This window comes from Labrys sp. Lb11, from assembly GCF_057554225.1.
In genome coordinates, this window is the sequence record NZ_BAAJOT010000011.1 from 1 (window position 1) to 56,918 (window position 56,918).

The following is a 56,918-nucleotide window of genomic DNA, read 5'->3' on the forward strand; positions in this document are numbered from 1 at the left end:
CCGCGACCTGCGCACTCTGTTCAAGGGACACCCGGACGAGCTGCTGCTGGCCTACAAGTCCGCCTTCGCCGACAAGAGCTTCGCCCTCAAGCGCAGCGAGTTCGTACGCGGGGTGAAGTTCAGCCTGGGCTCGCTCAACGAGATGATCGAACTGGAGGAGCGGCTGCAGATCGGCTTCGACCAGTTGCGCCGCATGATCGAGATCGTCGAGGGCGGCGACGCCGAAGTCGTGATCGAGGCGTGAGGCGGCTGCCGCGCCGCGCCGCCCATGTCGCGATCAGGACGTATCAGCTGACGCTCTCGGCCCTGGTCGGGCGGCGCTGCCGGTATTTGCCGACCTGCTCGGAATACACCGACGACGCCATCCGCATGCACGGTCTTTGGGCCGGCGGCTGGATCGGCCTTGCCCGCATCTGCCGCTGCCATCCCTGGGGCGGGTCGGGCTTCGACCCGGCGCCCCAGTCCCTGCCGCCCGCCGCCGCCTGGCACCGGCCCTGGCGCTACGGTCGCTGGCGCCCGACGCGGTGCGAGCCCGTTACTCCGAACGACCCGTCCGCCTAAAGCGTTTTGCGATTTGACGGAATCGCGTCAAGTCGCAAAGACGCGTCGAAACAAGAAGTTAGAGCAACGGGCGTTTCCACCAAAACGCGCTTTGCTCTAGCACCGCGTCACGGAGGACTTGACGGGTTGGCGGGGGCTGGAACTTGCCGTGCGGACCAAGCAACCGTCCCGCTCCAGCGCTCCCTGGGCTCATCCGCAGGGATGCGTGCGGGATCGCTGACGATCGCCCAGGCAATCGCGGCCCGCAGTTGTTCTCGGCCGGAAGGCCGATTGGGCGCGTGCTGGCTGCGACGCATCGGCCTCACGCGCTCGAGCGCATGTCCGGCTCTGCGGCGGCGTTCCAAAGCGCGAATGCGAATTCGTGGACCGGAACGGTGTCTCGATCCACGAATTCCGCGACTACCCGCCCCTCCGGGCGAGTGCTTTCAAATAAGCGCTACGCGGCAGAACCGTAGAGACGCGCCGTCACGGCATTTGGTGCAAGGCTGCCTGGGCGCAAGCATTGTCGTATTGGGAAACGGCCTTGGGATTCGTCGCCGGGTTCCCTGGGTTTCCGGCATATGTTTTCGTTACGCTCGGATTGAATGGGGAGCCGTTCCCGCCATTAGCCTTGGCTCCCGCGCCGATGGAGAAAAAGTCCGTGGCGCCGCAGCTTGCAAGGACATTCGAGCCGGTCTGTCCCGGCGCAGCCGTTGCTGCTCCGGGATTGAGGTTGGGGCTGGGCACCAGTCTATGGAGGTCATCGGCGAAGGCTATTCCAGCCGAGAGCGGCAACAGGCAGGAGGCGATGGCGATGGAAACCCTGAGAGACCTCATGTTCCGTCTCCTCGATGTGGGGGGATCCCCAGCCTCGGCGCTCAACACTCCAGGGTCACCGGCTATTCGGCGCAGCCGGTCACAACAGTGTGATGCCCCGCCGAGGACATAGATTCCCTGTGACCAGGCGCTAGGCGCGGGCCGCGGGCAGAACCACGGCGCGGCATTCGCCGAAGCCGATCGAGGCAAAGCCCTGCCGCCGCGCCCGGCCGCGCAGGATGACTTCGTCGCCGTCCTCCAGAAAACAGCGTTCCTCGCCGCTGGGCAGCACGAGCGGCGCCTGCCCGTTGCGCGTCAGCTCGAGCAGCGAGCCACAGCCTTCCAGGGTCGGCCCTGACAGGGTGCCGCTGCCGATGAGATCACCGGGGCGCAAGTCGCAGCCGTTGGAGGCGTGATGAGCGACGAGTTGCTGCGGCGTCCAGGCCATGTGGAGGGTGCTGCTCAGCGCCAGTTTCCGGGCCGGCTGCCCGCGCTCGCGCATCAGCGCGGACGCCAGCAGCACCTCCAGCTCGATGTCGAGCGCACCGGACCGCTGATCCACCGCATCGGTGAGGTATGGCAGGGGCGGATCGCCACCGGCATGCGCCGGCTGGGCGGCGCGGAACGGCGCTAGCGCCTCGGGCGTCACGATCCACGCCGAAACGCTGGTGTGGAAGCTCTTGGCGAGGAACGGGCCGAGCGGCTGGTATTCCCAGGCCTGGATGTCGCGCGCCGACCAGTCGTTGAGCAGGCCGTAGCCGGCGACGTGCTTCCGCGCCGCGCCGATCGGCACCGGCTCGCCGAGCGCGTTGCCGGGCCCGATCCAGATGGCGAGCTCCAGCTCGTAGTCCAGCCGGTCCGTGGGGCCGAAGCGCGGCGCCGCCTCGCCGGGCTGCCTGCTCTGTCCGCAGGGACGGCGCACCGGCTCGCCGGACGAGCGCACGGACGAGGCGCGGCCGTGATAGCCGATCGGCACCCAGCGATAATTGGGCAGGAGCGGGTTGTCGGGTCGGAACAGCCGGCCGACCGCGAGGGCGTGATGATGGCCGGCATAGAAGTCGGTGTAGTCGCCGATCTCGGCTGGCAGGTGCAGCCGGCAGGCCGCCGCCTCCCGCAGAAGGTCGGGGCGTTCGGCCGATCCCCGGGTCAGGAGAGCGCTGACCGCTCGGCGCAGCGCCCGCCGTGGTCTGCCGCCGAGCGAAAGGAAGGCGTTCAGGCTGGCCCCGGCGCAGGCGGCGCAGGCGGCCTGCGCCTCGCCCTCGAGCAGTCGGGATCGGCCGAGGGCCCCGAGGTCGAGGATCCTGTCGGCAATGGCGATGCCGCCGCGCGGCGGCTCGCCCGGCGGGCTGAACACGCCGAGCGGCAGGTTCTGGATCGGAAAATCGGCATGTCCGTCGGCCCCCGGCACCCAGCAGCGCAGCCCCGGCTCATGCGTGGCGTCGAGGCCGGCGCTCATCGCGGCGCCTGCCCGCTCGGGTCGAAGTGCTTGTTGAGGCACATGCCGTAGTCGGCATAGTCGCGCTGCAGGGCCGGCATTCCGGCGGCATAGCCGGTCACGCGCTGGGGAAAGCGCGTCTCGAACATGAAGGCCATGGTGTTGGTCAGTCGATGCGGCTGAAGCACCGCGCTGCTCGCCGCCTCGAAGGCGTCGACGTCCGGCCCGTGCGGCACCATGGCGTTGTGCAGCGAGCAGCCGCCGGGCACGAAGCCGTGCGGCTTGGCGTCGTACTGGCCGTAGATCAGCCCCATGAACTCGCTCATCACGTTCATGTGGTACCAGGGCGGACGAAACGTGTTCTCGCCCACCACCCAACGGTCGGGGAAGCAGACGAAATCGACATTGGCGGTGCCGGGGGTCTCGGACGGCGAGGTCAGCACGGTGAAGATCGAGGGGTCGGCATGGTCGAACAGCACCGGCCCGACCGGGGAGAAGCGGCGCAGATCGTATTTGTAGGGCGCATAATTGCCATGCCAGGCCACCACGTCGAGGGGCGAATGCCCGATCTCGGCGGCCCAGAGCGTGCCGCCCCACTTCACGAACAGCCGGGACGGCCCCTCCCGATCTTCATAGGCGGCGACAGGGGTCATGAAATCGCGTGGGTTCGCCAAGCAGTTGGCCCCGATCGGCCCCCGCTCCGGCAGGGTGAAGGCGCCGCCATAGTTCTCGCAGACATAGCCGCGGGCGGGGCCGGCCGGCAGTTCGGCCCGCAGCTTCACCCCGCGCGGAATCACCGCGATCTCGCCGGGCTCGACATCGATCCGGCCGAACTCCGTGCACAGCCGCAGCGTGCCGAGCTGCGGCACGATCAGCATCTCGCCGTCGGCATTGTAGAAATACTCGTCCTGCATCGAGCGCGTCGCGAGATAGAGATGGGCCGCCATGCCGGCCAGGGCCCCGGCGTCGCCCGCCGTGGTCACGGTCCGGATGCCCTCGATGAAGGATACCGGCACATCGGGGATGGCCGGCGGGTCCCAGCGCATCGGCGCGGGCGGCACCTCGACCTCGACGCAGGGCGCCGTGCGCCAGAGGTGCGGATCGGCCTTCCGGAACCGCCCGCGGTGCTGCACGGACGGACGGATGCGGTAGAGCCAGCTGCGCTCGTTGCTGAGGCGCGGAGCGGTGAAGGGAGAGCCGGAGAGCTGCTCGGCATACAGGCCATAGGCGCAACGCTGCGGCGAGTTGCGGCCGATCGGCAAGGCTCCCGGCAGGGCCTCCGTCTCGAAGCCGTTGCCGAAGCCGGTCATATAGGCCGGCTCGCCGCCCTCGCCCGCGGCTGCCGACGCGGCTGGATCGGTTCGGGTTGCTGGGGTCATGGCGAGCTCCCTGGTTTGACGCCGGCGGCCGCACCGGGTCGCAGCTTCGTCATTCGGCATCGGCCTGGCGCTCCGGCTCGGCAGCCGCGAACGCCGGCAGGGCCCGGCAGGTTGCTTCGGCCTCCAGCAGGCGCGGCCAGGCGGCGAGGTCGCAACCGAAGCGCCGGGCATTGCCGAGCTGGGGCACGAGGCAGACGTCGGCAAGCGTCGGATCGGCGCCGAAGCAGAACGGCCCGGGCACGCCGGCAAGCAGCGCCTCGCAGGCGGCGAGGCCGTCCCGGACGACGGTTCGAGCCCATCCCGCCACCTCCGCCTCAGGCACGGCGAGGCCGCGCAGCCGCGCCAGCACCCTCAGGTTCTGCAGGGGATGGATGTCGCAGGCGATCGCCAGCGCGAAGGCCCGGATCCGGGCTCGGTTCAGCGCCGAACCCGGCAGCAATGGCGGGAGCGGCCGGACTTCGTCGAGCCATTCGCAGATCGCCAGCGACTGGGTGAGCACGGCGCCCGGCGCGACCTCCAGGGACGGCACCAGCCCTTGCGGGTTCAGACCGAGATAGGCCGGATCGCGCTGCTCGCCACGACGCAGGTGGTGGAAGACGTGCTCGGCCGGCCAGCCCTTGAGATTGAGAGCGATCCGCACGCGCCATGCGGCGGAGGACCGGAAATAGCCGTGCAGGCGCAGGTCGCGCCGCCCGACGCTCGCGGAAGCATCGCCGTGCGCGGCAGGCCTGCGTGTCTCGCCCTGCATTTCGCCTCCATGCGACGCCCTGCAGCCCCGATCCCGCCCGTTGCAACAATTTATGTCATATCATATGATATAATTAAAGAGAAAGCCATGGCCGTTCCGGACGACACCTCGCCCGCCCCACCTGCTCCGCTGGTGCTCGCGGGGTTCATGCCCTATCGGTTCTCGATCCTGGCCGAGCGGCTCAGCCGAGGCTTCGCGCGCCACTACAGCACTGCGTTCGGCCTCAGCATCCCGGAATGGCGAGTGATGGCCGTGCTCGGCGAGCATTCGCCCTGCTCGACCGGTGACGTCATCACCCGCACCGAGATGGATCGCGTCAAGGTCAGCCGCGCCGTCATTCGGCTTGCTGGCCGGAACCTGCTGACACAGACGCCGCAGCCAGGCGACCAGCGCGCCCACCGGCTCACCCTCACCCCGGACGGCCTCGACATCTATCGGCGCATCCTGCCGATGGCGCATCGGCTCCAGGCGGAATTCCTGGCCGTGCTCGACCAGGACGAGCGGGAGGCGGCCGACCGCATCCTGGCCAAGCTGCTCGCCAGCGCCGGCCGGCTCCTGGAAAACAGCCCGGAAAGCCTGCAATCCGACTGAAACCGCGGCGGAACGGCAATCCGCGCTTGTTCGGAGCGCGGCATTGTGCTTCCAACGCGGCGTCGGCAAACGCGCCGACAGCCCCTCGCCCGTCGGGCGCGGCAGCCGGCCCGCATCGGCCGGCCTTTCCGTCTGGCGGCGCCGCGCGGTCCCTGGCCGTTGTGCGCGCACGAGGCCCTGCAATACCGCATGTCCCGGTTCCGGCGGTCTGGTACGAACCGCCGGGGGCGCGACAGCGGTCTGTCCCGTCGTCCGACCTCGTACCGCCATACCAGGACTGTCCCATGCCCGTTCTGACATTTCCCGACGGCAACCAGCGCGCCTTCGAGGCCGGGGTGACCGGCAAGGCCGTTGCCGAATCGATCTCCAAGTCGCTCGCCAAGAAGGCGATCGCCATGAAGATCGACGGCACCCTGACCGATCTGTCGGACGAAATCACTCGCGACGCCGGCATCGCCATCGTCACCCGCGACAGTCCCGAGGCGCTGGAACTGATCCGGCACGATGCCGCGCATGTCATGGCCGAGGCCGTGCAGACGCTGTGGCCGGGCACGCAGGTGACGATCGGCCCGGTGATCGACAACGGCTTCTATTACGACTTCTTCCGCAATGAGCCGTTCACGCCGGACGATTTCCCTGCGATCGAAGCCAAGATGCGCGAGATCATTGCCCGCAACGCGCCCTTCAGCAAAACCACCTGGAGCCGCGACAAGGCCCGCCAAGTCTTCCGCGACAAGGGAGAGGCCTTCAAGGTCGAGTTGGTCGACGCCATACCGGACGGCCAGGACCTGAAGATCTACGACCAGGGCGGTTGGTTCGACCTGTGCCGCGGCCCGCACATGGTCTCGACCGGCCAGATCGGCCCCGCCTTCAAGCTGATGAAGGTGGCCGGCGCCTATTGGCGCGGCGATTCCAACAAGCCGATGCTGACGCGCATCTATGCCACCGCCTGGCGCACCCAGGAGGAGCTCGACCAGTACCTCCATCAGTTGGAAGAGGCGGAGAAGCGCGATCATCGCCGTCTCGGCCGGGAGATGGATCTGTTCCACTTCCAGGAGGAAGGTCCGGGCGTCGTGTTCTGGCACGCCAAGGGCTGGACGCTGTTCCAGGAACTGATCGCCTATATGCGCCGGCGCCTCAAGCGCCTGGGCTACCAGGAGGTGAACGCGCCCCAGCTCCTCGACAAGTCGCTGTGGGAGACCTCCGGCCATTGGGGCTGGTATCGGGAAAACATGTTCATGGCCAAGTCGGCCGGCGAGGACACAGACGACGACCGCGTCTTCGCCATCAAGCCGATGAACTGTCCGGGCCATGTGCAGATCTTCAAGCACGGCCTCAGGTCTTACCGGGAACTGCCTCTACGGCTTGCGGAATTCGGTGCGGTTCATCGCTACGAGCCCTCCGGTGCGCTGCACGGGCTGATGCGCGTGCGCGGCTTCACCCAGGACGACGCCCACATCTTCTGCACCGACGAGCAGATGGCGGCCGAGTGCCTGGCGATCAACGAGCTGATCCTGTCGACCTATCGCGACTTCGGCTTCGACAAGATCGTGGTCAAGCTCTCGACGCGGCCCGAGAAGCGCGTCGGCAGCGACGAGCTCTGGGACCGGGCCGAGGCGGTGATGACGGATGTCCTCGCCCAGATCGCGGCGGAGTCCGGCGGCCTGATCGAGACCAGCATCAATCCCGGCGAAGGCGCCTTCTACGGCCCGAAGTTCGAATATGTGCTGCGCGACGCCATCGGCCGCGACTGGCAGTGCGGCACCACGCAGGTCGACTTCAACCTGCCGGAGCGGTTCGGCGCCTTCTACATCGCCGAGAACAGCGCCAAGACCGTGCCGGTGATGATCCATCGCGCCATCTGCGGATCGATGGAACGCTTCGCCGGCATCCTGATCGAGCATTTCGCCGGCCATTTCCCGCTCTGGCTCGCGCCGGTGCAGGTGATGATCTGCACCATCACCAGCGATGCCGACGACTATGCCCGGAGCGTGCACCAAGCCCTGCTCGACGCTGGCCTCAGGGCCGAGACCGACCTGCGCAACGAGAAGATCGGCTACAAGGTCCGCGAGCATTCGCTGACCAAGATCCCGGTGATCCTGGCCCTCGGCAAGCAGGAGGCTGCGGGCGGCAGCGTCTCCGTTCGCCGGCTCGGCTCGCAGGGCCAGACCCCGATGGCGCTCGGCGAGGCGATCGCCGCACTGGCCGAGGAAGCGACCCCGCCGGATCTGGCGCGCGCCCGCGGCTGAGGCCGGCTGGGTGACAAGGTCCCGCACGACGCCCAAAAGGGCGCGAAATGCCTTCTCCGCGCAGCGGGGAAGGTGCCCCGACGCAGTCGGGGCGGATGGGGTGTGGCCCGCAAGGCTCGACCTTGCCCTGCCTGCACCACCGTCGTGCCATGCCGACGCAGCCGGAGTCCTGCTTGCCGCACCCCATCCGTCGCCCCTTCGGGGCGCCACCTTCCCCACCTTCGGTGGAGAAGGCTTGGTCACGCCCTTTCTAGTTGCGGGCCAGCCATCGCTTCTCCGCGACAAACGAGGCGGCAGTCGGCGGAAAGCATAAACCGCTCCCGCCAAGACTACAGGATGAAGTCGCTCGCCTGGATCGATGTGTGGTTCTGAATTTGAACGGAGAAGTCGACCGCGCCGTCGCCGTTGACGTCGCCGTAGACGTACACGTTGCCGCTCTGCGTCGTGTAGCGCAACTCGCCGGCATGATGGGTGAAGGCGGATGTGCCGATAAAGTGGAAGGCTTGGTTCCCACTAACACCGACTTGCGCGTCAATGCCCGACACGTCAAGCTTGTCACCTTGGGATCGATAGAAGTCCAGGATCACGTCGCGGCCGGTGCTGGAGAGGGTGCTCTCCGTGGTGACGTTGAATATGAACGTATCCGCGCCCGCCCCGCCTGTGAGGCGGTCGCCGCCGGAGCCGCCGATCAATTGATCATTGCCCGCCCTTCCATCGAGACTATCGTTGCCCAGGCCGCCTTTGAGGACATTGTTCCCGCTGTTGCCGGTCAACGCGTTGGCGAGTGCGTTGCCGGTGCCCGCAATATCGCCAGCGCCGGTCAGCACGAGGTTTTCAACGGCGCCAAGAACACGGGCTGTGTTCGATAGATTGCAGCTGACCGAAGCGTAGATCTTGTCCGTACCGGTCCCTCTCGTCTCGTCGACGATATCGCCGAGGTTGTCGACGTAATAGGTGTCGTTTCCGGCCCGGCCGATCATGCGGTCGGCGCCGGCGCCGCCGTTGAGGATGTCGTTGCCGGCGCCGCCGTCGAGCGTGTTGGCCAGGCCATTCCCAATCAACGTGTCCGCCCCCGAGCCCCCGGTCACGTTCTCGATGCCGGTGAAATGGGTGATGAAGGTGCCGCCCCACGCGCCCCCGGAGCCGTCCGGGTTGGTGTAGCTGCCGCTGTCGACGAAGGTCGCCGACGTCGTCCGCAAGTCGCACTTGGCCCCACGGGTCGTCCAGGCGAAGGACAGGGTATCGGTACCGGCGCCGCCGTCGATGCGGTCGTCGCCGCGGGAAACGACGATGGTGTCGTTGCCGTCCTCGCCGTAGATCGTGTTCGCCTCGAAGTCGGGCTCCCCGGTGCGGGTCAGCACGTCGCCGCAGAGGCGGTCGTTGCCAGCGCCGCCCCTGAGCGTGTCGGCGCCGAGCCCACCCTCGAGGCGGTCGTTGCCGTCGCCGCCCTGCAGAAAGTCGGCGCCGGCACCGCCGTCGATCCTATCGTTGCCGCCCTCGCCGGCCAGGCTGTCGTTGTCCGCCCCGCCCTCGATCCAGTCGTCGCCGCCGCCGCCGCCGATGGCGTCCTCGCCGCGCCCGCCGGAGAGGTGGTTGGCGGAGGCATTGCCGATGAGGATGTCGCTGCCGTCGCCGCCGAAGGCGTTCTCGATGGTGCCGTCGATGGTGAGCGAGCGCCCGGCGATAGTGCTGGGGACGCTCGCCGAGAGGTCGATGTAGCTGTTGCTCGTGACCGCCGCTGCGTTGATCGTGTCGACGCCGAAGATCTCGTGGATCGTGGCGCGCGCGCCGTCGGCCGCGATCGCGGCGTTGCTGCCGAACTCGTCGGTGTAGAAGTAGGTGTCGTTGTTGCTGGCCACGCTGCCGTAGACGTCGAGCCTGGCGGTGGAGACCGAACCCGTGTCGCCGCTGACATTGTCGACGACGCGCACCGTCCAGGTCCCGTTCGCATCCTCGCCGCGGAAGGCGTTGGAGGTGAAGGTCCAGCCGTTGAGGTCGCGACTGCCGCCGCTGTTGTCGAGAAGACGGCTCTCCGTCCCGGACGGCGAGATCAGATAGATTTCCAGGTCGGAGGCATAGGTATGGGTGATGCCGAGATTGAGCGTCACCTGCTCTGCGTCGATATCGCCGCCGACGGTGAAGGAGAACGAGACGCCGGCGCTGTTGGCATCGGGAACGATGACGTTGGGGCTGGCCGTGCTGGACCAATGCTCTTCGTTGGCGAGCGTGCTCTGGTCGGTCCAGGTCTCGGCGAGGCGCACGGCGGCGCGGGCATCGATCAAGCCGAAGCCGTAGTCGTTGGAGAAATGCATGCCGCCGCCGTTCCAGTTGGTCGCGGCGTTGATGGTCCAGAAGTTGAGTTCGCCGTTCTGCAGATGCTCCGGCGTGGTGCCGAACGCGATGTCGGAGCCGGCGTGGCGGGCCGTCAGGGCAAGGATGTCGCGCACGTCGCGGTAGCCGAGGTTCGGGTTGGCCTCGAGCATCAGGGCAACGACACCCGTTACCTGCGGGGCCGAGAACGACGTGCCCACCGTCTCGACATAATCGCCGTTGCTGAAACCGGACGTGCCGGTGAAGTCCGTGGTCCAGACGCCGGGCTCGCCGGCGCTCCAGGAGCCTTGCGCGCCGGCGGAGACAAGGATATTGGCGCCGGGCGATGAATAGTCGGCCACGAAGCCGTCCTGACCGACTCCCGCCACCGTGATCGAGAACCGGCTCTCCGCCGTGGGGCCGGTGGTGTTGGCATCCCCGACGACGTTGTCCCAGGCCTGCCCGGCACGGGTGTTGTTCGCGGCGGCGACCACCACCGTGCCCAGGCCCCCGCGACCGTTGGTCACGGCGTCGAGGATGCCGTTGGCCACGGCGAGGTAGTTGGGATCGGTCTGCGACACCGAGAAGGCGGACGAGCCCCAGCTGTGGTTGACCACGTCGAAGTCGCGCATGTGCATCGACGCCGCCGAGCGTGAGGTCGTCGAGTTGACGGTGTCGCTGCCCCAGATCGGCACGCTGGAATAGGTGGCGCCGTAGGCGACGCCGACGATGCCGTCGCCAGAGCCGACATCGTTGCGCTCCGCCGCGACGACGCCGGTGACCGCGGTGCCGTGGTCCTGCGCCAGGCCGGTCTGGCTGCCGAAGTCGAGCGTCGAATCGTGATTGGCGTCGAGATCGGGATGGCCGGTCTGAATGCCGTTGTCGAAGATGCCGACGTGGACACCGGCGCCGGTGTAGTCGTCCCACACCGCGTTCTGGCCCCAGACCACGCCGATCGCTTGAAGGTACCATTGACTGGAGAAAAGCTGGTCGGTCGGCAAGGTCATGAAGAGCCCCTCCTCGACCCCGTCGCAGCCTGGCCCGACGGGCAGTCTCTCCAAACTCATAAGCGGGAAGGCCGGCCCGGGATGTGTCAAAACGCACAAATTTCAGGGTGATTTCCGACATCAAGGCCGCAGCGCCGTCCTGTGAATCGCTGTGAACAGGCGACCGCGCCAAACGGCGGCCACCCGGCTGTGCTAGACCTGCCGGCCGACAGCCGATGGTGATTCCATGCCCCCGACCCTCGAAGCCACCATTCACCGGATCGAACCGGCCGCCCAGCAGCCCGCCTTCCGGCAGGCGCCGCACAATGTCGAGGCGGAACAGGCGCTGTTGGGCGCGATCCTCGTCAACAACGAGGCCTATTACCGCGTCTCCGACTTCCTCCTGGCGCAGCACTTCTTCGACCCGCTGCACCGCAAGGTCTACGAGATCATCACCAGCCTGATTCGAGGCGGCAAGATCGCCACGCCGATCACGCTCAAGACCTTCCTGGGGCCGGACCAGGAGATCGCCGGCGGCCTCACCGTGACGCAATATCTGGCGCGCCTGGCGGCGGAGGCGACCACCGTCATCAACGCCGCCGACTACGGCCAGACCATCTACGACCTTGCCATCCGCCGGGCGCTGATCGCCATCGGCGAGGAGGTGGTGAACGCCGCCTATGACGCGCCCGTCGACACGGCGCCGCAGACGCAGATCGAGGATGCCGAGCGCAGCCTCTACGAGCTGGCCGAGACCGGGCGCTACGAAGGCGGCTTCGCCCGCTTCGCCGACGCCCTCAAGGACGCCATCGACATGGCCTCCGCCGCCTTCCAGCGCGACGGCAACCTGTCCGGCCTCGCCACGGGGCTCGACGACCTCGACCGGATGATGGGCGGCCTGCAGCCGTCCGACCTGATCATCCTGGCCGGCCGCCCCGCCATGGGCAAGACCTCGCTCGTCACCAACATCGCCTTCAACATCGCCAAGGCCTATCGCCACGAGGTGCAGCCGGACGGCGCGCACAAGACCATCGACGGCGGCTCGGTCGGCTTCTTCTCCCTGGAAATGTCGGCCGAGCAGCTCGCCACCCGCATCATCGCCGAGCAGGCCAGCGTGCCCTCCTACAAGATCCGGCGCGGCGACCTGATGGAGGAGGAGTTCACCCGCCTCGTCACCGCCAGCCAGGAGATGCAGTCGCTCCCGCTCTACATCGACGACACCGGCGGCATCTCGATCGCCCAGCTCGTCGCCCGCGCCCGCCGGCTCAAGCGCCAGCGCGGCCTCGACCTGATCATCGTCGACTACATCCAGCTCCTTTCCGGCTCGTCGAAGAAGGGCGACAACCGCGTGCAGGAGGTGACCGAGATCACCACCGGGCTCAAGGCCCTGGCCAAGGAGCTGTCGGTGCCGATCATCGGCCTGTCGCAGCTTTCCCGCCAGGTCGAGAGCCGCGACGACAAGCGCCCGCAGCTCTCGGACCTGCGCGAGTCCGGCTCGATCGAGCAGGACGCCGACGTGGTGATGTTCGTGTTCCGCGAGGAATACTATCTCAAGAACAAGATGCCGAAGGAGGGTACACCCGAATTCTTCACCTGGCAGTCGGAGATGGAGGCGATCGCCGGCCAGGCCGAGGTGATCATCGGCAAGCAGCGCCATGGTCCGACGGGAACGGTGAAGCTGCAGTTCGACGCCGATATCACCCGCTTCTCCAACCTCGCCCGGCCCGATCACCTGCCCGAGCGGATGGAATGACCGGTCTGGAGCAACGTCGAGGCCTGGGCTAGCATCGGCGCATGACGATCCCGTTCCAGATTCGCCGCCCGGCGAGAACGGCCCTCGGCCGAGCCCGCCCGGGCCTGCGCCCCGCCAGGGGCAGGGCCCGGATCTGCGGGCGATCGCGAAGCCGGGTCGCCCGCGACGGTGCGACATGAGCCCGCCCGGCATGATTCCCGAAGCCGAAGCCGGTGCGCGGCTGACCATCGACGTCGGCGCGATCGCGGCGAATTGGCGCGCACTCGCCGCCCGGGCGCCGGGCGCCGAGTGCGGCGCCGCGGTGAAGGCCGACGGCTACGGCCTCGGCATCGAGGTGGTGGTGCCGGCCCTGGCCGGGGCCGGCTGCCGGACCTTCTTCGTCGCCCATCCGGGCGAGGGCGCGCGCGTGCGGGCGGTCGCGCCGAATGCCGTCGTCTATGTCCTGAACGGCCTCGTCTCCGGCCTGGGCGAGGCCTATGCCGCCCATGCCCTGCGACCGGTCCTGGGCTCGCTGGAGGAAGTTGCCGAGTGGTCGGCCTTCACAAGCGCTTCCGGCTGGCGCGGCGGCGCGGCGCTGCATGTCGATACCGGCATGACGCGGCTCGGCCTGCGCGTCGAGGAAGCTGCGGGGAACGCCGACGCCCTGCCCGCCGTCGACCTGCTGATCAGCCACTTCGCCTGTGCCGACAGCCCGAACGACCCGCTCAACGCCCGCCAGATCGCGGCGTTCCGGCAGGTGCGCGCCCTGTTTCCCGCGACACCGGCCTCGCTGTGCAACTCCGCCGGCCTGTTCCTGCCGGGCGACCTCGGCTTCGACCTGGTGCGGCCCGGTGTCGCCCTGTATGGCGGCAACCCGACCCCGGGCAAGCCGAACCCGATGGCGCCGGTCATCCGGCTGGAAGCGCGCGTCATCACCGTGCGGACGGCCGAGGCCAACGAGACGGTCGGCTACGGCGCGACCTGGCTCTGCCGTGCCCGCTCGCGCATCGCCGTCATCGGCCTGGGCTATGCCGACGGCTATCTGCGCACCGGCTCGTCCTCGGAGGACTATGACAGCGCCGTCGCCCTCGTCGCCGGCCGCCCCTGCCCGATCGCCGGGCGCATCTCCATGGATCTGGCCGCCATCGACGTCACCGCCCTGCCGGAGGGGACTGTGCGGCGCGGCGACTGGGTCGAGCTGATCGGCCCGACGCTCACCGTCGACGAGGTCGGCCGGCGCGCCGGCACCATCGGCTACGAGGTTCTGACCGGGCTGGGATCGCGTTTCCATCGCCGGGTGATCGGGGCATAGGAGCAGGCCCATGTTCGACCATGTCGGGTTTCCGGTCGCGGATATCGGGCGCTCGCGCGCCTTCTATGCCGCCGTGCTGAAGCCGCTCGGCTTCGGCATCCAGATGGAGGTCACGCCGGACATGACCGGCGGCGACACCCATGTCGGCTTCGGCCCGGACGGGAGGCCGCGGTTCTGGATCGGCACCGGCCGGCCGCTCCGGGGCCGGCTGCATGTCGCCTTCGCGGCACCGGACCGGGCGGCGGTCGACGCCTTCCATGCCGCCGCGCTTGCAGCGGGGGGCACCGACAACGGCCCGCCCGGCATCCGCGCGCACTACCATCCGGATTATTACGGCGCCTTCGTGCTCGACCCCGACGGACACAACATCGAGGCCGTCTGCCACCGGCCGGCCTGAGCCTTCGCCCGCGGCCGGTCCCCCGAGTGTCAATTGCCCTTGGTCAGCATCTTGTTGCCGTGCTTGGTAATCAGGGCTCGCGCCTTCTCGGTCAGCACCGACAGCACCCAGGGCAGTTCCAGGGTCATGACGACGGAATCCGGCTCGACATCGACCCCGCCGTTCATGCTCTGGCGCAGGGCGCTGACCTTGAAGTCGAGGTGATTGTCGGTCCAGACCTCCTCGTCGAAGGTGCCGAAGCTGGCATACTTGGTCTTGACCCGCTCGATGCCGCTCTTGATCCGGCGCAGCGCCTCGGCCTGGCCGAGATTGTGGGGGATGGAGACGACGAGCGGCTTCGACATTGCAGACAAGCTCCGGAAACGAGTATCCCGGCGAACCTATAGTGACGATCCCCGCCGCGCGCTACCCGCGACGCTCGCGTCGACCACACCTTGATGCTATGCGGGCCGTCGTCATCCGCATGCGGATACCACAGATCCCGCAAATTCCCGTCCGTCCGGTGCGCCGCTCATGGCCAAACGCTCGATCGCCTTCATTTGCCAGAACTGCGGCGCCGTCTATCAGCGCTGGCAGGGCAAGTGCGACGCCTGCGGCGAATGGAACACCATCGCCGAGGAAACGGCCGCCGTCGCTGCGGTCCCCTCTTCCCAGCGCCCGCGCTCGCGGGGGCGGGTGTTCGCGCTCGAAGCCCTGACCGGCGAGACCGGCGAGGCGCCGCGGCTGGTCTCGGGCATCGGCGAGCTCGATCGCGTCACCGGCGGCGGCTTCGTGCGCGGCTCGGTGCTGCTGCTCGGCGGCGACCCCGGCATCGGCAAGTCGACGCTGCTGATCCAGAGCTGCGCCCGCTTGGCGCGGGCCGGGCACCGCATCGTCTACATCTCCGGCGAGGAGGCGACGGCGCAGGTGCGCCTGCGGGCCGAGCGTCTGGCGCTCTCCGACGCCGCCGTCGAGCTCGCCTCCGAGACCTCGGTGGAGGATATCCTGGCGACGCTGGAGCACGGCAAGACGCCGCGCCTCGTCATCATCGATTCGATCCAGACCATGTGGACGGACACGGTCGAATCCGCGCCGGGCACGGTGACGCAGGTGCGCGGCGCCTCGCAGGCCCTGATCCGCTATGCCAAGCGCAGCGGCGCCACCGTCATCCTGGTCGGCCACGTCACCAAGGACGGCCAGATCGCCGGCCCGCGCGTGGTCGAGCACATGGTCGACGCCGTCCTGTCCTTCGAGGGCGATGCCGGACGCGACTTCCGCATCCTGCGCGCCATCAAGAACCGCTTCGGCCCGACCGACGAGATCGGCGTGTTCGAGATGACCGGGCTCGGCCTCAACGAGGTCACCAACCCCTCCGCCCTGTTCCTGTCGCAGCGCGACCTCGGCACGCCGGGCACGGCCGTCTTCGCCGGCATGGAGGGCACCCGCCCGCTGCTGGTCGAGATCCAGGCGCTGGTGGCGCCGACCACGCTCGGCACGCCGCGTCGCGCCGTCGTCGGCTGGGACACGGCGCGCCTGTCCATGGTGCTGGCCGTGCTGGAGGCCCATTGCGGCGTGCGCCTGGGCGGCCACGACGTCTATCTCAATGTCGCCGGCGGCCTGCGCATCCAGGAGCCGGCCGCGGATCTGGCGGTGGCGGCGGCTCTGGTCTCCTCGCTCACCGGCGCCGCGCTCTCGCCCGAAAGCGTGTTCTTCGGCGAGATCTCGCTGTCGGGCTCGGTGCGGCCGGTCGCCCATGCCGGCGCGCGGATGAAGGAAGCGGCCAAGCTCGGCTTTCGCCGTGCGTCCGGGCCGGTGCCGGCCAGCGAATCGGCGGCGGAGGGGGCCTTGGCGGTGGACGGCGTCTCCTCGCTCGCCACCCTGGTCGCGACCATCGCCGCCGCCGGCGAGAGCCAGAAGCGCCGGCCGCGCATCGCCGAGTGACCGCGACGCGTCGGCAGAGCCCCGTCGGGCACAAGCATTTGGCCACATTCCTTCGTCATGGTCGATGCGCCCCGAATCCCGCCGCCAAAGCGGGGTGACTGCCGCGGGCGGCGCGGTTATAGAGGGCGCGGATCGGGCCGCCCGGCCCCTTTGAGTCAAGGACCAGGTCTTCTATGCCCGTCACGCTGCTCGATCTGATCGTTGTCGGTGTCATGCTGATTTCGGCGCTGCTCGCCATGGTGCGCGGCTTCACCCGCGAGGTGCTGTCCATCGCCGCCTGGGTCGCCGCGGCCGCCGCCGCCTTGCTGCTGTTCCGATACGTTCAACCCTTCCTCGATCCCTACATCAAGAATCCGACCGTCGCCCAGCTCGCCGCCGGCGGCGCCGTGTTCCTGGTGACGCTGATCGTGGTGTCGTTCATCACCATCCGCATCTCGGACATGATTCTCGACAGCCGGATCGGCGCGGTCGACCGCACGCTCGGCTTCATCTTCGGCGCCGGGCGCGGGCTCCTGCTGGCAATCGTCGCCTTCCTGTTCTTCGCCTGGCTGGTGCCGGAGAAGTCGCAGCCCGTCTGGGTGCAGGACGCCAAGTCCAAAACGCTCCTGAAGTCCGGCGGCGACTGGCTGACCGGCATGCTGCCCAGCGATCCGGAGAGCACCATCCTCAAGCGCCTCAGGGCGCAGGATCTGCTGCCGACCGACAGCCAGGACGCCGACCCGGATGCCGCCCCGCCCGGCGCGCCGCAGACGCAGCCGGCCGAACCCTCGCCCGCACCGACGCCGGCCCCCAAGCCGAATCCCACGAATTGAGGGCTTGCCTGATTCGGATTTGCACGCCACATGAACGTTCGATGACAAGGGGATGCCCGACGTGAGCGAACCGGCCAGGCTTGCCAAGCAAGACTTCGATGTCGATCTGGATGGCGACACGCTGCGCGAGGAGTGCGGCGTGTTCGGCATTTTCGGGCACCCGCAGGCCGCCGCCATCACGGCGCTCGGCCTGCACGCCCTGCAGCACCGCGGCCAGGAGGCGGCGGGCATCGTCGCCTTCGACGGCAAGCGCTATCATTCCGAGCGTCGCCTCGGCCTGGTCGGCGACGCGTTCTCCAAGCGCGAGGTGATCGAGCGCCTGCCGGGCAACGCCGCCATCGGCCATGTCCGCTACTCCACCACGGGCGAGACCATCCTGCGCAACGTCCAGCCGCTGTTCGCCGAGATCCAGGCCGGCGGCTTCGCGGTGGCGCACAACGGCAACCTCACCAACGGCCTGACGCTGCGGCGCGAGCTGATCCGCAAGGGGGCCATCTGCCAGTCGACCTCGGACACCGAGGTGATCCTGCATCTCGTCGCCCGCTCGCAGCGCGAGAAGTTCATCGACCGCTTCATCGACGCGCTGTTCCAGCTCGAGGGCGCCTATGCCTTCGTCGGCCTGACCAACAAGAAGCTGGTCGGCGCGCGTGACCCGCTCGGCATCCGCCCGCTGGTGCTGGGCGAGCTCGACGGCCATTACATCCTCGCCTCCGAGACCTGCGCGCTCGACATCATCGGCGCCCGCTTCGTGCGCGACATCGAGAACGGCGAGATCGTCGTCATCACCGAGGCCGGCGTCGAATCGATCAAGCCCTTCCCGCGCACGCCGGCGCGGCCCTGCATCTTCGAGTACATCTACTTCGCCCGGCCGGACTCGATCGTGCATGGCCGCAACGTCTACCAGGTGCGCAAGCGCTTCGGCGCCGAGCTTGCCGCCGAGAGCCTGGTGGAGGCCGACGTCGTGGTGCCCGTGCCCGATTCCGGGGTGCCGGCGGCGATCGGCTTCGCCCAGGCGGCGGGCCTGCCCTACGAGCTCGGCATCATCCGCAACCATTATGTCGGGCGCACCTTCATCCTGCCCACCCAGGCGATGCGGGAAGTCGGCGTGCGCATGAAGCTCAGCGTCAATCGCGGCGTGATCGAGGGCAAGCGCATCGTGCTGGTCGACGATTCGATCGTGCGCGGCACCACCTCCGTGAAGATCGTGCGGATGATGCGCGAGGCCGGCGCCCGGGAGGTGCATTTCCGCATCTCCTCGCCGCCGATAGCGCATCCCGACTATTACGGCATCGACACGCCCGACCGGGCCAATCTGCTGGCGGCGCAGAAGTCGCTGGAGGAGATGCGGGCCTATGTCGGCGCCGATTCCCTCGCCTTCCTGTCGGTCGACGGCATCTATCGCGCCTGCGGCTATGAGCGGCGTGACCCGGTCCGGCCGCAATTCACCGACCACTGCTTCACCGGCGACTATCCGACCTTCCTCACCGACGTGATCGGCGAAAGCGCCAAGCAACAGCTCTCGCTTCTCGCCGAGGCGAGCTGAGCGCCGCGCCCCCGGGCTGGAGCGCGGCTCGCGCCCCGTCCCGCCGGGCCTTGAAGGTTTCGCAGGCCGTCCGCGCTGCCGCGGACGGAGCCGGCACGCTCCGCACAGGGAACTTGCACCATGTCCGATCTGTTCAAGGGCCGCATCGCCTTGGTCACGGGCGCGTCGCGCGGCATCGGCCGTGCCGCGGCGCTGGCGCTGGCCGAGGCCGGGGCCCATGTCGTCGCGGTGGCCCGCACCACCGGCGGCCTGGAGGAGCTCGACGACGCCATCCAGGCCCAGGGCGGCACGGCCACCCTGGTGCCGCTCGACCTCAAGGACGGCGACGGTCTCGACAATCTCGGCTTCCAGCTGTTCGAGCGCTATGGCCGCCTCGATATCCTGGTCGGCAATGCCGGCATCCTCGGCTCGATCTCGCCGCTCGGCCACATCGAGCCCAAGGACTGGGACAACGTCATGGCGGTGAACCTTACCGCCAACTGGCGGCTGATCCGCTCCATGGACCCGCTGCTGCGCCGTTCGGACGCCGGCCGGGCGCTGTTCCTGACCTCCGGGGCTGCGTGGAAGGCCGCCGCCTATTGGGGCCCCTACGCCGTCTCCAAGGCCGGGCTCGACACGCTGGTGCGCACCTATGCCCACGAGACCGAGCGCACCAGCGTGCGTGCCAACCTGTTGTCGCCCGGCCCGACCCGCACCCGGATGCGCGCCGCCGCGATGCCGGGCGAGGACCCCGAGACGCTGCCCCCGCCCGAAGCCGTGGCTCCGGCGGTGCTGCGCCTGACCAGCCCGGCCTTTGCCGAGACCGGCAAGGTGTTCGATTTCCGCGAAGGCAAGGTGCTGGCCTTCCGCGGACCGGCCTGATCAGAGCTGCGGCGCGGGACGGCGCAGGAGGATCGTGATGTTTCGGTATGCGTCGACGGCAACCGGCCGGTAATCCTGCAAGCTCGCGGTGACGGCCGGATCCGACCGGACCCAATCCTCGGCAGACGGTCCTTCGAACAAGATCACGTCGGGCCTGCCGCGGGTCACGTCCTCGACGAAGATCTGTCGCTCCCGCGCTGCGTAATCGAGCAGCGCCTTGCGCTCCTGGGGTGTCAGGTCGGCCTCTGCAAGCCGCGACGCCACCATCGGCGACACCCACAGGCTGCAGGCCCTGCCGACCCAGGTTCCATCGAGCCAGCGCACCAGGGGGTGCCCCACGGCGAGCTGCGGCGTCACCGCGATCATCCGCGGATGGGGGGGCGCCAGACGAGCGACTTCCCGGCCAAGCGCCGTATCGTCGCGCACGCCGTTGAAGAGCTGCAGCGCGAACGCCAGGCCGACGAGGAAGAGCATCCGGGACAGCAACTCGCGCCCCCGGGCATCCACGTCCTTCTCGCCCACGCCGCCTCGTCCCGCGCCAGCGGCCGCAACGAACGAGATACCGATCGCCAGGGCCGTCAGGGCGGTTGCCGGGTACTCGTGGTTCAGGAACCCCTTGCCCTGTATGAGATAGGCGAGGAAGAACCCTGCTGCGGCCAGGAGCAGCACGGCCGATGCCGCGCTCAGGCGCTCCTGCCGCCACACGACGGCGAGCCCGGCCAGCATCCAGCACACGGGAACGACGCCATATCTCAGCACCAGGGTCGAGAGCGGCTCGCGGACAGGCAGGTAGGTCGCCAGCACCAGCGGCAGACCATCGCTGAGATAGGCCGGAAAGAACAACGGCACCGAAGCGCCATACAGCACCACCACCGCTGCCGCCGCGAACCATTCGGGCTGGAACACGGGACGGATCGAGCGCAGGCGCCAAACCAGGAGCAGCACCGGCAGGATCAGCGCCAGCGCGAAATGCGGCTTGATGGCGACGGCTATCCCTCCGCCGACGCCCGCGGCAAGCGCCGCCGGCCAGTTGACCCTGCCCCCTTCCAGCCGGACCACCAGCACTGCCAGCACGGGCAGCAGGGCCAGGACTGCGAAATGCTCGCGCTGTGCGAAAGCCTTGGCCGGCAGGAGCAGCAGGACGAAGACTGCGACCGCCAGCAGGGGCGGCCGCATAGCCGCGGGCAAGAGCCGGCCGCTGGCAAGGATCCGCCCCGCTCCGAACATGGAGAGGCCGGCGAGCGCGAACACGCTGGCCGCAACCATCAGCTCCGGCCGGAGGCCGACGCTTCGGGCGAGCGCGACGCTCGGCAGATAGAGCAGGATCGAGGCCGGCGGATTGGTCTCGATGAAATCGACATAGGGAACGCCGCCGTCGAGCAGGCGCTCGCTGACGGTGAGGAGCCAGGACACGTCGCTGTTGATATGGCCAAGGGCCTGCTGGGCGACGGCGGCCAGGGCCAGCAGCAGCGCCGGCCAATAGGCTGCAACCGCCGGGACCGCCCCGACCGTCGCGGGACGAGCATGCGCCACCGGCGCCATGTCCACCGAGTTCATCGTCCGCCCCCGGGCGGCGGTCCGGCCGCATCCTGCGGCGGCTCCGCCGGCACCGGGCGAAAAGAGCATACAAACCCTACCAATCCGTGTGCCGGCTCCTCACCGGCACCCAGCCGGGCACGAGTCGCCCCTTTCCAAGGCGGCCGCGCCGTGCTTAGTCGCCTGACAATCCGACCCGGAGCAACAGAACATGCCCTTCGTCACCGTCCGCATCATCAAGGGCCAGCCGCAGGAGCGAAAGAACGAGATGGCCGAGCGCATCGCCGGCGCCATCAGCGACATCACCGGCCTGCCCGAAAGCGCGGTTTGGACCGTTTTCGAGGATGTCGAAGCCGACCAATGGTATGTCGGCGCCGACACCGTGAAGTCGCTGCGGGAAGCGAGGGAGTAAGGCGGCTCGCCGGGCGCTCGGCCCACGTCTCGCCGTGCCTACTTCTTGCTGTGGAACGGGTTCTTCGGCGAGCGCAGGCTGAGCCGGATCGGCACGCCGGGCATGTCGAAGGTGTCGCGCAGGCCGTTGACGAGATAGCGGGTATAGCTGTCCGGCAGCGCGTCGAGCTGGTTGCCGAACACGGCGAAATGCGGCGGCCTGGTCTTCACCTGCGTCGCATAGCGGATCTTGATGCGCCGGCCCGACACGGCCGGCGGCGGGTGGCGTTCCAGCGCCGCGCCGAGCCAGCGGTTGAGCTTGGCGGTCGGCACCCGGCGGTTCCAGACGAGATGGGCGCGGAAGGCCGCCTCCATCAGCTTGTCCAGCCCCTGGCCGGCCAGGCCGGACAGGGTGACGATCGGCGCGCCGCGCAGTTGCGGCAGCAGGCGCTCGAACATCTCGCGCACGTCGGCGAGAACCTTGTTGCGGTCCTCGATCATGTCCCATTTGTTGAGGCCGAGGATCAGCGCCCGGCCCTCGCGCTCGACCAGGTCTGCGATCTGCAGCTCCTGCTTTTCCAGCGGCGCGGCGGCGTCGACCAGCAGCACCACCACCTCGGCGAAGCGCACGGCGCGCACGCCGTCGGCGACGGAGAGCTTCTCCAGCTTGTCCTCGATGCGCGCCTTCTTGCGCATGCCGGCCGTGTCAAACAGCTTGATGCGCTTGTCGCGCCAGATCCAGTCGGCGGAGATGGTGTCGCGGGTGATGCCGGCTTCCGGGCCGGTGAGCATGCGCTCCTCGCCCAGCAGCGCATTGACCAGGGTCGACTTGCCGGCGTTCGGTCGCCCGATGATCGCCAGCCGCAGCGGCCTGGCGATGCCGACATCCACCGGGATCGCCTCTTCCTCGCCCTCTTCGCCGGTGACGAGGGCGTCGGTCTCGGCCACGTCCTCGTCATCGGGCAGGCTGGCCTGGGGCAACACTTCGGCGATGGCCTCGGCAAGATCGGCCATGCCCTCATTGTGCTCGGCCGAGATCGGCACCGGCGCGCCGAGCCCGAGCGAGTAGCCTTCATAGGCGCCGTCGAAGCCGGTGCGGCTCTCGGTCTTGTTGGCGACCAGGATCACCGGCACGCCCGAGCGCCGCACGACCTCGGCAAAATGCTCGTCGGCCGGCGTCACCCCGGCCCGCCCGTCGATCATGAACAGGACGAGGTCGGCCGCAGCGATCGCCGCCTCGGTCTGGGCGCGCATGCGCCCGAGCAGCGACGTATCGTCAGCCACCTCCAGCCCGGCGGTGTCGATGACGGTGAAGCGCAGATTGCCGAGCTTGGCCTCGCCGTCGCGCCGGTCGCGCGTCACCCCGGGCCGGTCGTCGACGATGGCGAGCTTGCGGCCGACGAGCCGGTTGAACAGGGTCGACTTGCCGACATTCGGGCGGCCGACGATGGCGATGGCGACGGGCATGGCGATCCGATCAGGAAGCGGCCTTGGCCGGGGCGTCTGCGGCGATGAGCTGCAGCATGAGCTCGGCGCGCTGGCGGGCATTCGCCGGCACGTCCCGGTCGCCGGCCATGGCTTCGAACCACTTCGAGGCATTGGCGGTGTCCTTGGCCTTCCAGGCGGCGAGGCCGAGGATCTCGCGGGCGGAATGGCGCATCGGTTCGCCGGCGGCGGTCAACGGCTCGATGGTCTTGGCAAGGTCGGCATAGCTGGCGGTATCGACCCTGAGATAGCCGGCGCGCACCTTGGCGAGCGCCTGAAGCAGCGGCCCGATGCCGGCATCGGCACCGAGCGCGTCGAAGGCCTTGGCGCCTTCGGCGGCGTCGCGCTTGCCGGCCTCGCCGGCGAGACGGAAGCGCGCCAGGATCTGGTAGCCTGCCGGCGAGCTGCGGACGACGTCGGCCAGGATCTTCTCGGACTCCGCCCCCTTGCCGTCACGGTCCAGGCGCACCGCATCCTGGAACAGGGCGCCGGCGGTCTGCGCCTCCTGCAGCTTGTACCATTCCAGCCCGCGCCACGCGGCGACGCCCAGCACGATCAGCACGGCGGCAGCGATGACGTATTTGCCGTATTTCTGCCAGAGCTTGCCGGCGCGCTCGCGCCGCAGGTCCTCGTCGATCTCCTGGAAAATATCGGCCATCGTCCTCGTCCGTCCAACCTCTGCAACCCGATCCGCGCGCCGGCCGCCGAGGATCTCCGGCGACTCCGAGACGTCGACCACCCTCCGTCATGACGGCAGGGCCGGCACGCGCCGGGCAGCAAAGCCGACCGGCCCGATCCCACAGGATCGGGCTTTGCGGTTTCGCGTAGAGGACGCGGGCAAGTGCGTCAAGCCGATGACGGGAGATGGGGCAAGGTGCCCGCGCGAAAGCGTCATTGCCCGGTCACGTGAGCTGGCCTATGCAGTGGAAAAGGGAGTGCCACGAGCGTGGCGAACAGCATGGACACTTATCCCAGCCGCTTCCGGGACGCCAAGGCGGCCGTTGCGGCCATATCCGATCTCTACGAGCGCACCACCACCCGCCTGCGCCAGGCCTTCGTCGCCTTCACCGAGGGCGAGGCCTTCACCGAGCGGGTGCGCGGCTACTATCCCTTCGTCCGCCTCAGCTCGGATGGGCCGCCGGAGATCGATCCGCGCTCGGCCTATGGCTTCATCGCCGATGCGGGCGTCTACGCTACCACCGTGACCAGGCCGGACATCTTCGGCCGCTACCTGGAGGAGCAGATCCGGCTGTTGCTTCGCAACACCGGCGGCGAGGTCGAGGTCGGCGAGAGCACGACGCCGATCCCGATCCATTTCGCCCTCGGGGAGACCTTCCATGTCGAGGGCGGCCTGGACCCGGCCCGCCTGGCGCATCTGCCGCGTATCTTCGACGTGCCGGACCTCACCATCCTCGACGACCGCATCGCCAACGGCACCGACACGCCCTCGCCGAACGAGCCCAAGCCCCTGTCGCTGTTCACCGCGCCGCGCGTCGACATGTCGCTGATGCGGCTCAAGCACTATTCCGGCACCTCGGCCCGGCATTTCCAGAACTTCGTGATCTTCACCAACTACCAGTTCTACATGGACGAGTTCGTGCGTCTGGCGCACACCGTCCTGGCCGGCGGCGATGCCGGCCCGCTGGGCTCCGGCTATACCGCCCTGGTCGAGCCGGGCGATGTCATCACCCTGGCCCAGGGCGTCGCCCATGACGACGAGGCCCGCTCGCTGCTTCCGGCCGGCGCGCCGCCGCCCCGCCTACCCCAGATGCCGGCCTACCATCTCAAGCGCCCCGACGATTCCGGCATCACCATGATCAATATCGGCGTGGGGCCGTCCAACGCCAAGAACATCACCGATCACGTCGCCGTGCTGCGCCCGCACGCCTGGCTGATGCTGGGTCATTGCGCCGGCCTGCGCAATTCGCAGACGCTCGGCGACTATGTGCTGGCTCATGCCTATCTCAGGCAGGACCATGTGCTCGACGCCGACCTGCCGCGCGAGGTGCCGATCCCGGCGCTGGCGGAGATCCAGACGGCGATCGAGAGGGCGGTCGGCATGGTCACCGGCCTCAAGGGCTACGATCTCAAGCGGGTGATGCGCACCGGCACGGTTGCCACGGTCGACGACCGGAACTGGGAGCTCCGCCCTTCGACGATCCAGAACCTGCCTTTCATCCAGAGCCGCGCCATCGCGCTCGACATGGAATCCGGCACCATCGCCGCAAACGGCTTCCGCCTGCGCGTGCCCTACGGCACGCTGCTCTGCGTCTCGGACAAGCCCCTGCACGGCCAGCTCAAGCTGCCGGGCATGGCCGACCGCTTCTATCGCGAACGCGTGTCCCAGCACCTGGCGATCGGCCTGGAGACGATGGCGCTGCTGCGCGAGACCGACCGGGCGCAGTTGCATTCGCGCAAGCTGCGCAGCTTCAACGAGGTGGCCTTCCAGTAGCGACCTCCTCAGCGCACCAGTTCCAGGATCTCCAGCGTGCTGCAGCAGGTCTGCGGCAATTCCAGCCGCAGGCGGTTCTTCGCCACCTTGAAGAGGTAGGCCACGGCATTGTCCTCCTGCGAGGCGCCGTAGGGCCTTTCCGGATCCTCGGCCATCGACCAGCCGCCCAGGAAGGCGAAACGATCCTTGCCGGCGCGGTAGAGCATCCCGTTCACCCGTTGCGAGCCGTTGAGCTTGGCGAAGAACAGTCCGCCTGCCCGCCGGGAGATGGTGCAGCGAAAATGGGGGTAGACGAAAACGCCGCCGGTGCCGTTGCCGCCTTCGGTCGTGCCGGCGTCGAGCTGGGCACTGCGGCAGCGCCATTTACCGAGCAGGTCGCCGTCGCCGGCAATGGCCAGGGGTTCACCGGCGAGGATGTCCCTGAGTGCGGCGACATCGGCGCCGGTGCCGCCGGCGAGGGCTCCCTCGACTGCGCCCTTGCGGGTGGCCTCGAAGTCGATCAGCTTCTTGCGGTCGATCCCGGTCGTCGCCTCCGGCAGGAACGGTGACGGGTCGAGGCCCGCACCTTCGAGGGCCGCCTTCGTCGCCGTCACATCCTCGGCCGGGTTGGCGAGGCGCTCCGTGGCACCGTGACCGGCCTTGCCGACCGGCAACGTCACCGGACCGTCGGCCGGGGCCGCGCCCGGCGCCCAGGCCAGACATAGAAGAAGTGCCAGGCTTCCCAGGCGCGCCATGCTCCGTCCCCGTTCCACTGCCTCGTGCGAATGGCCGGCCCGGCGCCTGTCGGCCCGGCCGCCGCCTCATTCCTTGCGCAAGGCGTAGGTGTTCTCGGCCGCGGGGAACGTGCGGGCGCGCACTTCACCGGCATAGGCCTCGACGGCCTCGCGGATATGCCCGGCGAGCGAACCGAACTTGCGCACGAATTTCGGCACCCGGTCGGACAGGCCCAGCATGTCCTCCAGCACCAGGATCTGGCCGTCGCATTCCGGCGATGCGCCGATGCCGATCACCGGCGGCGCCACCTCGCGGGTGATCTTGGCGCCGAGCGGCTCGGCAACCGCCTCCAGCACGATGGCGAAGGCGCCGGCATCGGCCACCGCCTTGGCGTCGCGCTCGATCGGCCCCCAGTCCTTGGTGTCGCGTCCCTGCGCCTTGAACGAGCCGAGCGCCATGATCGACTGCGGCGTCAGGCCGACATGGCCCATCACCGGCACGCCGCGCTCGGTCAGGAAGCGGATCGTCTCGGCCATGCGCTCGCCGCCTTCCAGCTTCACCGCGCCGCAGCCGGTCTCCTTCAGGACGCGCGCGGCGTTGCGGAACGCCTGTTCCGGCGACTCCTCGTAGGAGCCGAAGGGCATGTCGACGACGATCAGGGCATGCGAGGAGCCGCGCATCACCGCATGGCCCTGCAGGATCATCATCTCCAGCGTCACCGGAATGGTCGTCTCCAGTCCGTGCATGACCATGCCGAGGCTGTCGCCGACGAGGATGAAGTCGACGAAGGGATCGATGATCCCGGCCGTATGGGCGTGGTAGGACGTCAACGACACGATCGGCTCGCCGCCCTTGCGGCCACGGATCTGCGGCGCGGTGATTCGCCCGGACTGCTTCTGGATCGACACGACGACCTCCTTCCAGATTGCCTCGGAACGGTTTCCCGGCCGGCAATGTTCCTCCCGCCGTCCCGGGCCGGAAGGCCTCGCGACGGCACGAAAGACGTGGCCGAAACCCATGATTCCGAGCCGCGTCACCCTGCCCGGGTGAGATCGCGGCCGTTTGGTGATAACCTTTCTCGGCGACAGGGTGCAAAACATGCTGTACCGCGCCGGGACAATTGCATAACCTAAGCTTAAAGACTGCGCATCAGCGGCGCAGCGACGGTGTCGGGGTAGTGACATCGGGACGGCGTGAGGCGGGGTGACATGGCTGAGCCTGGGAAGAAGGACGACGCATTGGCAGCTGCCGTGCGTGCCGCCTTCCAGAAGCATATGGAGAACGCGCGGCAGGCTGCGAACAGCGGCCTGAGGCCGCCTGTCCCGGCGAACCAGCCCGCGCCCGGTCCATCCGCGAAAGCGCCGGGGCGGGACGCTGCGGCAGCCTCGCCTGCCCCCGAAGCCAAAGTGCAGCTCGTCAAGCCCGTGATATCGGGTGCCCAACCGCAGGCCGCTACGGGGGATGCGCGGCCGGCGCCCGGAGCCAAGGTGCCGGTCGCCATGCCCGTGGCATCGGTTGCCGAGCCGCGGGTCGACGCAGCCGATGCGCCATTGCCGCCGGAAACCAAGGTGCAGGTCGTCAAGCCCGCGACGCCCGGCGTCGAGCTGCGGGCGGCCGCAGCCGACACACTACCGGTGCCGGAGGCCAAGGCACCGGTTGCCAAGCCCGCGGTGTCGGTTGCCGATCCGCGAGCGACTGTAGTCGATGCACCATCGCTGCCGGAAGCCAAGGTACCTGTCGCCAAGTCGGAGGCGCCGGTTACCGAGTCGCCGGCCGCTGCGGCCGACGCACCGCCGCCCCCCGGGACGGCCGTCGAGCCGGCGATGAACGCGTCGCTCGCGGCGGTGGCCGCGGCCCTCGCCGAGGTGACGCCTGTCGTCCCAGGCAAGGCGGCGGAGGAGAAAGCGCTCCTGCTCGATCGCCCCAGGCCGACGATGGGCGCCGCCCGTGGACCCGTCGCCGCGAGGGTGGAGCCGGCCCTCGACCGGACGCCGTCCCCTTCCGAGCGCGAGGACGAACATCCCGCCGATCGCAAGCTCGTCCCGCCCGAGCCCGCCAATGACGGCGAGGCACGCCTGCACGCCGCCCGGATGCGCGAGCGCGAACGGATCGCCGCGGCCGCCGCGGAGCGGCAGAAGCGAGCCCAGCGTGTCGCGGAGCGCAGGTTCGCTCCGCCCGAGCCGGAGGCCGAGCCGGTCCCCGCGCGCACCAAAGCCGCCCCCGTCGAGCCCGAACCGACCCTGCAGCCCGGCGAGCCCGCCAATGCCAACCAGACCGGCTTCGGCAGCGGCATCCATGCAGCCGAACCGAAGCGATCCTCGACCGTCTGGGCGATCACGGCAGCCTTCGCCGTCGTGGTCGTGCTCTGCGCCTCTGCCGGAGGCTACATCTGGTGGCAGAACGGCCGCAAGCCGAGCGCCGAGGTAGCCGTCCTGCCGCTTCCCGCCCGGGTCCCATCCTCCGAGCCTAAGACGGCGCCCCCACCGGCTGCCGCGACGCCGGCTGCCGCTCCGACCGAACCCGCGGTGCTGGAACGCGCCGTCAAGACCGCGACCATCACCCTCGACGCCGTCGACATCGCCTTGCAGGACGCGCGGGAACTGGCCGCGATGGGCGACATGGCCGGCGCGCGCGAGGTCCTGGAGCCGTTGCGCGCCGGCGGCGATGGACGGGTGCTGTTCGCCTTGGCCGAGACCTATGATCCCTCGATCAACCATGAGCCGGGTCAGGCCGACACCAAACAGGCGCAGCAGCTCTACGAGGCGGCCGGCAAGGCCGGGTACCAGGGCACGGCCGACCGGCTGGCCAAGCTGCAGACTGTGGCGCCCTGAGGGCTGGGCATGCTGCAGCTTCGCCCGAACTGCGAGTGCTGCGACCGCGATTTGCCGCCCGAGGCTCCTGATGCGGTGATCTGCAGCTTCGAATGCACGTTCTGTCGTGACTGCGCCGAGACACGTCTCGGCGGCCGCTGCCCCAATTGCGGCGGCGAACTGGTGCGTCGCCCGCTTCGCCCGCCGGCGATGCTGGCCAGGCACCCGCCTTCGATGGAACGGGTGTTGAAGCCGGGTGGCTGCGCCTCGGCGGTATAAGGTGCGGCACAGGCGGCAGGGCGACGCTCCCTGCTCAATCCAGACCTCGGGAGATCGTGGATGCAGGTCGTGAGCGACTCGGCCGAACTGTTCCGGCACGTGAGCGCAGAGAAGGCCGCATTCTATCGCTGCATCATGGATGTTTTCGCGACGGCCAAGCGCCAATATCGCCTGCAGCTGCGCCCCGACGAGGTCCTGGCCGAGGGGCGCTGGCCGGAGGCGGTACCGCGCATCGAGGACGTCAACGCCGCGCTCAACCAGCTGACGGCCTGGGGCAACCTGGAATCCCAGCCTGACACCGCTCGTGTCTCCAGCCTCGGCGACTTCTACCGCGCCCGTTTCCTCTATCGGCTGTCGCGCGGCGGCGAGGCCGTGGAGGCGGCGCTGGCGACCTTCGTCCAGACGCTGCAGCGCCGGGCCGAGCTGCAGACCGTGGCGCTGGAGGACATCGCCAGCCGGTTGCAGGCCCTCCACCTCCTGGCCGGCCTGCCCGAGCCGGACGCGGCCAAGCTGCACGAGACCCTTCGCGACCTCGCCCAGGTGTTCGCCGGGCTCGCCGACAATGCCCAGGCCTTCATGGCGGGCGTTGCCCGCAGCATCGAATTGCAGCAGGCCGAGGTCGATGCCGTGGCGAGCTACAAGCGCCGGCTGATCGACTATCTCGAACGGTTCATCGGCGACCTCGTGCGCCGGTCCGAGGCCATTGCGCGGCTCATCCTCGCCCTCGATCCGTCGATCGACTCGGTGCTGTCGGTGGTGGCCGAGCGCGAAGCCCGCGATGCCGCGCCGGACGACTCGGATGATCTCACGGATGCGCGCGGCCGGATCAAGGCGGCCTGGCAGGAGCGATGGCAGGGATTGCGCGGCTGGTTCCTCGCCAGCGGTCACGCCCCGCCGCAGGCCGAGCTCCTGCGGGCACGGGCGCGCTCGGCCATTCCCCAGTTGCTGGGCGCCATTGCCGCCATCAACGAACGGCGCAGCGGCCGCAGCGACCGTTCGGCGGATTTTCGCATGCTCGCCGGCTGGTTCCTCGCCTGTGCCGACGACGGCGAGGCGCATCGGCTGGCCCGGGCGGCCTTCGCCCTCAATCCGGCCCGGCATTTCTCGCTCAATCCCGACGCCGACCGGGATCTGCCGGCAACGACGCCCTGGGCGGAGGCGCCGCCGCTGATGGTCCATCCGCGCCTGCGCGAATATGGCGAGGCGGCCCCGCGCGGCCCGCTGCCGCGCGTGCGCGACCGCAGCGCGGAGAGGGCCTTCATCGCTATCGAGCTCGCCGAGGAGTCGCGGCAGGCCGAAGCGGCGCGCCGGCGACTTGCGACCGGCCGGCCGACGCCCCTGTCCGAGCTGGGCGATCTCGACACGCACGCCTTCGGCCTGTTCCTCGGGCTGCTCGGCGAAGCGCTCGGCGAGCAGGCAGGGCCGCGCGCCATCGTCGAGCGGCACACCGGCGACGGCCTGCTGCGTATCCGTCTCGAGCCGCTGGCGCCGGATAGTCACGCCCGCATCGTCACCCCGCTCGGCGTCTTCGCCGGCCGCGACCATCTGCTCACCATCACCCCCAGGCAGGAGGGACCGTGAACGGATTGCGATCCCGCGGCCGCGACACCCCCGACATCGGCCGGCATCAGCAGCGCTACCAGGAAGAGGAGTTCCGCGCCGCCCTGCGGGCGCTGCTGATGACGCCGCTGATGGGCCCCGGACACGAGGAGTTCGCCGCGGTGCGCCGCCAGGCCGAAGCCCTGCGCGACTGGTTCGCCCGGGAAGCCGGCTGGATGCTGCATGTCGAGCGGGACGGAGCGCGCCTGCTCAAGCGCCCCGCCGATCTGGGCGACGCCACGCGCGGCCTGCCCTCCTACGACCGGGATCGCTACGCGCTGCTGTGTCTCGCCTGCGCGGTGCTCGAGCGCGCCGATCCGCAGATCACGCTGCGGCTGCTCGGCGAGCGGCTGCTGGCGCTCGCCGCCGAGCCCGTGCTGGCCGCCGCCGGCTTCTCCTTCGCCCTCACCTCCCAGCAGGAGCGGCGAAGCCTGGTGACGGTCTGCCGCACGCTGCTGGCCCTGGGCGTGCTGGAGCGCGTCGCCGGCGACGAGGAGGCCTTCGTCCAGGCCGGCGGCGAGCAGGCCGATGCGCTGTATGACGTCCAGCGCCGGGCGCTCGCCGGCATGCTGGCGGCGGTGCGCGGCCCCTCGACCTGGAGGCCGGAGGAGGCGCCACGGACGCTGGAGGAGCGGTTGCACGCCCTTGTCGACGAGCATGTCGCCGACAGCGAGGAGGGCCGGCGCACCGCTCTGCGCCATCATCTCGCCCGCCGGCTCCTGGACGACCCCGTGATCTACACGGCAACCCTGGGCCGGGACGCGCACGACTATTTCGTCAATCAGCGCGGCGTCATGGCCTCCCGCCTGTGCGAGGCCACCGGCCTGGCGGCGGAGCAGCGCGCGGAGGGCCTGGCCCTGGTCGACGAGACCGGGTCGCTGACCGACGTGGCGATGCCGGCCGAAGGTACCGAGGCGCACGCGACGTTGCTGGTCGCCGAATATCTCGCCGGGGCCGCCAGGGGCGGTCAGGCCGCGGGCAGGAGCGAGGGCGAGCTCGCCGATTTCCTCGGCGAGGTCCGGCAGCACTATGGCCGCTACTGGCGCAAGTCGGCCCGCGAGCCGGGCTCCGAACACGAGCTCGCCGCCGTCGCGGTCGATCGGCTGGTGAAGCTGCGGCTGGCCGTCCGCGAGGCGGGCTCTGTCCGTCCGCTGCCGGCGCTCGCCCGCTTCGCGCTCGGAGACGCCGAGCTGCGCCGGGGCGGCACGGCCAGCGACGGCACGGCGCCGGCCACCACCGGGACTCTGTTCGGCCCGCCATGAACGATCGTTTGGATCTTACGCCCTCGCAGCAACTGCGCCCCGCCCTGCCCATGCCCTCGCGGGAGCGCTGGCAGCCCCTGAGGCTCGGCCTGGTGGAGCTGTTTCGCTACGACAGCGAGGAATTCTGGTTCCGGGATGGCCACCTCCTGCTGCGCGGCAACAACGGCACCGGCAAATCCAAGGTGCTGTCGCTGACCCTGCCCTTCCTGCTCGACGCGCAGCTCAAGCCCTCCCGCGTCGAGCCCGACGGCGATTCCAGCAAACGGATGGCCTGGAATCTGCTGATGAACAGCTATCCCAGGCGCAACGGCTATGCCTGGATCGAGTTCGGCCGCCTCGCCGACGACGGCACCCCGCGCTACATCACGCTCGGCGCCGGCCTGGCGGCGGTCGCGGCCCGGCCGCAGGTGGACAGCTGGTTCTTCGTCCTGGAAGGCGGCGAGAGCGCGCCGCGCCTCAACCGCGATCTCTGGCTGACCAGCGACCAGCACGTCGTGCTGACCCGGGAGCGCCTGCGCGAGGCGATCGAGGGCCACGGCCAGGTGTTCGACACCGCCGGCGCCTATCGCCGCGCCGTCGACGAGCGCCTGTTCCATCTCGGCGCCAGGCGCTACGAAGCCCTGATGGACACGCTGATCCAGCTGCGCCAGCCGCAGCTGTCGAAGAAGCCCGACGAAGCCGCCCTCTCCCATGCCCTGACCGAAGCCCTGCCGCCGCTTACCCCCGAGTTGCTCGGCGACGTCGCCGACGCCCTCGCCCGGCTGGAGGACGACCGGCGTCAGCTCGAGGAGTACCAGGCGCTCGCCAGGGCGGTCGACCGCTTCGAGCAACGCTACCGCCTCTATGCCGGCACTCAGAGCCGCCGTCAGGCCCGGGCGCTGCGCCAGGCCCAGACGGATTTCGACAATGCCAGCCGAGCCCGCATCGAGGCCCAGGCCGACTTCGCTGCCGCCGAGGAGCATGAAGCCCGGACCACGGCCGAGCAGCAGGCTGCGGAGCTCGCGCTGACCCGTCGGCGCGAGCGCCAGTATACGCTGCTGTCCGATCCGGCCATGCAGGACGCCGGCCGCCTCGACGTGGCCGAACGGGACGCGGCCACGCGCCGCCAGGCGGTGCTGATCGCAGCCGAGGCCGTGACCGGGCTCGCGGAACGGCTGCGGCGCGCCGTAGACGAGACCGCCCGGTACCGCGAGCGCCTCGACCAGGTCGAACGGACGCTGGCCGAAGCCCGGCGGGAGGGCTCCGTCAGCGCTGAAGCGGCCGGGATCGCCGCTCCCTTCGCCGCGGCCGCGATGGCCCGGCTCGATCGCGACGCCCTCGCGACGCTGGAGCAGCGGCTCTTCGATGCGGCCCAGTCCAGCCTGCGGGCGCTGGCGGCAGAGCGGCGCGAGCAGATCGAATTGCTGCGCCGCCGCCACGCCGAGGTTGCGCAGGCCGAGGCGGCGCAGGCGCAGCGCCGCCAGCTTCGCGACGACAGGCGGGAGGACGCCGAGGTGGCCATCGCGCGGCGCGCCGAAGCCGATGCCGCCGTCGACCGGGAAGGCCAGGCCCTGGTCCAGGCCTGGGACGATCATTTCGCCCACCTGCGGCATCTGCGGCCGGAGCGCGAGCGCCCCCTTGTCGCCCTCGCCGAGTGGGTGCTGGGCGTCGAGGGCGACAACCCGGCGCTGCTGGCGCTGCAGGCGGCCCAGCAGGAGGCGAACCTGCGCCTGGCAGCCCGGCAGGCCGAGCTCGCCGGACGGCGGCTGGCGCTCGAGACGCGACGGCAGGAGCTTGAAGCCGAGCGCGTGCAGCTCGAAGCGGGAGTCGATCCGGCCCCGCCCCCGCCGCACACCCGCGCCGCGGAGGTCCGCAGCAGCCGTGCCGGGGCGCCGCTCTGGCAACTGGTGGAGTTCCGCGATTCGGCCGATGCCGCCGCGCGCGCCGGCATCGAGGCCGCGCTCGAAGCCGCAGGCCTGCTCGACGCCTGGGTCACGCCCGATGGCCGCCTGCAGGCCGCCGCCGACGGCGCCCCGCTCCTCGACACCCAGATCCTGATCCGCCCGCCGGCCGAGGCTTCGCTCGCCGGCTGGCTGCGGGCCGAGATGCCGCCGGGCAGCCCCGTCGCCCCGGAGGTGCTGGACCGCCTGCTGGCCGGCATCGCCTGCGGCCCGCATGACGGCGGCGACGGCGAAGCCTGGGTTGCGCCCGACGGGCGCTTCCGCCTCGGCCCGCTGGCCGGCGCCTGGAGCAAGCCCGCGGCGGTCCATATCGGTTTCGCCGCGCGGGCCGCCGCCCGCGAGCGCCGCCTTGCGGAGATCGCCGGCGAGCTGGCGGCGCTGGCCGACGATCTCGCCGAGGTGCAGGCAGGGCTCCAACGCCACGCCGAGGACAGCCGGCAGGCGGCGGAGGAATGGCGCAGCGCGCCCGGCGACCAGCCGCTGCGCAACGCCCATCTCGCCGCCATGGCCGCGGCCCGCGATCATCGCAATGCCCAAGACCGGCTGGCCGAGGCCGAAGCCGCCCTCGCGGTGGCCGAGCAGGGCCTCGCGGCGGTGCGCGACCTCCTGGCCCGCGACGCGACCGACCTGCGGCTGCCGCCCCATCCCGACGCCCTGCCTGCGGTCGAGGCGGCGCTCGGCGCCTTCGGCGAGGCCCAGCACCGCCTGACGCAGGCGGCGCGCGACTTGCGGCTGGCCGTGCCGGAGCTGTCGCGGCAGCAGGCGCGCGAGGCCGAGGTGCGCGCCGATCTCGAGCAGCGCCGGGAGCAGTTGGCCGCCGGCCGCATCGAGGTCGAGGAGGCTGACGCGCGGCTGGAGGTGCTGCGCGAGGCCATCGGCGCCAAGGTCGAGGAGTTGAGGCAGCAGCTGGCGCAGGCCCGCGCCGCGGTCGAGGCCGGCGAGAAGGCGTTGCGCGCCTGCACGGACGCCGCCCGCAAGGCCGGCGAGGCCCGCGCCGTCGCCGGCGAGAAGGCCACCGCGGCGGAAGCCCGGCTCGCGCATGGCGCCGAAGCCCGCGCCCACGCCGTCGCAAGGCTGCAGAAATACGCCGCCACCGGCCTCCTGTCCGCGGCACTGCCGCAGCTCGAGCTTCCGGACACGGCCGTCCCGTGGACCATCGATCTGGCGCTGACGCTGGCCCGCCGCGCGGAGCAGGCTCTCGTCGATACCAGGGACGACGACGATGCCTGGACCCGCGTGCAGCGCCAGATCGCCGAGGAACTGGTGGATCTGCAGCGCGCCCTCGCCGCCCTTGGCCATCAGGCCATGGCCGACACCAGCGACTGGGGTCTGATCGTCCACATCATCTATCAGAACAGGCCCGAGCGTCCCGACCGCCTCGCCGGGCGGCTGGCCGAGGAGATCGCCCAGCGCGGCGAATTGCTGACGGCCAATGAGCGCGCCGTGCTGGAGAACCACCTCCAGGCCGAGATCGCGGCCGAAGTGCAGCGCCTGCTCCAGGCCGCCGAGCGGCACGTCTTCGGGATCAATGCGGAGCTGCACAAGCGTCCGACCTCGACGGGCGTGCGCTTCCGTCTGGTCTGGCAGCCTCTGACCGAGGACGAGGGCGCGCCGGTCGGGCTGGAGGCGGCCCGGCGCCGTCTCCTGCACACCAGCACCGATCTGTGGTCGGCCGAGGACCGCCGGGTCGTCGGCTCCATGCTGCAGCAACGCATCGCCCGCGAGCGCGAGCGGGCCGACGCCGGGACCGGACGCGACGATGGCGGCAGCCTGCTCGACCAGCTCGCCCGCGCTCTGGATTATCGTCACTGGCACCGTTTCCGCGTCGAGCGCTGGCAGGACGGCAACTGGCGCAAGCTCTCCGGGCCGGCCTCCAGCGGCGAGCGCGCCCTCGGCCTCACCGTGCCGCTGTTCGCCGCCGTCGCCAGCTTCTACAATCAGGGCGGCCAGGCCCGGGCGCCGCGCCTGATGCTGCTCGATGAAGCCTTCGCCGGCATCGACGACGCGGCGCGCGCCCATTGCATGGGGCTGATCCGCGAGTTCGACCTCGATTTCGTCATCACCAGCGAGCGCGAATGGGCCTGCTATGCCGAGCTGCCCGGCGTCTCGATCTGCCAGTTGCAGCGGCGGGAGGGCATCGACGCCGTGTTCGTCTCGCGCTGGACCTGGGACGGCAAGGCCCGGACGCGCGAGTCCGATCCGGACCGGCGGTTCGCACCGGAATGAGCGACGCGGTCGACCCGCGCCTGCGGCGCCTGCTCGGCGGCGAAGCGCTGGCCGGCCTGCGCAACCGCCTGCGCGGCCATTTCGAGCGGCGGGGGCCGGACGCCGCGCCGGCGGTGCTGCGCCTCACCGGCCTCTCGGCCGCCGAGCACGCGGCGCTGGCGGTGCTGCTCGGCCGGCCGCCGCGGCCGTCGAACTCGCTGCAGGTCGATATCGACGCCATCGATGCGGCGCTGGACCGGGCCGGCATCGCGCCGAGCCTGCGCGCGGCGCTGGAGCAACTCGAAGGCCCGATCCGGCATCGGGCGACGATGCGCGCCGAGGCCGAGGCGCGCTGGGCGGCCGTGGTCGCCCGGCGCCGGCACGGCGGGCTGGCGGCGCTGCTGCAGGTTCCGGCGGGCCTGGGGCTGCTGAAACGGCTCGCCCGCGGCGATCCCGAGGAAGCCGAACGTCTCGGCGAGCGTGCCGAGGCGGTACTGGGCCGGCTGCCGGCCGACGGTCTGGCGCGGGCCCAGCTCGCCGCGGACATGCTCGGCGACGCCCATGCGCTCGACCCCGGCCGGGCCACGGCGGCCCTCGTGCTCGCGGCCTGGCGCGCCGGCGAGGCGGCGTCCGATCCGGCGGACACGGACGACGAAGCCCCCATGACGGGGGAGCGAACGCGCGACGTCTGGGCTCGCGCCGGCGTGCTGGTCAACGAGCTGGCCCGGCCCGCCCTGGTCCTGAACCTGCCGGCGGACGACGGCGCACTCGGCGAGCCCGGCTATATCTCGCTACGCCGCCTGCTGCGCTCGCCGCCGGCCTGGGGCGTCGCCGGCCGCACCGTCCATGTCTGCGAGAACCCCAATCTCGTCGCCATCGCCGCCGACCGGCTCGGCGCCGGCTGCGCGCCGCTGGTCTGCACCGAGGGCATGCCGGCCGCCGCGCAGCGCACGCTGCTGGCGCAGCTCGCCCGGGCCGGCGCCCGCCTGCTCTACCACGGCGATTTCGACTGGCCCGGCCTGCACATCGCCAACCAGGTGATGCGAAGCTGCGGCGCACGGCCCTGGCGCTTCGGCGCCGTCGACTACGAAGCCGCTCTCCATGCCGCCGGAAACCGGGAGCATCGCCTCGCCGGCTCGCCTGTGACGGCCAACTGGGACGCGGCGCTGATGCCGGCCATGCTGCGGCGCGGTCTCGCCCTGCCCGAGGAGGGCGTGGCGGCGACGCTCCTGGAGGATCTGGGGGGCTGACGGCCGATCCCGCGCGCATCGCCGCAACCGGCATGCTACAGCTCGCCTCTCCCCGCCCCGCCCGATCCTCGAACGAACCCGCCATGGCCTTCCACGCCGACCTGCATGTCCACTCCAAATATTCCCGCGCCACCAGCCGGGACCTCGACCTGGAGCATCTGGCGTGGTGGGCGGCGCGCAAGGGCATCGGCGTGGTCGGCACCGGGGACTGCGTGCATCCGGCCTGGCTGGCCGAGATCAAGGACAAGCTGGTGCCGACCGGCGAGGGCCTGTTCCGGCTGAAGCCGGAGATCGAGGAAGCGCTGTGGAAGACCCTGCCGCCCTCGTGCCGCATGCCGGTGCGCTTCATGCTGTCGACCGAGATCTCGACCATCTACAAGAAGGGCGACCGCACCCGGAAAATCCATCACCTGATCTATGCGCCCGATCTCGCGGCGGCGGACCGGCTGGCGGCGAGCCTGGGCCGTATCGGCAACATCGCCTCGGACGGGCGGCCGATCCTCGGCCTCGATTCGCGCGACCTCCTGGAGGTCGCGCTCGAGTCCGGTCCGGCGTCCTACCTCGTTCCCGCCCATATCTGGACGCCCTGGTTCGCGGCGCTCGGCTCCCAATCCGGCTTCGATTCGATCGAGGCCTGCTATGGCGACCTCGCCGGCCACATCTTCGCGGTGGAGACAGGCCTCTCCTCCGATCCGGAGATGAACTGGCGCGTCTCCTTCCTCGACCGCTACCGCCTCACCTCCAATTCCGACGCCCATTCGCCGGGCAAGCTCGGCCGGGAGGCGACGCGCTTTTCCTGCGAGCCGGACTATTTCGCCATCCGCCGCGCCCTCGAGACCGGCGACGGCTATGAGGGCACGGTCGAGTTCTTTCCCGAGGAGGGCAAGTACCATATGGACGGCCACCGCGCCTGCGGCGTCCGGCTCGACCCGGCCGAGACCATGGCGCGCGGCGGCCTGTGCCCGGTCTGCGGCAACCGCGTCACCGTCGGCGTCGCGCACCGGGTGGCGATGCTGGCCGACCGCAGCGAGGCCGAGGTCCGGCCGCCGCCGACGGCCGGCGAAATCACCAGCCTGGTGCCCCTGCCCGAAATCCTCTCCGAGATCCTCGGCAGCGGCGTCGGCTCCAACGGCGTGACGCGCGCCTATGACCGCGCCACCGCGGCGCTGGGGCCGGAGCTGTCGATGCTGGCCGAGGTGCCGGTGGAGGACATCGCCCGCACCGACAGCCTGCTCGCCGAAGCGGTCGAGCGCCTGCGCAGCGGCGCGGTGATCCGCCAGGCCGGCTATGACGGCGAATATGGCGTCATCCGCCTGTTCGAGGAGGGCGAACTCAGCCGCTACAGCCGCGGCGACCTCCTGTTCGACGCCCCGGTGCGCCGCCGCTCCCGGCCCGAGGCGTCGCGCCCCGCCGCGCCGGCCGAGGCCGATCCCCTGCCCGCCCCGCGCGGCGCCGAGCCGGCGCCATCCGGCCGCGGCGGCGTGCTTGCGGACCTCGACGCGGACCAGGCCAGCGCCGCCGCAACGGTCGAGGGTCCGCTGGTCGTGGTGGCCGGCCCCGGCTCCGGCAAGACGCGCATGCTGACGCATCGCCTGGCGCATCTGGTGCTGGAATGCGGCGTGCCCGCGCCGGCCTGCCTCGCCATCACCTTCACGCGCCGCGCCGCGGAGGAGATGCGGGCGCGCCTCGCCGCCCTGCTGCCGGCCGGCTCGGGCGAATGCGCCGTGCACAGCTTCCATTCGCTCGGCCTTGTGATCCTGCGCGCCCATGCCGAGGCGGCGGGGCTCGCAGCGGACTTCCGCATCGCCGAGCGGGCGGAATGGGCGGCGGCGCTCGCCGTCGAGCTCCAGCTCACCGTGGCCAGGGCCGATCGGCTCCTGAAGGCCGTGTCGCTGGCCAAGCGCACCGGCACGCCGGCCGACGCGGAGGCGGCGCAGGCGCTCGCCGCCTGCCGCCGCATCGGCCCGGCGCGGAACTGGGTCGATTTCGACGACCTCGTCGCCCTGCCCGTCGCGATGATGGCGGCGGACGAGGGCCTGACGGCGCAATGGCGCCGCCGATTCGCGCAGATTTGCGTCGACGAATTCCAGGACGTGGACGAGCAGCAATACCGCTTCATCCGCCGGCTTGCCCCGCCGGACGGCAATATCTGCATCATCGGCGACCCGAACCAGGCCATCTACGGCTTTCGCGGCGCGGACGCGACCTGCTTTGCTCGTTTCGAGCGGGATTTTCCGGCGGCTCGCACCGTCCGGCTTGACCGCAACTACCGTTCGACCGGCACCGTCGTCACCGCTTCGGCCGCCGTCATCGGCGCCGACGCGGCGACGGCCGCAGCCGGCGTCATGCGGCCGATGCATGGGCCCGTCCTTCTCCATGCCGCGCCGGCCGAGCGCGACGAAGCCGAGTTCGTCGCCGCCGAGATCGAGCGCCTGCTCGGCGGACACGACCTGCTGTCGGCCGGCAAGGGCCGCACCGGCAAGGAGGTCCGGACGGAGCGGGCGCTGGGCTTTGCCGACTTCGCCGTGCTCTACCGCACCGATGCCCAGGCAGCGGTCCTGCGCGAGGCGTTCGACCGTGCCGGCATCCCGTTCAAGAAGAGCTCGCCCGCCCCGATCGCCGGACAGGCCGCCGTGCAGGCCCTGCTGGCCGGCCTCGAACAGCAGGACGGCGAGACCCTCGCCGAGCGTATCGCAGCCGCAAGCCACGCCCTGCAGCGCGACGGCGGCGAGGCTGCCGCGCTGGCCGAGGCCCGCCGCTGGCTGACGGCGCTGGCCGGCGCGGAGACGGTCGGCGGCGAGGCGGCACGCCTGCGCGAGCAGGCGGCGCTCTCCACCGAGGCGGATTTCTGGGACGCCCGGGCCGACCGCGTATCGCTGCTGACCATGCATGCGGCCAAGGGCCTGGAATTCTCCGTGGTCTTCGTCGTCGGGCTGGAGGACGGGCTGATGCCGTTCTCCTGGGGGCCGGCCGGCGGCGACGACGGGCAGGACGAGCAGGGCGAGGCGGAGGAGCGACGCCTGCTCTATGTCGCCATGACGAGGGCCAGGGACCGGCTGATCCTCAGCCGGGCCGCGCAGCGCTCCTGGCGCGGCCAGATCCGCGTCCTGCCGCCCTCGCGCTTTCTCGGCCGCATCCCGGCGGAGCTGCTGGCCCGCCCGCCGACGCAGCCGCGCAAGCGCGCCGATGCCCTGCAGTATCGGCTGTTCTGAGGGCTTGCCTCCCGGGCCGGCGGGACAGACGCGTCAGGCCCGGCTCGGAGCGCCCGCAACGCCATGGAGTTGCCTCTGTGCGCCCGGATGTGGTCCATTCGGGCATCGGCCCCGTCAAGGCCTTCAACGCGCTCGGAGGTATCATGGCGAAAGGGCTCAAGGCGTTGCGCGCCGCCGCCATATCCTTGCGCGGCAACCCGTTCGAGCGGCCGGCGGAGGCCTGCCTCGTCCATCACGAGGATGCCCTCGTCCTGATCGAGGACGGGGTCATCCGCGCCGTCGGGCCCTATGCCGAGCTCGGTCGCACCCTGCCGCAGGGCGTGGTGCCGACCGAGTATCCCGGCGGCCTGATCGTGCCGGGCTTCATCGACGCCCATGTGCACTATCCCCAGATGCAGATGATCGGCGCCTATGGCTCGCAGCTCTTGGAGTGGCTGGAAAAATACACCTTCGTCGCCGAGCGGCAGTTCGCCGACATCGCCCATGCGAAGCGGGTAGCCCGGCTGTTCCTGCGCGAGCTCCTGCGCGCCGGCACGACGACGGCCGTGGTCTATTGCACGGTGCATCCCCATTCGGTCGATGCCTTCTTCGCCGAGTCCGAGCGCTTCGACACCCGGATGATCGCCGGCAAGGTGCTGATGGACCGCAATGCCCCGCCGGACCTGCTCGACACGGCGCAACGCAGCCATGACGAGAGCATGGCGCTGATCGATCGCTGGCACGGCCGGGGACGCCAGCATTACTGCGTCACGCCGCGCTTCGCGCCGACCAGCACCCAGGCCCAGCTCGACGTCGCCGGGGCTCTCCTGGGCGCCCGTGACGGCCTCTTCATGCAGACCCATCTGTGCGAGAACCCCGGCGAGGTCGCCTGGGTGCGCGAGCTGTTTCCGGACCGGTCGAGCTATCTCGACGTCTACGCCCGGGCCGGGCTGGTCGGACGGCGCTCGGTGTTCGGCCACGCCGTGCACGTGGGCGAGCAGGACTTCTGCACCTGTCACCAGACCGGGGCAGCGATCGCGCATTGCCCGACCTCGAACCTCTTCCTCGGCAGCGGGCTGTTCCGCCTGTTCGACGCGGTCGACAGCCGGCGCCCGGTGCGCGTCGGGCTCGGCACCGATGTCGGCGGCGGCACCAGCCTGTCGCAGTTGCAGAGCCTGAACGAGGCCTACAAGGTCGCGGCACTGACCGGCAACACGCTGAACGCGGTGCAGGGTTTCTATCTCGCCACGCTCGGCAGCGCCCATGCGCTCCACCTCGATGACCGGCTGGGCAAGCTCGAAGCCGGCTACGACGCGGACCTGTGCATCCTCGACCCGAAGGCGACGCCGCTGCTCGACTTCCGCACCTCCTACTGCGACGGCGTCGAGGAGCTCCTTTTCACCCTGATGACGCTCGGCGACGACCGGGTCGTCCGCGCCACCTATGTCGCCGGCGAATGCGTCTACGACCGCGACCGGCCCGACGAGAAGTTCCGATATGCCGACGCAAAGCCATGATCTGAAACATGCTTTTGTAACAATGCAATATTCGTAATTTTTGGATTTTTACATGAATTTCGGCAACGGGATGCTGCCGGCCCGGCAGCCGGGCACCTTGTACAAGCCCGGTCGAATGATCATGTCCATAGACGAACCGAACGAACGTTCGGCAGCCCCTGAAGGTCCGTCCCTTGCCCGCTTTCTCGATTCTCGATCTCGCGCCGGTGCCCCTCGGCTCGACCCCGGCCGACGCGCTGAAGAACACGCTCGATCTCGCCCGCCACGCCGATCGCTGGAGCTACCGGCGCTACTGGCTGGCCGAGCATCACAACATGGTCGGCATCGCCAGCGCGGCGACGGCGGTGGTCATCGGCCATGTCGCCGGCGGCACCGAGCGCATTCGCGTCGGCGCCGGCGGCATCATGCTGCCCAACCATTCGCCGCTGGTGATCGCCGAGCAGTTCGGCACCCTGGCCTCGCTCTATCCCGGCCGAATCGATCTCGGCCTCGGCCGCGCCCCCGGCACCGACCAGCGCACCCTGCGCGCCCTGCGGCGCGACCCGGCCGCGGCCGACAATTTCCCACAGGACGTGCTGGAGGTGCAGGCCTTCTTCGCGCCGGCAGGGCCGGGACAGGTGGTGCAGGCCGTGCCCGGCGCCGGCCTCGACGTGCCGATCTGGATCCTGGGCTCGAGCCTGTTCGGCGCCCATCTCGCCGCCATGCTCGGCCTGCCCTACGCCTTCGCCTCGCATTTCGCGCCCGACGCCCTGATGCAGGCGCTGCCGCTCTACCGCACCAAGTTCGAGCCGTCGGCGCAGCTGGAGCGGCCGCATGTCATGGTCGGCGTCAACGTCGTCGCCGCCGACACCGACGCAGAGGCGCGGCGGCTCTTCACCTCGATCCAGCAGAGCTTCACCAACCTGTTCCGCGGCACCCGCGGCCAGCTCCTGCCGCCGATCGACGATATCGAGGCGTATTGGTCGCCGGCGGAGAAGGTGCAGGCCTCCAACATGCTGGCCTGCTCCTTCGTCGGCTCGCCCGACACGGTCCGGCGCGGACTGGAGCGCTTCATCGAGACGACCGGCGCCGACGAGCTGATGGTCGCCTCGGCGATCCACGACCACGAGGCGCGACTGCGCTCCTACGAGCTGCTCGACGGCATCGCCAAGGCGCTGACCTGAGGCACTCGGGATCGGCGGCGGAATTGCCCCCTCTTCCTCCGGGAGCGGGATTCCGCGCCCTCGCCTGCCCCGGCACTCAATGGCCCAGGATCTTGCTCAAAAAGGTGCGAGCCCTTTCCGTCTTCGGCGCTGAGAAGAACGTGTCGGGCGTCCCGGTCTCGATGATGCTGCCCTGGTCCATGAACACGATACGGTGGGCGACCTTGCGGGCAAAGCCCATCTCATGGGTCACCACCATCATGGTCATGCCCTCTTGCGCGACCGAGACCATGACGTCGAGCACCTCGCTGATCATCTCCGGATCGAGGGCCGAGGTCGGCTCGTCGAACAGCATGATCTTCGGGCGCATGCACAGGCTGCGGGCGATGGCGACGCGCTGCTGCTGGCCGCCGGAGAGCTGGCCGGGATAGGCGTCGAGCTTGTCGGCGAGGCCGACCTTGGCCAGGAGCTCGCGCCCGGCCCGCTCGGCCTCGGCTCGCGGCATCTTGCGCACGTGGATCGGCGCCAGCGTCACGTTCTCCAGCGCGGTCTTGTGCGGATAGAGGTTGAACTGCTGGAAGACGAAACCGACCTCGGTGCGCAGCCGCGTCATGTCCGTGGCCGGATCGCCGAGGCGCTGGCCGTCGACCACGAGTTCGCCGCTCTTGATCGTCTCCAGGCCGTTGATGCAGCGGATCAGCGTGCTCTTGCCCGAACCGCTCGGCCCGCAGACCACCACGACCTCGCGCTCGCTGACGCCCAGCGTCACGTCCCGGAGCACATGGAGCGTGTCGAACCATTTGTTGACGCCGCGAAACTCGATCACGATCTGCTGCCTCCCTCGGTAGGACCTCGTCCGACGGCGAATGAACCGGCGGGGCCGGCCGGTTGTGCGGGCGCCGTCACAGCTTGACCTCCGCATGGGCGCTGCCGAGCCGACGCTCCAGCCGCTTGGCCAGGGCGATCAGCGGGAAGCAGACGATGAAGTAGCCCACCCCCACCAGGGCGAAGACCAGGAGGCCGTTCGGTACCCGCTGCACCGTCAGCCAGCCGACGCGGGTGAGATCGGTCAGCCCGATCGCCGACACGACCGACGAATCCTTGATCAGCAGCACATATTGGCTGACCAGCGGCGGCAGGATGACACGCATCGCCTGTGGCAGCACCACCAGCCGCATCTGCTGCCAGCGCGACAGGCCGGAGGCCAGCGCGGCCTCCACCTGCCCTCTCGGCACGGCGCCGATGCCGCCGACGACGATCTCGCAGATGAAGCAGGCGGCCAGGTTGGACAGCGCGATGACGCCGGCGCTGAAGGCTTCCAGCTCGATGCCGAACTCGGGCAGGATGAAGAAGATCAGGAAGATCTGCACCAGGAACGGCGTGCCGCGGGTGAGGTCGACCCAGGCGCCGATTGCAAGGTCCAGCGCGCGGCTGCCGCTGGCCCGCAGCATGCCCAGGGCGAAGCCGAACACGGTGCCGACCGACAGGCCGATCAGGGAGATCGCCACCGTCATGCCCAGGCCCCTGAGCGCCAGCGGGTAGCCGGAGACGATGCTTTGCAGCTGCTGCCAGATCATGCGCTGTTCTTTCTAGCGGGCGGGCTGCGCGCGGCCCCGGCGCATCGACAGCGCCGCCAGGGCCTTGAGGCCGTAATAGAGCAGGAGGTAGCAGACGGCGATGGTCAGGAAGGCTTCCGCCGGCATGAAGCGGTCGGAAGCCAGGGTCTGGCCGGCGCGGGTCAGCTCGAACACGGCGATGAGCGAGAGCAGCGCCGAATCCTTGACCAGCACGATCGCCTGACCGAGCAGCGGCGGGATCGTCACCCGGAACGCCTGCGGCAGGATGATGAGGCGCATGCGCTGGCGATAGGTCATGCCCGAGGAAATCGCCGCCTCCACCTGCCCGCGCGGAATCGACAGGATGCCGGCCCGGATGATCTCGGCGACATAGGCGCCGCTGTTCAGCGACAGGGCCAGGATGCCGACCAGCCGCTCCGGCAGGATGATGCCGAGCCGCGGCAAGCCGAAATAGAGGAAGTAGAGCTGCACCAGAAGCGGCGTGGCGCGAACCGCGTCGATGAAGGCCGTGGCGGGCGCACGCAGCGCCCGGGCGGCTTGCAGCCTCATGCCGCAGGCGACGATCCCGACGAGCAGCGCCCCGGCGCACGAGAGCCCCGACAGCCAGATCGTCGCCAGCAAGCCATAGCCGAACTCGGGCAGGGTCTCGATGATGGCGCGAAAATTGAAGGTTTCGAGCATGGTGCGGCGCCCTCCCCGCGCTGGCGTGCCCTTCCCGTCCAGCGGGTGGCCTCGAACATTCCTTGCGGCCCTCGGGCGTCGAGACGCCGCCGGAAACCCGCCGTCTCCCGCCCCGCCCTCGACCGGAACCCGCCCGGATTCGAGCCCGGGGCCGCACCGGCGGCGACCGGAGGGCCTGGTCTCGACGCCATCGAGGCCGGGCCCCCGCGATCAGGCGGGGATGGGCAACGCGAACCGGCCGGCGGCCGCGCCGGCCTCAGTGATCCTTCTTCCACGCGTCCGAATTGACCCAGTAGTCCAGGTTCTTCTGCAGCCGGCCGTCGAGGGACACCTGGTCGAGGAACAGGTTCATCCAGGTCAGCAGGTCGAGCGAGTCATATCGCGTCGAGAAGGCGAGCGGCTCCTTGGAGAGCATCTGCGGCATGATGGTGAAGGTGCCGGCGGGATAGGCCGCCGACTGGCCGGTGACCGCGGAGACGTCGTTGACGCCGCAATCGGCCTGGCCGTTGCTGACCGCGTCGAGCAGCAGCGGTCCCCCGCCCTTGTAGCTCTTGATGTCGGCCTGCGGGAAGGCCGCCTTGGCCTCCTTCTCGCCGGTGGCGCCGAGCAGCACGGCGATGCGGGTGCCGGGCGCCTTGCAGTCCTCGGTCGAGGCGAACTTGCCGCCGGCCTTGGTGAAGACGACGCTGCCCGTGTACATGAACGGCTTGGTGAAGGCGACCTTCATGCCGCGCGCCAGCGTCGGCGTCATGTCGGCGACCAGGAGGTCGGCCTTGCCCGAGAGCAGGGCCGGGATCAGGCCGTCCCAGTCGAAGTCCAGGAACTTGATCTTCACCCCCATTTCCTTGGCCATCAGCTCGGCGAGCTCGACCGAGCTGCCGGTGCGCTCGCCGTTCTTGTCGACCATCGAGAAGGGCGGCCCCTGGGTCTGGACCGCGACGCGCAGCTCGCCGCGCTTGGCGATCTCGTCGAGCGTTCCGGCCTTCACCTCGGCGGCAGCACCCATATGCAGCAGGGCGAGCCCTGCGATGAGCCATTTGGCGATTCCCATTCGGCATTCCTCCTCTTCGATCGCCCTGTTTCGGGCTCTGCTTGGGACGGTGTCCGCGGCCCTGCCGCGACCGCCGCCCGAAGATTCGCGTTCGACCACGAGATTGGGACCGCAACCGGGACGCACGCCATCACGATCCCGCCGGGTTCTGATGCGCATCGGCCGTCCAGGACCAGCATCCCTTGGGCAGGTTTACCCATTTGTTGCAGGAGGCCATGACGACGAAGGTCTCGCTGCGCGTGATCTCGCCGACGTCGCCGACCTTGGGGATCAGCTCGCTGGTCACGCGGAAGAGGTCGCCGATGTCGTCGGCCACGACCACTTCGGCGATGATGTCGAAGCGGCCGGTGACGACGGAAGCGGAGGTGACGAAGGGCAGATCGGCAATGCGCTGGGCGATCTCGCGGATACGCCCGCGGCCCTGGGTGTTGATGCCGACGATGGCCGAGATCAGCTCGGGGCGGGCGGAAAGATCGATAAGGCCGGCGATCCTCACAAGCTTGCGGTCGATCAGGCTGCGCAGGCGCGAGCGCACCGTCGGCATCGACACGGCCATCTTTTCGGCCAGCTTGTTGACGCCGATCTGCGCGTCCTCGGACAGCAGCTTGACCAGCCGCTGATCCGTCGGATCGAGACGCTCCCTCACCGGCGCTTCTTTCATGGAAGCAAGAATTCTTGCCTGAAGTTTCCTCTGCGGAAAATCAATAGGGACAAATTTTTCCGATTGCAAGGATCGGCCATAGGGGCGCCGGTCGGCCGGCGCCGCCGTGCTCACCAGGCGGTCATGCCGCCGTCGACGGTGAACATCGCTCCGGTGGCAAAGCTCGACTCGCCCGACGCCAGCCACAGGATGGCGCTGGCGATCTCCTCCGGCGTGCCCATGCGGGCCATCGGCGCCCGGGCCTCGAGCGCGGCCTTGAACGCCACCGGGTCGGGAACGCTCTCCAGCATCTTCTCGTAATATTTCGACCAGATCACTCCCGGGGCGACGGAGTTCACCCGGATGCGGTCGGCGGCATGGTCAAGCGCCATGGCACGGGTCAGCGCGGCGACGCCTCCCTTGGCGGCGACATAGGCCGCGCGGTCGCGGATGCCGACCGTGGCGATGTTGGAGGCGGTGTTGACGATGCTGCCGCCGCCGCGGGCCCGCATGGCCGGCACGGCAAAGCGCGAGCACAGATAGACGCTCTTCAGATTGACCGCGACGATGTCGTCCCAGTCCTCCTCGGCCATGGTCTCGACCGTGCCCATCATGCCGCGGCCGGCATTGTTGACCAGGATGTCCAGGCCGCCGAACCGCTCGAGCGCCGTGCCGACCAGCGCCTGCGCATCGGCGGCCCGGCGCACGTCGGCGGCGGCTGCAACCGCCGCCGCGCCGATTCCGGCCGCGACCGCCGCGGCCGCCTCCCGGTCGAGGTCGGCGACGACGATGCTGGCGCCTTCCTGCGCGAAGAGCCTCGCGGTCGCCGCCCCGATACCGGCGCCGGCGCCTGTGATGATCGCGACCTTGTTCTGCAGACGCACGGAAAGCCTCATGGTGTCAGGGGTTGGAAATGGCGCAGCACCGCCTGCTCGACGCTGAGGGCGGCGAGCCAGGACGTGCGCGGATTGTCCGGCAGCGGCCGGTTCTCGATCACGATGTGGAAGCGTCCGAAGGCGCCGGCCGCGCGCACCTCATGGCTGTTGCCCGCGGCGGCGGGGTCGGCCACCAACGTCACCTGGGTGCGCTCGAAGCCGATGCCGGCGAGCGCGACCGCCGCGGTGACGTTGGCGTTCTTCGGAAACTCCGCCGCCGCCTGCCGCGCGTCGCCGGAAAAGACCACGGCCGGCTCGCGCAGTGCGCCGAGGTCGACCGCCGCCTCGGCTGGGGTCCCGGCCCAGGCGGCCGGCGGCTTGCGACCGAGATAGGCGACTGTGTCGAGGCCCGCGAGCCGTGCAGCCCGCAGGACGTCGAGGCCGCCGACCGCCCCCGACACGAGGTCGAGACGTGCTGTGCCGGCCGCTGCGGCGTCGGCGATCCGGTTCAGCAGTCCGGCTTCGCCAAGGGCGCCGATCGATGCCAGGATCACGTCGATGCCGGCCGCCAGCAGCGTCGGCACGATCTCCCGCACGGCGCGATGGCCAGCACACTCGACGACAAGGGCGGGCCGCCAGGCGATCAGTTCGTCCACCGTGGCGAAGGAGCGGAGCGGCTCTGCCGCCGGATGACGGCTGAGCACGGCGCCGATGGCCGGGCCGGACGGCCGCGCGGCCAGAGCGGCGATCAGGTTGCGCGCCATGGCACCGTGGCCGATCACGGCGATGCGGGCCGCTGCGGCCGTCACGGCCTGGCCTCGAGGAAGTCGCGGACGAGGCCGGCGAAGCGCTCGGGATGGATTCGGGGGTAGAAATGGCCACCGGGGATCGCGGCCAGACGCGCACCGGGGATGGCCGCGGCCAGGCGCTCGGAATGATGAAATGGGATCATGGCGTCGTCCGGCGCGCCGATCACCAGGGTCGGGCAGGCAATGCCGCCCAGCTCCGGCGACCGGTCCGCCTCCAGCAGCATGCTGATGCGGGCGGCGGTGACCGGGATCGGCGCCAGCGTGACGGCCGCGGCAGCCACCGCCCTCTCCATCTCGTCCTGATGCGCCTCGATCCACTCCGCCGGGAATCCGAGCACGTGGGTGAGGCGCTGATAGGTCTCGGGCCCAGCCTGGAGGAGCACGGCGAGGCGCGCTTCGAACAGCATGCGGAAACGGGCGTCCGGCCGATCCCAGGTACCGCTGAGCACCAGGCGGCGCAGGCGCTGCGGCGCGTCGAGAGCGATCGCCTGCGCCACGATTCCGCCGGTGGAGTGGCCGAGCACATGCGCCGAGGCCAGGCCGAGCCCATCGAGAACCCGCAGCGCATCCGCGGCGATCTGCCCGATGCCGTAGCGGCCCGGCGGGCGGGCGCTGCGGCCGGCGCCGCGGTGGTCGATGCCAATGGTGCGGAAACCGGCGAGTTCCCGCCGCGCCGGCGCCCAGAACCGGGCATCCCCGCCGAGGCCGGGGATCAGCAGCAGCGGCTCGCCCTCTCCCTCCACGTCATAGTGCAGCAAGCTGCCGTCATCGGCCTGGATCGTCGGCATGGCCGTGCGTCAGACTTCGTTGTCGCCGGCGCGCGCCGGGGCGAAGGCGGTGCGCCGCTCGATCTCGAGCACGTCCGCCGGGCGCGCGAACGGCTCGGGCGCCGGCTCTCCCGCCCGCTTCGGCCGGCCGATCTCGCGGAAGAAGGTCTCCAGGCCGTTGGGCTGGATGAACCAGAGCCAGTGCAACTCATGGGCGGCGCTGGTGTTGACGAACTTGTGGCGGCGATTGCGTCCGACGAAGATCGTGACTCCCGGCTCGATCGGGTGCTCCTCGCCGTCGATCAGCGCCATGCCCGCGCCCGAGATGAAATGCAGCACTTCGTCGTGATGGGGATGGGAATGCTCGCGGACATAGCCGCCCGGGGGCAAGGTCTGCGTGCCCAGGCTGAACGGCGTCTCGACCGCGACCATGTCCGGCGCGATCCGCACGCTGATATGGCCGTTGGCCGGGACCGGCTGCCAATAGTTGTGCCCCTCCTCCGGCCTCAGGACCAGGGCGGCGCCGACCCGCGGCGCCTCGTCGCTCGGTGTGGACATGGCTGTGCTCGCATCGTCTCGGCGGGTCCGGCCCAGCGCCGCCCCGTCCGCTGCATCGGCGCCGGATGGCGCGGCTGGTTTCAGCGCCCCGACGGAGCCCGCCACGTATCCGACAGGGTGTAGCCGGTCGGGAATGGGTCCGTCGGGTCCAGGACATATTGGTGGAAGGCGGTGATCCAGGCGCTGCCGGTGATGGCCGGCCGCACGGCCGGGACGCCGCCAACCACGAGCGTCTCCAGGATCTCGCCGATGAACTCGGTTCCGATGATCGATTCGTGCACGAACCTTTCGCCGGGGCGGATCTGGCCCCGCGCATGCATCACCGCCAGCCGGGCGCTGGTACCGGTGCCGCAGGGCGAGCGGTCGAGCCGGCCGGGCGAGACGATCACGCCGTTGCGGGCGCTCTTGCCGCCGGGCCCGTCGCGTAGCGGACCGGCGAATTCTGTCTGGTTGATGGTGTGGATGCGTGGATCCACCGGATGCACCGCCGGCACCTGCTCGGCCGCCGCGGCCTTGATGCGTTCGCCGACCTCGACCATGTCGGCCGCTTCCGACGGCTCGATGGCAAAGCCGAGCGCCGCCGCATCGACGATGGCGTAGATCATGCCGCCATAGGCGACGTCGACATCGATGGTGCCCAGTCCCGGCACCTCCACCTTGCGGTCGAGGCCGAAGACGAAGGACGGGACATTGGTGAAGGTGACGCTTTGGCATTTGCCGTCGCGGCAGGCCGCGGTGACCTCCACCAGGCCCGCCGGCGCTTCCAGCCTCAGCGTGGTCACCGGCTCGACCATCGGGATCATCCCGGTTTCCAGCAGCGCCGTCACCGTGCAGATGGTGTTGGTGCCGGACATCGGCACATAGAATTCCGATTCCATGATGACGAAGCCGACATCGGCGTCGGGATGGGTAGAGGGCAGCACCAGGTTGACGCATTGCGTCACCTTCCCGCGCGGCTCGCGCAGCAGGAACTGCCTGAGATCGTCGGCCTCGCGCTCGAGATGGAGCATCTTGTCGAACATGGTCGCGCCCGGCACGTCGAGGACGCCGCCGGTGATGACCTCGTTCAGTTCCCCCGCGGCGTGGACGCCGACGACGTTGACCATTCGACGGAACCGCATGGCGGCGCCCTTCCATCAGGGGACGAACCCGCGCCTGCGACCGGCGCAACGTTCATCCAATGTACGATGAATTTTTGTAAACGTTTTCTTTCGAGCCTGTCAATCGCCCCTCCCCTCACCCAGCGCCGCCGTGGAGGCGCGCACGATCAGCCTGGTCTCGAATTCCAGGGAATGGATGGGGCGCCCCTCGTCCAGCGCAGCGATCAGCGCCTCGGCGGCGCGGCGGCCGATCTCGGAGGCCGGCACCGACAGCGTGGTCAGCGGCGGATCGAGCAGCGGGGCGAAGCTGAAATCGTCGAACCCGGTCACCGACAGCCGTCCCGGCACGTCGATGCCGATCCGGCGGCATTCGGCCAGCACGCCGAAGGCGATGATATGGCTGCCGCACAGCACCGCGGTGATGTCCGGCCGCCTTGCGCAGATCTCGCGGATGGCATCGGCCCCATCGTTGAGCGTGTAGTTGCGCTCGATCGAGTGAACCACCGCATCCAGAGACATCTCGCGCATGCGCTCGTGGAACGCCTTGATGCGCACCTGCTGCCGGTCGTTGCCCCTGGTCGTGCCGGCGATCATGGCGATGCGGCGATGGCCGAGGTCGAGCAGGAGGTCGACCAGCTTTCGCGTGGCCTTGTAGTTATCGATGCCGATCGAGGGCAAAGGATCGTTCTGCAACCGCGAATAGATCGACACCGAGGGAATATTGCGCTCCGCCAGATAGGCGAGGAGCTTCTTGTCGTAGACGCGACCGACGATCGCCATTGCCTCGGCACCGCGCTCGAACAACTGCTTTACGCCGGCGTGAAGATTGGAATTGTCGAATCCAGAAGTGTGGAGGAAACCGACATAGCCGCGCTCGACCAGGACGGACTGCAACCCGTTGACGATGCGGGAGAACGCCTCGTCGTCGAGCGTCGGCACCACGGTGGCGATGATGCGCGACCGGCGCGCCCGCAACGCCTTGGCGGCCGGGTTCGAGGCATAGCCGAGCTGCCGCGCTGCCGCGATCACCCGCGCTCGCAGCTCCTCGCGCACGGAATCGGGATTGTTGAGCGCCCGCGACACCGTGGCGATCGAGACGTCGGCAAGCTTGGCCACCTCGAACACCGTCGCATTGCCGCGCGCCAGGGCGCCGCCATTCTCAAGCGGAGACTTTGACCGGGCCATCCCGTCACTCCCGCCCCTCGCCGCACCCGACCCTGCTCATCTCGCCCCCCACGCTCTGCCTTGACCCAGCCGGACCGACCGGCCGCATTGTCCGCCTTGACACCCCGGATAAGGAATGATCTGTTAGAAAACGTTTACAAGGCTACAGCGGATTTTGCACGGAAAATCGCAACGCCGCGGCTGGAGGGCGCCATCGCCGCCGAGCCGCCGTCGCCGCACGCAAAGCCGCCCAAGGGCCGACGCGCACTGTCGACGGATCAACAGAGGGAACTTGAGATGATGGGTGGATTGAAGCGGCTCGCGCTCGCATTGGCGGCGGCGGCCATGCTCCAGGGCTTCGCCGGACAGCCTGCCGGCGCCGCCGAGGCGGAGAACCTCTGGGCCAATGCCCAGAAGAACGGCGTCATCCGCGCCGGTGCGGGCCTCGCGCCGCCGGACGTCATTCGAGACCCCAAGACCGGCGAGTACAGCGGCATCTTCGTCGATCTCCTGCGCGAATTCGCCAAGGAGCAGCTCGGCGGCGTCAAGGTCGAGTTCGTCGACACCGACTGGGACAACATGATCGCCGGCCTCAACAGCGGCAAATGGGACGTCGCGATGGCGATCAACCGCAAGCCGCAGCGCGCCATGGTGATCCACTTCACCGAATCGGCCCGCTTCTTCGAGATCTCGCTGGTCTACAACAAGGACAATCCCAAGCTCGGCGCCCCGGCCGACTTCGGCGCCAGCTTCGACAAGCCCGACGTGACCTTCGCCGTGGTCTCCGGCACGGCCGAGGACCAGGCGCTGACCGGACGCGTCACCCAGGGCAAGGTGCTGCGCCTGCCCAACATCGACGACGTCCGCCTGGCGGTGAAGAGCCGGCGCGCCGACGTGGCGGTGGCCGATTCGGTGACCAACCAGATGTTCATCAACGCCAACAAGGGCTGGGCGATCGCCGCCATGCCGGTTCCGGCCCTTGCCCGCCAGGGCATCGCCTACGGCTTCCGCCGCAGCGTCCCGCTCGACGATATCGAGGCCCTCAACATCTTCCTGGAGCAGAAGCTCGCCGAGGGCACCGTCGACCGCCTCACCCAGCACTACCTCGCCCAGACCGAGCAGCAATAGGCGGCCGCCACGCCGTCCGCCTTCTTCCGGGAGACCGGCCCATGGCCGACGCCTTCGTTGCGATCGCCGACCTGCGCAAGAGCTACGCCGCCGGGGCCATCAAGGTCCTCGACGGCGTCGGCCTGACGCTGTCGCGGACCGACCGCCTCGTCATCATCGGCCCGAGCGGCGGCGGCAAGAGCACGCTGCTGCGCTGCATGATGGGCCTGGAGAACATCGACGCCGGCACGATCACGCTGGACGGCAAGCCCTACATCTCCGTCTCCGGCAAGGGGCGCACGGTCATCGATCGAGCGCAGCAGCGCCGGGTCGGCATGGTGTTCCAGCACTACACCCTGTTCCCGCACCTCACCGTGCGCCAGAACCTGGTGCTGGCACCGGTCCGGGTCCACCGCGTGCCGGCGGCCGTCGCCAACGAGCAGGCCGAGCGGTTGCTGCAGCGCTTCGGCCTTGCCGGCAAGCTCGACGCCCATCCCGCCCAGCTCTCCGGCGGCCAGAAGCAGCGCGTCGCCATCGCCCGGGCGCTGATGCTGGAGCCGAGCCTGATGCTGTTCGACGAGGTGACCTCCGCCCTCGACCCGGAGCTGGTGTCGGAGGTGGAGAACATGATCGCCGAGCTGGCGCAGGGCGGCATGCCGATGATGATCGTCACCCACGATATGGAATTCGCCCGCAACATCGCCACCCAGGTGCTGTTCTGCGCCGGCGGCGTCATCGTCGAGGCTGGGCCGCCGGAGCGGATCTTCGCCGCCCCGCAGGCGGAAAGGACCAGGGAGTTCCTGCGCAAGATGCGCCATGGCGGAGCGGTGCGGGCGCCGGAGCCCAGCCATGGGCTATGACCTCAACTTCCACCTGATCGCCAACGGCGCCGAGCCGCTGCTGCGCGGCCTCGTCGTCACACTGGAGCTCTCTGCCCTGGTGATCGCCATCTCCACCATCGCCGGCTTCCTCGTCGCCGTGGCGGTGCTGAGCCCCTCCATCCTCGTCCGGGCACCGTTCCGCGCCTATATCGAGCTGTTCCGCTGCACCCCGGCGCTGATCCAGATCGTCTGGTTCTTCTACTGCGTCCCGGTCCTGCTCAACGTGTTCTGGGACCCCTTCACCATGGGGGTGATGGCGCTGTCGCTGAACCTGACGGCCTACAATGCGGAGGCCTATCGCGCCGCGATCCAGGCCATTCCGCGCGCCCATGCCGACGCGGCGGTGGCGCTGGGCCTGAGCCGGCCGCTCTATTATCGCTATGTCGTCTTCCCGCAAGCCCTGCGCCTGGCCATTCCCGTCCTGCTCACCAACAGCATCGGCATGATCCAGCAGAGCGCTCTCGTCGCCCTCGTCTCGGTCGGCGACCTGATGTACGAGGCCAAATATCTCGCCGTGCAGACCTACCGGCCGATCGAGACCTTCACCACGGTGGCGCTGCTTTATTTTGCCATCGCGTTCCCTCTCGGCCGGATCGTCGACATCTACCAGCGGCGCAATGCCCGCATCATGGGCGAGTAGACGGGGCGCCGATGATCTACGAGTTCAACTTCGCCGCCCTCCTCGACTATCTGCCGACGCTGGCACGCGGTTTCCTGATCACCCTGCAACTCTCCTGCCTCGCCGTGATCGTCGGCGCGGTGCTCGGCTTCGGCCTCGCCGTCGCCCGAGCCTCGGGCTCGCGCCCGCTGCGTGCCGGCGCCGGCGCCCTGGTCGAGGTGGTGCGCGGCGTGCCCGTGCTGATCCAGCTATTCTGGATGTTCTTCTGCCTGCCCCTGCTGCTCGGTGTAGAGGTCGGCGCCTTCCTGTCGGCCTTCCTGACCCTCACGCTCTACATGGCCGCCCTGGCGAGCGAGTCCTTCCGCGCCGCCTTCAAGACCATCGACCGCGACCAGCGCGATGCCTGCGTCGCCCTCGGCCTGACCCGCACCGTCACCATCGTTTATGTGGTGCTGCCACAGGCGCTGCTGCGCGCCGCGCCGAACCTCCTGTCGAACACCATCACCGTGTTCAAGGAGAGCGCCATCGTCTCGGCGGTCGGCATGGCCGACCTGATGTTCGTCGGCCGCAACATCTCCAGCGTCACCGGCCAGCCGATCGAGGTCCTGACCGTGGTCGCCGCCACCTATTTCCTGTTCGCCTTCCCGTTGACCCTGGCGGTGTCGGCGATCGAGGCGCGGGTGCTGCGCCGCATGGACGCGGCCTGAGGAGCCCTTGCCCGGAGGACTGGCGCCGGCCGCGCCCGCCGCTATGCTGGCGCGATGACGGACGCCCAAGCACTGACCATCGCCATCGACGGAACACCAGGTGTTTCCGGCCTGTGGCTGGCGCCGCCCGACGCGCGCGCCGGCCTGGTCCTCGCTCACGGAGCCGGAGCCGGGATGACCCACAAGTCGATGGCCGGGCTGGCCGAGGGGCTGGCGCAGCGGCGCGTCGCCACCCTGCGCTACCAGTTCCCCTACATGGAGAAGGGCAGCGGGCGGCCCGATCCGCCGGCCGTGGCCCACGCGGCGGTGCGGGCCGCCGTCGCCGAGGCGGCCCGTCGCGCGCCGGGCCTGCCGCTCTTTGCCGGCGGCCGTTCGTTCGGTGGACGCATGACCTCGCAGGCTCAGGCCCTCGCGCCGCTGCCGGGGGTGCGCGGCCTCGTCTTCTTCGCCTTCCCGCTGCATCCGGCCGGCAAGCCTTCGGGCGAGCGCGCCGTCCATCTCGCCGACATTGCGCTGCCGATGCTGTTCCTGCAGGGCACCCACGATGCCCTGGCCGAGCTTGCCCTGCTCCGCCCCGTCGTCGAGGGTCTCGGCAGCCGCACCAGCCTCGTCCTGTTCGAGGACGCCGACCATTCGTTCCACGTCCCGGCGCGGACCGGCCGCAAGGACGCCGATGTGCTGACGGCGATCCTCGACGCCGCGGCTGAATGGATGGCGGCGAAGGCCTGAGGCACGGCGGATGCCCGCCTCCGCCCCTATCCCAGCGCCTTCTCGTAGCTGTCCGGCTTGAAGCCGATGAGCAGCTTGCCTCCGACATCGAGCACCGGGCGCTTGATCATCGAGGGCTGGCCCAGCATCAGCGTGATCGCCTTGGCCTCGTCCAATCCGGCCTTGTCCGCCTCCGGCAGGTTGCGGAAGGTGGTGCCGGCGCGGTTGAGCAGCACCTCCCAGCCGACGGCACGAGCCCAGCCCTCAAGCC

General features: G+C 69.8%; 50 protein-coding genes (1 of these 50 running past the window's edge). 27 read left to right on the forward strand and 23 right to left on the reverse strand.

What is annotated here, in order from left to right:
- Positions 1–244, forward strand: a 244-nt coding sequence (locus AC27L4_RS31650) for a hypothetical protein (protein ID WP_487146671.1), incomplete at its 5' end; no start/stop codon positions are given.
- 5 nt (positions 245–249) lie between these two features.
- Entirely contained in the window at positions 250–561 is a 312-nt protein-coding gene (gene yidD, locus AC27L4_RS31655; RefSeq protein ID WP_487146854.1) for a membrane protein insertion efficiency factor YidD, read from the forward strand.
- A 465-nt stretch (positions 562–1,026) separates the two neighbouring features.
- On the opposite strand, the gene AC27L4_RS31660 is transcribed toward yidD, so the two are convergent.
- The 4 genes from AC27L4_RS31660 to maiA all read right to left on the reverse strand — a co-directional run bounded on the left by AC27L4_RS31660 (position 1,027) and on the right by maiA (position 4,852).
- Positions 1,027–1,377, reverse strand: a complete 351-nt coding sequence (locus AC27L4_RS31660; RefSeq protein WP_487146672.1) for a hypothetical protein — start codon at positions 1,375–1,377, stop codon at positions 1,027–1,029.
- Positions 1,378–1,507: 130 nt separating this feature from the next.
- Positions 1,508–2,812, reverse strand: coding sequence for a fumarylacetoacetase (gene fahA, locus AC27L4_RS31665; protein ID WP_487146673.1), 1,305 nt, complete (start codon positions 2,810–2,812; stop codon positions 1,508–1,510).
- Positions 2,809–4,170 (reverse strand): homogentisate 1,2-dioxygenase, encoded by a 1,362-nt coding sequence (gene hmgA, locus AC27L4_RS31670; protein WP_487146674.1) that lies wholly within the window; start codon positions 4,168–4,170, stop codon positions 2,809–2,811. Before hmgA ends, fahA begins: the two co-directional genes overlap by 4 nt.
- Positions 4,171–4,219: 49 nt before the next feature.
- On the reverse strand, positions 4,220–4,852 hold the full coding sequence (maiA, locus tag AC27L4_RS31675; protein ID WP_487146855.1) for a maleylacetoacetate isomerase: 633 nt from the start codon (positions 4,850–4,852) through the stop codon (positions 4,220–4,222).
- A gap of 153 nt (positions 4,853–5,005) precedes the next feature.
- Between maiA and AC27L4_RS31680 the strand changes: the two genes are divergently transcribed.
- On the forward strand, positions 5,006–5,509 hold the full coding sequence (locus tag AC27L4_RS31680) for a MarR family winged helix-turn-helix transcriptional regulator (RefSeq protein ID WP_487146675.1): 504 nt from the start codon (positions 5,006–5,008) through the stop codon (positions 5,507–5,509).
- A gap of 284 nt (positions 5,510–5,793) precedes the next feature.
- Entirely contained in the window at positions 5,794–7,758 is a 1,965-nt protein-coding gene (gene thrS, locus AC27L4_RS31685; protein ID WP_487146676.1) for a threonine--tRNA ligase, read from the forward strand.
- Between the two features lie 329 nt (positions 7,759–8,087).
- On the opposite strand, the gene AC27L4_RS31690 is transcribed toward thrS, so the two are convergent.
- Positions 8,088–11,075: a S8 family serine peptidase gene (locus tag AC27L4_RS31690; RefSeq protein ID WP_487146677.1), complete on the reverse strand. Its 2,988-nt coding sequence runs from the start codon at positions 11,073–11,075 to the stop codon at positions 8,088–8,090.
- A 226-nt stretch (positions 11,076–11,301) separates the two neighbouring features.
- On the opposite strand from AC27L4_RS31690, the gene AC27L4_RS31695 reads away from it, so the two are divergent.
- The 3 genes from AC27L4_RS31695 (at position 11,302) to AC27L4_RS31705 (ending at position 14,495) form a co-directional block, all read left to right on the forward strand.
- Positions 11,302–12,807, forward strand: coding sequence for a replicative DNA helicase (locus tag AC27L4_RS31695; RefSeq protein ID WP_487146678.1), 1,506 nt, complete (start codon positions 11,302–11,304; stop codon positions 12,805–12,807).
- A gap of 190 nt (positions 12,808–12,997) precedes the next feature.
- On the forward strand, positions 12,998–14,098 hold the full coding sequence (gene alr, locus AC27L4_RS31700; RefSeq protein WP_487146679.1) for an alanine racemase: 1,101 nt from the start codon (positions 12,998–13,000) through the stop codon (positions 14,096–14,098).
- A 10-nt stretch (positions 14,099–14,108) separates the two neighbouring features.
- On the forward strand, positions 14,109–14,495 hold the full coding sequence (locus tag AC27L4_RS31705; protein ID WP_487146680.1) for a VOC family protein: 387 nt from the start codon (positions 14,109–14,111) through the stop codon (positions 14,493–14,495).
- Between the two features lie 29 nt (positions 14,496–14,524).
- On the opposite strand, the gene AC27L4_RS31710 is transcribed toward AC27L4_RS31705, so the two are convergent.
- Positions 14,525–14,839, reverse strand: coding sequence for a polyhydroxyalkanoic acid system family protein (locus tag AC27L4_RS31710; RefSeq protein ID WP_487146681.1), 315 nt, complete (start codon positions 14,837–14,839; stop codon positions 14,525–14,527).
- Positions 14,840–15,008: 169 nt separating this feature from the next.
- On the opposite strand from AC27L4_RS31710, the gene radA reads away from it, so the two are divergent.
- The 4 genes from radA to AC27L4_RS31730 all read left to right on the forward strand — a co-directional run bounded on the left by radA (position 15,009) and on the right by AC27L4_RS31730 (position 19,631).
- Positions 15,009–16,415, forward strand: coding sequence for a DNA repair protein RadA (radA, locus tag AC27L4_RS31715; protein ID WP_487146682.1), 1,407 nt, complete (start codon positions 15,009–15,011; stop codon positions 16,413–16,415).
- 173 nt (positions 16,416–16,588) lie between these two features.
- Positions 16,589–17,227, forward strand: a complete 639-nt coding sequence (locus AC27L4_RS31720; RefSeq protein WP_487146684.1) for a CvpA family protein — start codon at positions 16,589–16,591, stop codon at positions 17,225–17,227.
- A 52-nt stretch (positions 17,228–17,279) separates the two neighbouring features.
- Positions 17,280–18,770, forward strand: a complete 1,491-nt coding sequence (gene purF / locus AC27L4_RS31725; RefSeq protein WP_487146685.1) for an amidophosphoribosyltransferase — start codon at positions 17,280–17,282, stop codon at positions 18,768–18,770.
- A 120-nt stretch (positions 18,771–18,890) separates the two neighbouring features.
- The gene (locus AC27L4_RS31730) at positions 18,891–19,631 is read left to right on the forward strand and encodes an SDR family NAD(P)-dependent oxidoreductase (RefSeq protein WP_487146686.1); all 741 of its coding nucleotides are present in this window, start codon (positions 18,891–18,893) and stop codon (positions 19,629–19,631) included.
- Here AC27L4_RS31730 and AC27L4_RS31735 read toward each other — a convergent pair whose 3' ends face one another.
- Complete coding sequence (locus AC27L4_RS31735) at positions 19,632–21,188, reverse strand: hypothetical protein (protein ID WP_487146687.1); 1,557 nt, start codon at positions 21,186–21,188, stop codon at positions 19,632–19,634.
- 190 nt (positions 21,189–21,378) lie between these two features.
- Here AC27L4_RS31735 and AC27L4_RS31740 point away from each other — a divergent pair, with 190 nt between their 5' ends.
- Complete coding sequence (locus AC27L4_RS31740) at positions 21,379–21,579, forward strand: tautomerase family protein (protein WP_487146688.1); 201 nt, start codon at positions 21,379–21,381, stop codon at positions 21,577–21,579.
- Positions 21,580–21,617: 38 nt separating this feature from the next.
- On the opposite strand, the gene der is transcribed toward AC27L4_RS31740, so the two are convergent.
- Both der and AC27L4_RS31750 read right to left on the reverse strand, forming a co-directional pair.
- Positions 21,618–23,024, reverse strand: a complete 1,407-nt coding sequence (der, locus tag AC27L4_RS31745; protein WP_487146689.1) for a ribosome biogenesis GTPase Der — start codon at positions 23,022–23,024, stop codon at positions 21,618–21,620.
- Positions 23,025–23,034: 10 nt separating this feature from the next.
- Positions 23,035–23,700: a tetratricopeptide repeat protein gene (locus AC27L4_RS31750; RefSeq protein ID WP_487146690.1), complete on the reverse strand. Its 666-nt coding sequence runs from the start codon at positions 23,698–23,700 to the stop codon at positions 23,035–23,037.
- A 300-nt stretch (positions 23,701–24,000) separates the two neighbouring features.
- Between AC27L4_RS31750 and AC27L4_RS31755 the strand changes: the two genes are divergently transcribed.
- Positions 24,001–25,494, forward strand: coding sequence for an AMP nucleosidase (locus tag AC27L4_RS31755; RefSeq protein ID WP_487146692.1), 1,494 nt, complete (start codon positions 24,001–24,003; stop codon positions 25,492–25,494).
- A gap of 8 nt (positions 25,495–25,502) precedes the next feature.
- Here the strand turns inward: AC27L4_RS31755 and AC27L4_RS31760 are convergent, their stop codons facing one another.
- A complete protein-coding gene (locus AC27L4_RS31760; RefSeq protein ID WP_487146693.1) occupies positions 25,503–26,228 on the reverse strand; it encodes a DUF4893 domain-containing protein in 726 nt (241 codons plus the stop codon).
- Between the two features lie 66 nt (positions 26,229–26,294).
- Positions 26,295–27,116: a 3-methyl-2-oxobutanoate hydroxymethyltransferase gene (panB, locus tag AC27L4_RS31765; protein WP_487146694.1), complete on the reverse strand. Its 822-nt coding sequence runs from the start codon at positions 27,114–27,116 to the stop codon at positions 26,295–26,297.
- A 342-nt stretch (positions 27,117–27,458) separates the two neighbouring features.
- On the opposite strand from panB, the gene AC27L4_RS31770 reads away from it, so the two are divergent.
- The 9 genes from AC27L4_RS31770 (at position 27,459) to AC27L4_RS31810 (ending at position 43,424) form a co-directional block, all read left to right on the forward strand.
- On the forward strand, positions 27,459–29,039 hold the full coding sequence (locus AC27L4_RS31770) for a hypothetical protein (RefSeq protein WP_487146695.1): 1,581 nt from the start codon (positions 27,459–27,461) through the stop codon (positions 29,037–29,039).
- Between the two features lie 9 nt (positions 29,040–29,048).
- Positions 29,049–29,297 carry a DUF1272 domain-containing protein gene (locus tag AC27L4_RS31775; RefSeq protein WP_487146696.1) on the forward strand — a complete coding sequence of 83 codons (249 nt, stop codon included), beginning with the start codon at positions 29,049–29,051 and terminating at the stop codon, positions 29,295–29,297.
- A 60-nt stretch (positions 29,298–29,357) separates the two neighbouring features.
- The gene (locus AC27L4_RS31780; RefSeq protein ID WP_487146697.1) at positions 29,358–30,878 is read left to right on the forward strand and encodes a TIGR02677 family protein; all 1,521 of its coding nucleotides are present in this window, start codon (positions 29,358–29,360) and stop codon (positions 30,876–30,878) included.
- Positions 30,875–32,158: a TIGR02678 family protein gene (locus AC27L4_RS31785; protein WP_487146698.1), complete on the forward strand. Its 1,284-nt coding sequence runs from the start codon at positions 30,875–30,877 to the stop codon at positions 32,156–32,158. The genes AC27L4_RS31780 and AC27L4_RS31785 overlap by 4 nt, the downstream gene beginning before the upstream one ends.
- A complete protein-coding gene (locus AC27L4_RS31790; protein WP_487146699.1) occupies positions 32,155–36,324 on the forward strand; it encodes a TIGR02680 family protein in 4,170 nt (1,389 codons plus the stop codon). Before AC27L4_RS31785 ends, AC27L4_RS31790 begins: the two co-directional genes overlap by 4 nt.
- The gene (locus AC27L4_RS31795; protein WP_487146700.1) at positions 36,321–37,553 is read left to right on the forward strand and encodes a TIGR02679 family protein; all 1,233 of its coding nucleotides are present in this window, start codon (positions 36,321–36,323) and stop codon (positions 37,551–37,553) included. The genes AC27L4_RS31790 and AC27L4_RS31795 overlap by 4 nt, the downstream gene beginning before the upstream one ends.
- Positions 37,554–37,636: 83 nt before the next feature.
- Positions 37,637–40,765, forward strand: a complete 3,129-nt coding sequence (locus AC27L4_RS31800; RefSeq protein ID WP_487146702.1) for a UvrD-helicase domain-containing protein — start codon at positions 37,637–37,639, stop codon at positions 40,763–40,765.
- 143 nt (positions 40,766–40,908) lie between these two features.
- Positions 40,909–42,261: a guanine deaminase gene (gene guaD / locus AC27L4_RS31805; RefSeq protein ID WP_487146704.1), complete on the forward strand. Its 1,353-nt coding sequence runs from the start codon at positions 40,909–40,911 to the stop codon at positions 42,259–42,261.
- Positions 42,262–42,434: 173 nt separating this feature from the next.
- The gene (locus AC27L4_RS31810; protein ID WP_487146705.1) at positions 42,435–43,424 is read left to right on the forward strand and encodes an LLM class flavin-dependent oxidoreductase; all 990 of its coding nucleotides are present in this window, start codon (positions 42,435–42,437) and stop codon (positions 43,422–43,424) included.
- 76 nt (positions 43,425–43,500) lie between these two features.
- On the opposite strand, the gene AC27L4_RS31815 is transcribed toward AC27L4_RS31810, so the two are convergent.
- From AC27L4_RS31815 to AC27L4_RS31865, 11 genes are all read right to left on the reverse strand, one after another.
- Entirely contained in the window at positions 43,501–44,229 is a 729-nt protein-coding gene (locus AC27L4_RS31815; protein WP_487146706.1) for an amino acid ABC transporter ATP-binding protein, read from the reverse strand.
- Between the two features lie 76 nt (positions 44,230–44,305).
- On the reverse strand, positions 44,306–44,980 hold the full coding sequence (locus tag AC27L4_RS31820) for an amino acid ABC transporter permease (protein ID WP_487146707.1): 675 nt from the start codon (positions 44,978–44,980) through the stop codon (positions 44,306–44,308).
- Positions 44,981–44,992: 12 nt separating this feature from the next.
- Complete coding sequence (locus tag AC27L4_RS31825) at positions 44,993–45,661, reverse strand: amino acid ABC transporter permease (RefSeq protein ID WP_487146708.1); 669 nt, start codon at positions 45,659–45,661, stop codon at positions 44,993–44,995.
- Positions 45,662–45,917: 256 nt separating this feature from the next.
- Positions 45,918–46,712: an ABC transporter substrate-binding protein gene (locus AC27L4_RS31830; protein ID WP_487146709.1), complete on the reverse strand. Its 795-nt coding sequence runs from the start codon at positions 46,710–46,712 to the stop codon at positions 45,918–45,920.
- 130 nt (positions 46,713–46,842) lie between these two features.
- Positions 46,843–47,358 carry an Lrp/AsnC family transcriptional regulator gene (locus tag AC27L4_RS31835; protein WP_487146710.1) on the reverse strand — a complete coding sequence of 172 codons (516 nt, stop codon included), beginning with the start codon at positions 47,356–47,358 and terminating at the stop codon, positions 46,843–46,845.
- Positions 47,359–47,483: 125 nt separating this feature from the next.
- Positions 47,484–48,236: an SDR family oxidoreductase gene (locus AC27L4_RS31840; RefSeq protein ID WP_487146711.1), complete on the reverse strand. Its 753-nt coding sequence runs from the start codon at positions 48,234–48,236 to the stop codon at positions 47,484–47,486.
- A gap of 8 nt (positions 48,237–48,244) precedes the next feature.
- Positions 48,245–49,036, reverse strand: coding sequence for an aspartate dehydrogenase (locus tag AC27L4_RS31845; protein WP_487146712.1), 792 nt, complete (start codon positions 49,034–49,036; stop codon positions 48,245–48,247).
- On the reverse strand, positions 49,033–49,824 hold the full coding sequence (locus AC27L4_RS31850) for an alpha/beta fold hydrolase (protein ID WP_487146713.1): 792 nt from the start codon (positions 49,822–49,824) through the stop codon (positions 49,033–49,035). The genes AC27L4_RS31845 and AC27L4_RS31850 overlap by 4 nt, the downstream gene beginning before the upstream one ends.
- Positions 49,825–49,833: 9 nt before the next feature.
- A complete protein-coding gene (locus AC27L4_RS31855; protein ID WP_487146714.1) occupies positions 49,834–50,361 on the reverse strand; it encodes a cupin domain-containing protein in 528 nt (175 codons plus the stop codon).
- 80 nt (positions 50,362–50,441) lie between these two features.
- Positions 50,442–51,482, reverse strand: a complete 1,041-nt coding sequence (locus AC27L4_RS31860) for a proline racemase family protein (RefSeq protein ID WP_487146715.1) — start codon at positions 51,480–51,482, stop codon at positions 50,442–50,444.
- 99 nt (positions 51,483–51,581) lie between these two features.
- Positions 51,582–52,646, reverse strand: coding sequence for a LacI family DNA-binding transcriptional regulator (locus AC27L4_RS31865; protein WP_487146716.1), 1,065 nt, complete (start codon positions 52,644–52,646; stop codon positions 51,582–51,584).
- Positions 52,647–52,925: 279 nt separating this feature from the next.
- Here AC27L4_RS31865 and AC27L4_RS31870 point away from each other — a divergent pair, with 279 nt between their 5' ends.
- Genes AC27L4_RS31870 through AC27L4_RS31890 form a run of 5 tightly spaced genes read left to right on the forward strand, consistent with a single transcriptional unit; the run spans position 52,926 to position 56,668 of the window.
- Positions 52,926–53,753 (forward strand): substrate-binding periplasmic protein, encoded by an 828-nt coding sequence (locus AC27L4_RS31870; protein WP_487146717.1) that lies wholly within the window; start codon positions 52,926–52,928, stop codon positions 53,751–53,753.
- 41 nt (positions 53,754–53,794) lie between these two features.
- Entirely contained in the window at positions 53,795–54,592 is a 798-nt protein-coding gene (locus AC27L4_RS31875) for an amino acid ABC transporter ATP-binding protein (protein ID WP_487146720.1), read from the forward strand.
- On the forward strand, positions 54,582–55,253 hold the full coding sequence (locus AC27L4_RS31880) for an amino acid ABC transporter permease (RefSeq protein WP_487146721.1): 672 nt from the start codon (positions 54,582–54,584) through the stop codon (positions 55,251–55,253). The genes AC27L4_RS31875 and AC27L4_RS31880 overlap by 11 nt, the downstream gene beginning before the upstream one ends.
- Positions 55,254–55,264: 11 nt before the next feature.
- Entirely contained in the window at positions 55,265–55,939 is a 675-nt protein-coding gene (locus tag AC27L4_RS31885; RefSeq protein WP_487146723.1) for an amino acid ABC transporter permease, read from the forward strand.
- Between the two features lie 54 nt (positions 55,940–55,993).
- Entirely contained in the window at positions 55,994–56,668 is a 675-nt protein-coding gene (locus AC27L4_RS31890) for an alpha/beta hydrolase family protein (RefSeq protein WP_487146725.1), read from the forward strand.
- A 26-nt stretch (positions 56,669–56,694) separates the two neighbouring features.
- On the opposite strand, the gene AC27L4_RS31895 is transcribed toward AC27L4_RS31890, so the two are convergent.
- On the reverse strand, positions 56,695–56,918 hold the 3' portion of the coding sequence (locus AC27L4_RS31895; protein WP_487146726.1) for an ArsC family reductase. The gene runs 136 nt beyond the window's last position; the window shows 224 of its 360 coding nt (coding positions 137–360); the start codon falls outside the window, past its right edge; the stop codon is at positions 56,695–56,697.

Excerpts from the sequence above, each read along its gene's own strand:
- AC27L4_RS31740 (WP_487146688.1), top strand. The coding sequence starts at position 21,379 with ATGCCCTTCGTCACCGTCCGCATCATCAAGGGCCAGCCGCAGGAGCGA.
- AC27L4_RS31885 (WP_487146723.1), top strand. The coding sequence starts at position 55,265 with ATGATCTACGAGTTCAACTTCGCCGCCCTCCTCGACTATCTGCCGACG.
- AC27L4_RS31695 (WP_487146678.1), top strand. The coding sequence starts at position 11,302 with ATGCCCCCGACCCTCGAAGCCACCATTCACCGGATCGAACCGGCCGCC.
- AC27L4_RS31760 (WP_487146693.1), bottom strand. The coding sequence starts at position 26,228 with ATGGCGCGCCTGGGAAGCCTGGCACTTCTTCTATGTCTGGCCTGGGCG.
- der (WP_487146689.1), bottom strand. The coding sequence starts at position 23,024 with ATGCCCGTCGCCATCGCCATCGTCGGCCGCCCGAATGTCGGCAAGTCG.
- AC27L4_RS31680 (WP_487146675.1), top strand. The coding sequence starts at position 5,006 with ATGGCCGTTCCGGACGACACCTCGCCCGCCCCACCTGCTCCGCTGGTG.
- radA (WP_487146682.1), top strand. The coding sequence starts at position 15,009 with ATGGCCAAACGCTCGATCGCCTTCATTTGCCAGAACTGCGGCGCCGTC.
- AC27L4_RS31855 (WP_487146714.1), bottom strand. The coding sequence starts at position 50,361 with ATGTCCACACCGAGCGACGAGGCGCCGCGGGTCGGCGCCGCCCTGGTC.
- AC27L4_RS31735 (WP_487146687.1), bottom strand. The coding sequence starts at position 21,188 with ATGAACTCGGTGGACATGGCGCCGGTGGCGCATGCTCGTCCCGCGACG.
- fahA (WP_487146673.1), bottom strand. The coding sequence starts at position 2,812 with ATGAGCGCCGGCCTCGACGCCACGCATGAGCCGGGGCTGCGCTGCTGG.
- AC27L4_RS31795 (WP_487146700.1), top strand. The coding sequence starts at position 36,321 with ATGAGCGACGCGGTCGACCCGCGCCTGCGGCGCCTGCTCGGCGGCGAA.
- AC27L4_RS31775 (WP_487146696.1), top strand. The coding sequence starts at position 29,049 with ATGCTGCAGCTTCGCCCGAACTGCGAGTGCTGCGACCGCGATTTGCCG.
- AC27L4_RS31870 (WP_487146717.1), top strand. The coding sequence starts at position 52,926 with ATGGGTGGATTGAAGCGGCTCGCGCTCGCATTGGCGGCGGCGGCCATG.
- AC27L4_RS31865 (WP_487146716.1), bottom strand. The coding sequence starts at position 52,646 with ATGGCCCGGTCAAAGTCTCCGCTTGAGAATGGCGGCGCCCTGGCGCGC.
- AC27L4_RS31720 (WP_487146684.1), top strand. The coding sequence starts at position 16,589 with ATGCCCGTCACGCTGCTCGATCTGATCGTTGTCGGTGTCATGCTGATT.
- AC27L4_RS31825 (WP_487146708.1), bottom strand. The coding sequence starts at position 45,661 with ATGCTCGAAACCTTCAATTTTCGCGCCATCATCGAGACCCTGCCCGAG.
- AC27L4_RS31860 (WP_487146715.1), bottom strand. The coding sequence starts at position 51,482 with ATGCGGTTCCGTCGAATGGTCAACGTCGTCGGCGTCCACGCCGCGGGG.
- AC27L4_RS31690 (WP_487146677.1), bottom strand. The coding sequence starts at position 11,075 with ATGACCTTGCCGACCGACCAGCTTTTCTCCAGTCAATGGTACCTTCAA.
- alr (WP_487146679.1), top strand. The coding sequence starts at position 12,998 with ATGATTCCCGAAGCCGAAGCCGGTGCGCGGCTGACCATCGACGTCGGC.
- AC27L4_RS31660 (WP_487146672.1), bottom strand. The coding sequence starts at position 1,377 with ATGAGGTCTCTCAGGGTTTCCATCGCCATCGCCTCCTGCCTGTTGCCG.
- AC27L4_RS31710 (WP_487146681.1), bottom strand. The coding sequence starts at position 14,839 with ATGTCGAAGCCGCTCGTCGTCTCCATCCCCCACAATCTCGGCCAGGCC.
- AC27L4_RS31880 (WP_487146721.1), top strand. The coding sequence starts at position 54,582 with ATGGGCTATGACCTCAACTTCCACCTGATCGCCAACGGCGCCGAGCCG.
- AC27L4_RS31705 (WP_487146680.1), top strand. The coding sequence starts at position 14,109 with ATGTTCGACCATGTCGGGTTTCCGGTCGCGGATATCGGGCGCTCGCGC.
- AC27L4_RS31780 (WP_487146697.1), top strand. The coding sequence starts at position 29,358 with ATGCAGGTCGTGAGCGACTCGGCCGAACTGTTCCGGCACGTGAGCGCA.
- thrS (WP_487146676.1), top strand. The coding sequence starts at position 5,794 with ATGCCCGTTCTGACATTTCCCGACGGCAACCAGCGCGCCTTCGAGGCC.
- AC27L4_RS31875 (WP_487146720.1), top strand. The coding sequence starts at position 53,795 with ATGGCCGACGCCTTCGTTGCGATCGCCGACCTGCGCAAGAGCTACGCC.
- AC27L4_RS31800 (WP_487146702.1), top strand. The coding sequence starts at position 37,637 with ATGGCCTTCCACGCCGACCTGCATGTCCACTCCAAATATTCCCGCGCC.
- AC27L4_RS31750 (WP_487146690.1), bottom strand. The coding sequence starts at position 23,700 with ATGGCCGATATTTTCCAGGAGATCGACGAGGACCTGCGGCGCGAGCGC.
- AC27L4_RS31850 (WP_487146713.1), bottom strand. The coding sequence starts at position 49,824 with ATGCCGACGATCCAGGCCGATGACGGCAGCTTGCTGCACTATGACGTG.
- guaD (WP_487146704.1), top strand. The coding sequence starts at position 40,909 with ATGGCGAAAGGGCTCAAGGCGTTGCGCGCCGCCGCCATATCCTTGCGC.
- AC27L4_RS31755 (WP_487146692.1), top strand. The coding sequence starts at position 24,001 with ATGGACACTTATCCCAGCCGCTTCCGGGACGCCAAGGCGGCCGTTGCG.
- hmgA (WP_487146674.1), bottom strand. The coding sequence starts at position 4,170 with ATGACCCCAGCAACCCGAACCGATCCAGCCGCGTCGGCAGCCGCGGGC.
- AC27L4_RS31790 (WP_487146699.1), top strand. The coding sequence starts at position 32,155 with ATGAACGATCGTTTGGATCTTACGCCCTCGCAGCAACTGCGCCCCGCC.
- AC27L4_RS31730 (WP_487146686.1), top strand. The coding sequence starts at position 18,891 with ATGTCCGATCTGTTCAAGGGCCGCATCGCCTTGGTCACGGGCGCGTCG.
- AC27L4_RS31890 (WP_487146725.1), top strand. The coding sequence starts at position 55,994 with ATGACGGACGCCCAAGCACTGACCATCGCCATCGACGGAACACCAGGT.
- AC27L4_RS31830 (WP_487146709.1), bottom strand. The coding sequence starts at position 46,712 with ATGGGAATCGCCAAATGGCTCATCGCAGGGCTCGCCCTGCTGCATATG.
- AC27L4_RS31820 (WP_487146707.1), bottom strand. The coding sequence starts at position 44,980 with ATGATCTGGCAGCAGCTGCAAAGCATCGTCTCCGGCTACCCGCTGGCG.
- purF (WP_487146685.1), top strand. The coding sequence starts at position 17,280 with ATGCCCGACGTGAGCGAACCGGCCAGGCTTGCCAAGCAAGACTTCGAT.